The sequence below is a fragment of the Shimia sp. R9_1 genome (assembly GCF_017743775.1).
In the GTDB taxonomy this organism is placed as follows: domain Bacteria; phylum Pseudomonadota; class Alphaproteobacteria; order Rhodobacterales; family Rhodobacteraceae; genus Shimia.
This window is the reverse complement of sequence record NZ_JAGHRN010000001.1, coordinates 511955-568165: the sequence shown is the minus strand read 5'-3', so window position 1 is coordinate 568165 and position 56211 is coordinate 511955. Positions and strand designations below refer to the sequence as shown.

The following is a 56211-nucleotide window of genomic DNA, read 5'->3' as shown; positions in this document are numbered from 1 at the left end:
TCGGTGAGTATCTCAAGGTTGTGTCTGTGGCGCGCAGGCGCGAGGTAGGCAACTGCCGAGGAGCACCGTCGCCCACCTCGCATTGTGAGCTGAAAGTAGCCCACACCTTCTTGATCTGCGCCGTTGTAATCGGGGTTGCGTCGGTAGCCTGCTGCCTCCGCCGCGTCGACCCAAAGATCGACAACCTCCCGTGTAAGGCGGGAGTTTTGCACAGATAGAGGCCCGTTTGTGCCGCGCAGGCCAGAGCAATCTTCGCCTTCCCAGCGCTCTGAACGTTGAAAATAGGGCAGCACATCATCCCAGGCCCAACCGGTGCAGCCAAGCTGCGCCCATCCGTCGTAGTCCTGCGCCTGTCCGCGAACATAGAGCAACCCGTTGATGGAGCTGGAGCCACCCAGCACCCGCCCGCGCGGCCATGGAATGGAGCGCCCCGCGATGCCGGGATCGGGTTGTGTCTGATAACGCCAGTCGGTGTTTGGGTTCCCCATGGTGCGGAAATAACCGACGGGGATATGGATCCATGGGTTGCTGTCGCGCGGGCCAGCCTCCAGCAGCGCAACGGTATACCGCCCGTCTGCTGAGAGCCTGTTGGCAAGAACACATCCGGCTGAGCCGGCGCCCACTACAACGTAGTCAAACTCCAATTTTCCTCCCAAAAGTCAAAAAATGAGACTTTTTGTCTTGTTTTTTGCTCAATTATTGACGCTACAGTGATTCACGCATAAATCAAAACCTTTATTACCTAAGGGAAAGATGGCCGAGACTGACCGCATACCGACCAATCTGCGCACGCTGATGATCCTCGAGATCCTCGGGCGCAGCGATCAGGCGATGACCGCAACGGAGATCAATGCCGCGCTTGGCTTGCCCAAGCAGACTGTGCATCGCCTCTGTGCAACGCTGGAGCAGAACGGATTTCTTACTCGCCAAGGCAATTCACGTCGCTTTCAGGTGGCGCGCCGGTTGCGCGAGCTTGGGGCAGGTTTGCTCTATAATTCTCGCGACCACATCGCCCGACGGCAGATCCTTTTGGATGTGGCGCATCAGATCGGTGAGACGGTGAACTATGTGGTGCCGGAAGATGCGGGTATGAGCTATCTGGATCGCGTGGAAACCGATTGGGCGTTTCGCATTCAGCTGCCGATTGGCACCCATGTACCGTTTCACTGCACCGCAAGTGGGAAGAGCTTTCTGGCGAGTCTGGCACCTGCTGCCCGCAAGAGATTTGTTGCGACGCTGACCTTGGAAGGCATGACAGAGGCGACACATACGTCGCAGGAAAGCCTGCTCGAAGAACTCGCTTTGATCGCGCGGCAGGGCTACGCGCTAGATCAGGAGGAGTTTTTGGAAGGTATGGTGGCACTGGCCGTACCGGTGAAAGATCCGGCTGGACGGTTTGTCTCCGCCCTCGCATTTCATGGGCCGACGCAGCGGGTCAAACTTTCGGAAGCTGTAGAGCGGGTTGATGTGCTTCACGCTGCGGCCAAGCGGCTGAGCGCAGCGCTTTTTGAGCAATCGTAGTTTTTCGACGTGTTGGGCGTGCTATCTAAGCGGCGACCGCTCAATCGCTGCCGTTGGCTGTTGGATCTGTGGGGGTGCTCTGAGCGAACTTTTGAATGATTGGTTTCCACCCTTCCGGCACCGCGGCATTGCCTGACAGAACATCAGAGAGTTCTCCTGTCTGGGCGTCCAACTCTGCGGCAAGGGCTTCGAGGTCTTTCTCTCCATTGTCCAATAGCGCCTGCAGAACCTTGGTGTAGCTCTGGTCGGAGACAAGATTGCCATTCTGGAGCGGGAGAGGAGGGTCAACCTCTTGGTTCGGATGTGGACGCAGATCGGTGAATAAAGTCTCGACCGGGCGGCGCAGCGCTGCTGCGATGAGTGTCTGATGTTCCGGCGTTGCCGGGCTTTCCCCGCTCAGGATGTTTTGCAGATCTGAAGGATGGATGCCGAGGATGGAGGACAGGTCATCAGGGCTGAGACCTTCGCTCTGCGCGATGGCGTCCAGCCCAATTCCCCAGCGGGTGATGTCATCAGAAGCTTCAAAGAAGCGATGACCAATCTGGGCCATGCGCGCATAGGCGCTTTCGGAGAGAAGCCCGGAAATGATGCCCAGAAAGGAGATGAAAAACGGATTGAGTGAGCCCGGGTCGATCCCCGTTGAGAGCGTGATTTGCCCCGCTTTGGCAAACACAAGGATGACAAAGGCGCTCATACAGCCGACCAGAGGCAACATGGCAAGGCTGCGGATGCTCAGTTTGTCGCTGCCAAGGAGTTTCCAGGTCATGGTAATGACGCTGCCCAAAATGCCCATCGACATGGTCAAAACCATCACCATGACCGGGCGTGGCAGGTAGATCAGATAGGTGTAGCCCCAGCGGTAAAAGAACCCGATTGCCGTGATGTGCTGGCTGAGCGGGTGCTCGTTTCGGATTGTCGTGGCTTTTTTTAGAGGTTTTCGCGATATGCCATGAGATCGGAGGTCTCTATGTCGAGCCGCATGCCATAGAGGCGATCATTCTGTTCATCGAGATTTTCGATTTCCCGGCAGAACCTATTGGTGATTGAGTTCGCATCTTTGCCGTCTCTCTGGCACTCGGCCTGGGCCATGTGGAACAGTTCAGTCTCAACAAACTCCCAAAGCGCGAGTGAGGCGTAGTAGTCGATGGATTGCGGAGAGGTTGCGCTATGAAAATCGACATATGAGACCCAATCATCAGAAGTCGCGAAATTCGCTGACCTTTGGTTGGCGTTAAATTCAAGGTTTTCGTAGTGATCCACCTCATCCAGCTGTCGCCAGATCGTTTCCTGCTGCATGACAACCTGCTGTTCGGCCAAGGCGATATCCTGGAAGGTGCCTTCAATCTCTGCGGCGACAAATTCATCATGAAGCAGGATTGTGCTGAGGCTGCCAACGACCATCCAGATGGTGAAGGCATAGAGCACGAGAAGCCAAGTGATCGCGAGGCAGGTCCCGATAAAGGCACGCGCCATTTCCGCGATATTCAGAACGCCTTCTTGCGAAGGTGTTATCCGCCGCAACACATTGGCAAATCCACTCATAAGAAAACCGCTACAAAACCAATCAACAAAACGATCCTGTCAATATAGCATAAAACGCCGCAATCTCACGACTGATCTATTTGCGGGTAGGTTTGCGCCGGCTCGAGAGGGAGAGCCGAGAGGCGCTGCGCCCGCTCTGTCGCGGGGTGCCGCGTGGAGCGGTCTTGAACAAAATAGGGGCCCGCCAACGCTGGCGAGCCCCGAACTGGTTACACGGTCTGATCTAGCGCTCAGGCGCCGACCATGCCGACAATCTCATATGTTTTCTTCAGGATCGGTGCAGCGAGCTCGCGGGCCTGGCCTGCGCCATGGGCAAGGATTTTGTCGATCTCTGCCTGATCCTGCATGAGACGCGCCATCTCGGTGGAGATCGGAGCGAGCTTCTCAACAGCCAATTCGGAAAGCATCGGTTTGAACTCCGAGAACTGCTTGCCGCCGACCTCTGCCAGCACCTGCTCCACTGACTGTTCTGACAGGGCAGCGTAGATGTTCACCAGGTTGCGGGCCTCTGGACGATCCTCCAGACCTTCGGCTTCAGAAGGCAGGCCTTCCGGATCGGTTTTGGCCTTGCGGATCTTCTTGGCGATGGTGTCCGCGTCATCAGTCATGTTGATGCGAGAGGCATCTGACGGGTCAGATTTGGACATCTTTTTGGAGCCATCGCGCAGAGACATGACGCGAGTGGCAGCACCTTCGATCACCGGCTCGGTGACCGGAAAGAAGTCCACGCCATAGTCGTGGTTGAACTTGATCGCCACATCGCGGGTCAGCTCAAGGTGCTGCTTCTGATCTTCGCCCACCGGTACGTGGGTGGCGTGATAGATCAGAATGTCCGCCGCCATCAGGGCAGGGTAGGCAAACAGGCCCAGAGAGGCGTTCTGCTGGTTTTTACCTGCCTTGTCTTTCCACTGCGTCATGCGCTGCATCCAGCCCATACGGGCGACGCAGTTGAAGACCCAGGCAAGCTGCGCGTGTTCAGGTGCGGCCGACTGATTGAATAGAATGGATTTCTGTGGGTCGATGCCGGCGGCGATAAAGCCTGCACAGAGCTCGCGTGTCGCATGGCGCAGCTTCTCAGGATCTTGCCAGACGGTGATCGCGTGCAGGTCAACCATGCAGTAGACGGTCTCATGCGTACCGGCCTCTTGCATGTCGACAAAGCGCTTCATCGCGCCAAGATAATTGCCCAGCGTCAGGCCGCCCGAGGGTTGGATCCCGGAAAAGACGCGTGGGGTAAAGGTGGAGGACGTTTGGACCGCCTCGTTCATAGGAATACTCCGTCTGGATTTGTTAACGCGCTTGGCTTACCTACGAGGTCAAACCCCGTCAAGAAGTACGGGCAAGGAGTACAGGCATGTCACATCCCGACGATCAAAGCCCCATCAACCCGCTGCCGCCCGTTGTGACGGCATTGTTCCTCATTCTGGCGGGGGTGGAGGCCGTGTTGTGGCTGGGCTCGCAAGGGATTGTGGGCGGGCCAACGGCGGTGGGCTGGCGTCTGGAAGCGATCCAGCGCTATGCGTTTTCAGCTGAAATCTTCGATTGGATGATGACCACTGGTAACTGGCCATTGGAGCATGTTGTGCGTTTTGTCAGCTATCTGTTTGTGCATGGCAATTTCACTCATGCGCTGTTTGGCGGTGTGTTGCTGCTGGCGATGGGAAAGATGGTCGGCGAGGTGTTTTCTGGCTGGGCGACCTTGGCAATTTTTGTGATCTCCGGGTCCGTGGGCGCGCTGGGCTATGCGGTGATTTTGGGCAGCGCTGTCCCGTTGCTTGGCAGCTATCCCGGTGTTTATGGCCTGATTGGAGCGTTCACATTCTTGATGTGGACACGGCTTGGTGCCGTTGGTGCGCCTCAGGCCCGTGCCTTTTCCCTGATTGGGATGTTGGTGGCGATCCAGCTGGTGTTCGGGCTGATTTTTGGCGGTGCCCCTGATTGGGTTGCGGATGTGATCGGGTTTGGCGCGGGCTTCACGATGTCTTTTGCGCTGACCCCGGGTGGCTGGCAGCGGATCGTTGAGAAAATCCGCCGCCAATGAGGATCATCTAGGCCGCGTTTTCGTTTTCCATGTTGCGCACGGCTAGGCCGAGTGCAATTGCGCTGATCCCGTTGGACAGCATCTCGACAGCCAGAAGCAGACCCAGCAGCACAGATGCTGACTGCGGGAAGTTGTTGAGTACCATCAGGCCCAGTACCACCGAGATGGCGCCTGACAGGACCAGTGCCAGCCGGGCGCTACCCTGAAAGCTCACCACCCCAAAGACCAGTTTGAACGCACCTGAAACGAGAAACAGGATGCCCGCGATCAGGGACAGAGACAGCAGGCCGCGCAGGGGCTCACCAACGATGTGTACACCAACAGCAGCCGCCACAACACCAAGCAGCCCCCCGACTATTTTTGCGCCTGTTGAGTCTGCGCGAAAAGCCGCAAATATCTGCAACAAACCCATCAGAACAAAGCTCCAACCCACAAACAAGGTGGCTGTCAGTGAGGCAGCAAAAGGATAGGCCAGTGCGACAATGCCAAGAACGATGGCCAGTGCGCCAACGATCATCAAAAGGATCTACGTCTTCATTCCGCTCTCCATAAATTAATCAATGGAGCGATCTAAAGGCGAGTGGTGCGGTTTAAGCAACCGTTAATAGTTAGTTTTGATGTCTATTGCGGCGGGAGGCATTTCGCAGATCCTTGAGATCGAAGGCTCCAATCACACGGCCGACCAGGAAATAGACCATAGACCCGAGCAGGATTAGGGCCAATAGCGCAAGATAGCGCCAACCTGTGGTGCCAAGCCAAGGCGAAAGCGCAACAGCCAGCCACCAGAGGGCGCCGCCCATAGCAGCAGATGCAGCGCATATGCGCCAGAGCCGCCGCCTCAGGCGGGTGTCAAAGCGTGCCACGTCGCCAAAGCTGCGCGCCCCCAGGGCCAGTTGGAGGACCATGATCCATGAGGCGACTGTGGTTGCAATCGCAGGTGCGAGCCACTGCAGGTAGGGCGCCAAACCGATTGCGATGCCCGCGTTGATAACCATGGCCCAAACCGCGTAGTGGAAGGGGCGCTTGGTGTCTTCACGGGCAAAAAACAGGGGCTGCAGAAGCTTTTGCAGAACAAAAGCGGGCAGGCCGATGGCGTAAATGGCAAGAGCGGTTGCGATGGCTGCGCTGTCGTCCGCGCTTGTCGCCCCGCGTTCAAAAAGGACCGACACCAACGGCAGTGGCACCACCAGAAAGGCCACCGCGCAAGGGATTGTCAGGAACATGGAGAATTCGCCTGCGCGGGAAAACGCGTTACGGGCGCCACCGGAATCGTTGGCTTTCAGGCGGCGGGACAGGTCGGGCAACAAGACGATGCCCACCGCAATGCCAATCACGCCAAGGGGGAGCTGATAAAGCCGGTCAGCAGCATAGAGCCAGCCTACCGAACCGGTGAAATCAGACGCAACACGCTGACCCACCAGAAGATTGATTTGAACCACTCCGCTGGCCAAGGCGGCGGGGACTGCCACCCGCACCATTTCCGACATCTCCGGCGTGTAGCGCGGAAGTTTGAGGCGAATGTTGAAGCCAACCTTGCGAGAGGCGATCCAGACCAAGCCCAGCTGCAAAATACCGCCAACCGGGATCGACCAGATCAGCCAGTTGATCACCGGGCCGCCGACCCAATGCCCGATCACAAGCGCCGGGATCATGACGATGTTGAGCAGCGCTGGCGCCGCCGCGGCGGCAGCAAAGCGCCCTGAAGCGTTCAGAACGCCGGAAAACAAAGCGGCAAGCGACAAGCACACAATGTAGGGAAAGACGATGCGGCCATAGCCCACGGTAAGGTCAAAACGCTCATCGCCAGAAAATCCATCGGCGGTCAGCCATACCATTGCGGGCATGAAAATCATGGCTGTAGCTGTCAGAGTGAGGACAGCCGTGCTCAGCAGGCTCAGCGCGTCGCTGGCAAACCCTTCGGGATCCTCGCCGCCTTCGTAGCGCTTGGAAAACATCGGCACAAACGCGGCGTTGAACGCGCCTTCGGCAAAGAAGCGGCGAAACATATTGGGCAGACGAAAGGCTGCCACAAAGGCGTCCATCACCGGGCCGGGGCCGATGTAGCTGAGAAGGAGAATTTCACGGGCAAACCCCAGAATGCGGCTTGCCAAGGTCCAGAACCCGACGGTCAGAAACCCGCGCATCAGGCGGATCGGTTTCATGCGTTGGCCCTCTCAGCGCCTTTTTTGATGGCGTCTCGTAACTTCTTTTCAAGACCCTTCTGTTTGCCATCCGCGTGGAACTTCAGACCGAACATGTCTTTGACATAGAAGGTGTCGACGACCTGCTCGCCGTAGGTCGCAATGACCGCTGAGGCAATGTAGACGTTGGCGTTGGCCAAGGTGCGGGTGAGGTCAAACAGAAGGCCAGCACGGTCGCGTGTGTCGACCTCGATAATCGTATAGATCTCAGAGCCTTCGTTGTCGAAGTTGATTGTGGTTGGCACGTTGAAAGCACGTTCGCGTTTTTTGATGACGTCCCGCGATTTGATGGCTTCTGTGGTGACCACTTCGCCCGCCAGCGTCTTTTCGATCATCTGCCGCAAGCGCGGCAAACGGCCCGCTTCATAGGGCTTGTCTTCAGCGTCCTGAATCCAGAAGGCAGCAGTGGCGTAGCCGTCCTTAGAGGTGAATGTGCGTGCATCCACGATGTTGGCCCCCACAAGTGCCAGTGCGCCGCACATGCGGGAGAAAATCCCCGGGTGATCTGCCATGGCAAAGCAAACACGGGTTGCGTCGCGATCCTCATCAGGATGCAGGTCTATGCGGACTTCATCATCCGGGATTTCGCGTAGCAACTCTGCGAAGACTTTATGCGCGGTGATGTGCAGGCCCTGCCAATAAGGTTCGTAGTGGCGGCCAGTCTCTTTCTTGAGCTCTTTGGATGGCCAATCAGCCAGCTCCTGCCGCAGCAGCTTCTTCGCTTGCGCGCCGCGGTTTTCGCGGGTGATGGATTCCATGCCGTCCTCAAGAACAAGCTTGGTCTGCCCATAAAGCGCGCGGATCAGCACCGCTTTCCAGTTGTTCCATGTGTCCGGACCAACACCACGGATGTCGCAGACCGTGAGAACGGTCAGGAGATTCAGCCGGTCGACGGTTTTCACGGCTTTGGCAAAATCACGAACGGTACGTGGATCGGCGATGTCACGTTTCTGGGCCATATCCGACATCAACAAGTGATAGCGCACCAGCCATTCAACCGTTTCGCTTTCCGCCTTGTTGAGACCCAGCCCCGGAGCCACTTTGCGTGCGATTTGTGCGCCCAAAACGGAATGGTCTATGTCACGGCCTTTACCGATGTCGTGCAGCAGCATGGCGACCATCAGAACCTTGCGGTTGATGCCGGTTTTCAGGATTTCGGAGCTGAGCGGCAGTTCCTGTTGCAGCTCTTCGCGTTCGATCTCGGCGAAGTTTGAGATCACCTGAATGGTGTGCTCATCCACGGTATAGGAGTGATACATGTTGAACTGCATCATCGCTACGATGGGTTCGAACTCCGGAATGAAAACAGACAGAACGCCAAGCTCGTTCATCCGGCGCAACGCACGCTCAGGATTGCCATGCTTGAGCAGCAGGCCGAGGAAAATGCGCTGGGCTTCCTTGTCTGAACGGACTTTATCATCGATCAGGTGCAGGTTGGCTGTGACCAGCCGCATGGCATCCGGATGGATCAACATACCGGTGCGCAAACCTTCCTCAAAGATCCGCAACAAATTCAGCGGATCTGCAAGAAAGGCTTTTTCATCAGGCACATCCAGGCGGTTGTGGGTGACGACATACCCCGCCTTCACGCGGGGGCGGCGGCGGAAAATGCGCTCCAGAAGCGGTTCGCCCTTGGCGTGAATCGCTTCCAGTTTGGTCAGCAGAATGCGGGTGAGATCGCCGACCGAAGTGGTGTGGCGGAAATAGTCCTGCATGAAGTGCTCAACGGCACGCCGACCGCCTTTGTCCTGATAGCCCATGAACTCTGCGACCTCGACCTGAATGTCGAAGGTGAGTTGCTCCACCGGGCGTCCGGCGAGAAGGTGGAGATGCCCGCGCACGGCCCAAAGGAAATCATCTGCGGCAACAAAGCGCTTCAGCTCATCTTTGCGCAGAACATCCTTGGCCACGAGTTCGGAGACATCGGTGATGCGGTAGACGTATTTCACGATCCAGAACAGCGATTGCAGGTCGCGCAGACCGCCTTTGCCTTCTTTGACGTTGGGCTCCACCACATAGCGCTGGCCTTGCTTCACATGGCGGGCATCCCGCTCATCCAGCTTGGCTTCGATGAATTCTCGTTCGGTGCCTTTGAAGAGCTCTTCTTCAAGGCGCGTGTTGAGTTCTTGTGAAAGCGGCTCGTAGCCGCGCAGGAAGCGATTCTCCAAAAGCGCCGTGCGGATCGTGAAATCCTCGCGCCCCAGGCGGAGACAGTCTTTCACGGTGCGGGAGCTGTGGCCGACTTTCAGACGCAAATCCCAGAGGATGTAGAGCATCGACTCGATCACACTCTCCGCCCAAGGTGTGATCTTGTAGGGCGTCAAAAACAGCAGGTCGACGTCTGATTGGGGGGCCATTTCACCGCGCCCATAGCCGCCCACGGCAAAGAGCGCGATACGCTCTGCTTCGGTTGGGGTGGCAAGGGGGTGAAAGCGTTTTGTGGCCGCGTGAAAGGCCGCTGCCACAAGGCAATCTGTGAGCCAAGTGTAGGAGCGGGTCATCGCCCGCGCAGCGCGTGGACTTGCACGGAAAGCCGCCGCGATCTGCGCCATGGCAGCTTTGCGGCGGGCCATCAGAAGGCCCACCAGCTCTTTGCGCAGATCGGTTTCCTTGCCTTCCTGTTTCAGGATTTCGGCAAGAGCCTCAGCAACTTCTGATCGATTGAAGATTTCATCTGCGTCGCAGATCAGCCCCGCCTCTGGCGGAGCTGGAAAGATGTCGCTGACGTCAGATGCCAGCACCTGCAAATCTTGTTGGGGCAGGGTCAATGATTACCACCTTTTTGTCGCGGATCGTGGCCACTGCCAGCCCGCGTTCGTTTGTTCCGTCTGTCCGCAGGCGGAAGATGCCGTTCACACCTTGAAAGCCTGCGCCCTGCGTGAGGGCTGATGAGGTAAGCGCATTGGCATTGCCGGATTTGACCAGCGCACCAATGGCTGCGATGCCGTCATAGGCTAGCCCGCCAATCGGATGGGGCAGACCGCCATAGGCCTGTGCATAACGGCTCTGGAACTGATCTGTCAAAGCAGGATCGGGCAGGGCAAACCAACCGCCCTGCACACCTGGCAGTTCAAGCGTTTGCGCAGGGATGTCCCAGCGGGTGAGGCCGATGAATTGCGTGGTTTCAGAGCTCAGGCCGGATTCGGGCAAAAGCTGCGTCAGCAGAGGCAGGGCGCCGGAGGTGTTTGATGTCAAAAACAGCGCATCCGCCAGATTTTGCTCTGCAGTGAGTTTGATTTGGCTCACCGCAGCGATCACGCCTTCTTGTGAAAACTCATAACCAACAGCACCTGCAGAGCGCGCGCCCTGTGCGGCGATGGCGTTGCTGATGGCGGTATTGCCAAGCTGTCCCGCGCTGTTTTGGGAATAGACGGACATGATGCCGTCTTTGCCATTTGCGCGCGCGAAAGCCACGAGGCGATTGGCGGTGTTGTCAAAAGTCGGGCCCAACACGAAGAGGTTGCCACCCGCGATGGTGGTGTTGTTGGAGAATGACAGCACGTTGACGTTCTGAGACGCAACAGCCGTTGCGGCGGCATTTGCGGCTTCACCGAAGACCGGGCCAAGAATAATTTTGGCACCTTCGTCGACGGCTTTGAGCGCCGAAGCCTGCGCAGTGGCAGGATCACCTGCAGTCGGATAGACACGCAAGTCGATTTGCACGCCTTCCAGATCCGCGATAGCCAGCTTCGCTGCGTTTTCAAGGCTTTGTGCCAGAAGTGCATCGCCGGAGTTGCTGGACCCTGCAGGTACGAGCAAGGCCACCGGAACCGGAGCCGTGGTCGAAATGCGTTGGCCGGTGTTCAGGCTGGATGGATCACAGGCTGCCACAGTAAGAACCGCTGCGCTGAGCGCGGCCCCTTTCACAAAGCGCGTGGCAGGTTTAAGAAAAGACAAAATCGGCAAAGCTCCACTCCCGTTGGGGTCGCGCCCGTGATTGCGCCCGGGCGGCGTTGGTGCGAATAATAAACGAGTGGAAAGGCGGGTCTACCCATGAAATTTCAATCGGTTAAATTGCAGCCGGGGTTGTACTTTGTCGCCACACCTATCGGGTCGGCACGCGACATCACCCTGCGCGCACTGGATATTCTGGCCTCTGCGGATGTGATCGCCGCAGAAGACACAAGGTCGATGAAAAAGCTCTTGGAAATTCACGGGGTGGCGCTGAATGGGCGTCCGCTTTTGTCTTATCACGATCACTCGGGCGAGGGCGCGCGCGCCAAGCTTCTGGCGCATCTGGAGTCAGGCCGGTCGGTGGCATATGCTTCTGAGGCGGGTACGCCGCTTATTGCCGATCCGGGCTATCACCTGTCTGTGGCGGCGGCCGAGGCCGGGCATCTGGTGACAAGCGCGCCGGGACCCAGCGCTATTATCACAGCGCTCTCTCTCGCAGGGTTGCCGACAGATTCGTTCTTCTTCGCCGGTTTTTTGCCCAACGCCAAGAAAGCGCGGCAGACCGCCTTGGAGGCCCTGCGCGAGGTGCCTGGCACATTGGTGTTCTACGAATCTCCCAAACGTGTCGCTGCGATGGTCGCCGATGCAGCCGAAGTTTTGGGCAGGACGCGGCAGGCGGCAGTAGCGCGGGAATTGACCAAAAAATTCGAAGAGGTGCTGCGCGGCAGCCTGTCGGATTTGGCGTCTGATTTGCCTGAGCGGCAGATCAAAGGCGAGATCGTCGTTTTGATTGATCGCCAACGCGGGGAAACGGCCAGCGAGGACGATGTTGAAAGCGCACTGAAAGATGCGCTTGAGGCGATGTCGGTACGCGATGCGGCGGATACAGTCGCCAAAGCCTATGGCATCAATCGGCGTAAAGTGTACCAATTGGCGTTGAAGCTGCAGAAAGCTGAGTAAAAATAGATGTGACCTAGCGGTTTGGGCGCATGAGGTTTGGTATGAGTGATGGGCATAGAGAAGATGCCGGACGCCGCAATTATCTGGCGGGGCAAGCAGCAGAAGACGTGGTCTCTCGCCATTATCTTTCGCTCGGAGTGACCTTAGTGGAACATCGCTGGCGGGGAAAAGCTGGCGAGATTGACCTGATCTTTCGCGACGGCGATGCGCTTGTTTTTGTGGAGGTCAAGAAAAGTCATTCGTTTGATGCTGCGGCAGCGCGCCTTTTGCCAACCCAAGTTCGACGCTTGAGGACGGCGGCGGAAGAGTTTGCGGGAAGAGAACCGGCTGGCCTATTGACCGAGATGCGCTTTGACGTTGCGCTCGTGGATGGCCAGGGGGATGTTCACATCCTTGAAAATGCGCTGTGGGAGATGTGAGCCCCCATTGCAAGCCGCCGGTGCATGGGCCATGTAGTTTGGGCAAATCAAGAGGTCTTTGACATGAAAATTGCCTTCCAGATGGATCCGATCACCGGCGTGGATATCAATGCGGACAGCTCTTTCCGTATCGCCGAAGAAGCGCAGGCGCGCGGTCATGAGCTGTTTTACTACTCCCCTGATCATCTGGCCTATGAAGAAGGCGAAATCACAGCGCGCGGACATTCGATGGTGGTGCGCCGCGAAGAGGGCAATCATGTGGACCTCGGCCCGTTTGAGCGCGTAAATCTGGCAGATTTCGATGTGGTCTGGCTGCGCCAGGATCCGCCGTTTGACATGCATTACATCACCAGCACGCATTTGCTGGATCGGCTGGCGGGCAAAGCTTTGGTGGTGAATGTTCCCTTCTGGGTGCGCAACTATCCAGAGAAGCTGCTGGTGCTGGACTTCCCAGAGCTGACACCGCCCACGACGATTGCGCGGGATCTGGAAACCATCAAGGAATTCAAAGCCAAACATGGCGATGTGATCCTGAAGCCGCTTTATGGCAATGGCGGTGCAGGGGTGTTCCGTCTGGACGCCAACGACCGCAATCTCACGTCGCTGCATGAGCTGTTCATCGGGTTTAGTCGGGAGCCTCTGATCGTTCAGAAGTTCCTGCCCGATGTGAGCAATGGCGACAAACGTGTGATCCTTGTGAACGGGGAACCTGTCGGTGCCATCAACCGCGTGCCAGCTGCCGGGGAAACCCGCTCCAATATGCATGTGGGCGGGCGCCCCGAGAAGATTGGCCTGACTGAGCGGGATCTGGAAATCTGCGCCGCGATTGGTCCGCTTCTGCGCGAAAAGGGTCAGATCTTTGTCGGTATCGATGTGATTGGGGACTACCTCACAGAGATCAACGTCACCTCGCCAACCGGTATTCAGGAGCTGGAGCGTTTTGACGGGGTGAATATCGCCGAGAAGATCTGGGAAGCGATTGAAGGCAAATTGGCTTAACCCCGCAGAATGGGTGCGCTTCTCTTGGCTTTGACGGAGAGGTATCAGCTCAGCCACAGAATTTGATTTTTGCGAGGCTCAGCGACTGCTGGGCCTTGTTTCTTTGATCAGCTGTCAGGTGCGGTTGACAGGCGGAAGCTGATAGCCTCTGCGAGGTGCGGGCGCCTTATGCTGTCGCAGCTGTCGAGATCGGCAATGGTGCGCGCCACCCTTAAGACCCGATGATAGCCGCGGGCCGAAAGGCCAAAGCTCTCCGCCACTTGAGAGAGCAATTGCCGCCCTTCCGCATCCAGAGTGGCGATCTCTTCGAGCTGCTGACCGTGAATATCGGCGTTTGCGCGGATGGTGCTATCCTCACCAAAACGATGAAGCTGTCGCTCTCTGGCTTGTGCAACGCGCGCGGCCACGGTTTGCGATGTGTCGCCGTCTGCGGGCAGGTCAAGATCGCGGTAGGCCACAGGCGGCACTTCGATCCTCAGATCCAACCTGTCCAACAATGGACCGGACAGACGCCCCAGATAATCCTGTCCGCAATCGGGTACCCGTGCACAGGCTTGGGAAGGATCAAACATATGGCCACAACGACAGGGATTGGCCGCGGCAATAAGCATGAATTTGCTAGGGTATGTCACATGGGCGTTTGCGCGGGCGATCATGACTTGCCCGGTTTCTATCGGTTGGCGCAAGGTTTCGAGTACGGCACGAGAGAATTCCGGCATCTCATCCATGAACAGAACGCCATTGTGGGCGAGCGAGATTTCTCCGGGGCTGGCGCGGCGCCCACCGCCGACAATCGCTGCCATGGAGGCTGTGTGATGCGGTTCACGGAACGGCCGGCTGCGTGAAATGCCGCCCTGATCCAGCAGGCCCGCGATGGAATGGATCATCGAAGTTTCCAGCGCCTCTGCCGGGCTGAGCGGAGGCAAAATCGTGGGCAGGCGCGCTGCCAGCATGGATTTCCCGGACCCCGGCGCGCCGACCATAAAGAGATGGTGGCGCCCCGCCGCTGCGATTTCCAAAGCGCGTTTAGCGCGTTCCTGCCCTTTGACGTCCCTGAGGTCGAGGGAGCTTTGGGGGGCATGAACTTCGCCCGGCTCTGAGGGCTGAAGCGGCGATTGTCCGCTATAGTGTCGCACAACATCCGCAAGTGTCGCGGCCCCAATGACCTGCGTTGCGGCGACCCAAGCGGCCTCCGGGCTGGAGGCGGCGGGGCAGAGCAGGGTGCGGTCGTCCTCGGCGGCGCTCATCGCAGCCGGCAGCGCGCCTGTGACGCCGACGAGCGAGCCGTCCAGCGAAAGCTCTCCCAAGCTGACAGTGCTTTCAGAGGCATCTTCAGGGATGATCCCAAGCGCCGCAAGCAACGCCACCGCGATCGGCAGATCAAAGTGGCTGCCTTCTTTGGGCAGATCGGCGGGAGAAAGATTGATGGTGATGCGCTTTGACGGCAATGCGATCGCCATGGACGCCAGCGCCGAGCGGACCCGGTCTCGCGCTTCAGATACCGCCTTGTCCGGCAACCCGACTATTGAGAAAGCTGGAAGTCCCGGCGTGAGGGCGCATTGCACCTCGACCTGATGGGCCTCAACCCCTTCAAACGCTACCGTATATGCGCGCGCAACCATCGCACACCCCGCCACCAAACTAATTAACAAAACCTAAAGAGTTGGTAGCGGGGGATGGTTAGCGAAAGGTTAATTGCCGTCTAGAGCAGGGCCATGAAGGCGGGCCAGGCCTCTGGGTCGGCCGCAGTTTTGTCGCGGCAGAAGGCGTTGCAGAAGCCAAAGATGCGGCCTTCCATTTCCATGAAATGGGTGACAGGTTTGCCGGAATAGGGGCAGTTGGCATTCTCAGCACTTGTGGCTGCGACAGCTACGGCCTTGCGGGGCGCCGGGCCGGGCCAAGTGCGGGGTGGGTAGTCTTTGGCATACCAAGGCAGGGTTTGCCCATGCACGAGCCCCATGGCGCGCCACCGGCGAAATGCGGGATCGGAGAGATGGGCTGCAACATAGGCCTGCGCCACGTCGCCAACGGGAAGATTGTAGCCTGCAATCCGCCCGGCAACCGGAGCAAAGAACGCATCCGCTGCGCTATAGCTGCCGCAGAGCCATGGGCCGCCTTCTCCATATGAAGTGCGAGCGTGTTCCCAGATGGTTTCAAGGCGGGCGAGATCCGCCAGGACAGCTTCTGAGGGCTGAGCATCTTCATAGGATATGCGCAGGTTCATCGGGCAGTCATTGCGCAAGGCAAAGAACCCGGAGTGCATCTCTGCGGCCAAATTGCGTGCTGTCGCACGCGCGCCGGGGTCGGTCGGCCAGATCCCGGCGTCCGGATGCTGGGTTGCCAACTCCTCGGCGATGGCAAGGCTGTCTGAGACGACCGTACTTTCGGGGAATTTGACCGCTGGCACCGTGCGTGCCGGGGCGATTTTAGTGAGCTGCTCAGCCACCGATTGGTCTGAAAAGTCCACCAGCGTTGTGTTGCGGGCGATGCCGAATTTTTCGAACAGAAGCCAGCCGCGCAGGGACCACGAGGAATAGGCGTAATCGCCAAGATAAAGATCATACGTCATGGCGGTAGGCTAGCAATTGGTGATTAATCGTCAAAACGAAACATTTTGACGATATCCATCACAGTAATTGATTTATTTGCTGCGTGGCCCAGCCGGTGTCTGCGATTTTGAAAGAGGTGACGGAGAGATTGTCGATCCGATGGGCAAAGGCCTCTTCGGCTGTCAGGAGCTCTGCACGCTGCACTTGGGTGAGGATCACGCCAAAGTGCACAACCACAATCAGCTTGCCACCACGATGCGTGTCGATCAAGTGGTCTATGGCGGGATTTACACGCGCGCAGACCTCGTTCCAGCTTTCGCCATTTGGCGGTCGCACATCGCCGGGGTTTTCCCAATAGGCGCGGGCGAGGGCGGCATCCTCGGCTTCGATCTCTTTGAAATTCTTGAGTTCCCAGTCGCCAAAGTGGATTTCTCGCAGCTTCGGGTCATGTGGAAGGCGGGTGCGACTGCCCTGAATGGCGTCTGCTGTGGCAACGCACCGCTGCAGATCAGAGCTGATCACCAGACCGTCTTCGGGCAGGTGGTTTGAGAGCCGGGAAAGAGCGTCGGTATCGGAAAGATCTGCGGGCAGGTCTGACCAGCCCACCATGGATTTCGCATGGGTTGGTCCATGGCGCACAAGATGCAATTCGGTCATGGCAATTTCCCCTTCAAGACCATGGGCAGTCCGGCCACCACCAGAACCGCAAGGTCTGCCTGTCGTGCAAGTGCTTGATTGAGCGAGCCTTGGGCGTTGCGAAATTGGCGCGCGAGTTTGTTTTCCGGGACCACATCAAGGCCCACTTCATTTGAGACCACCACCACCCGTGCAGCGCAGTCTGTGAGCGCATTCAGGAGTTTGTCTTGCTCCGCCAAAAGATCGCTTTCGGCCAGTAAGTGATTGGAGAGCCACATGGTTGCGCAATCCAGAAGCACGACAGACTCCGCTGGCAGGTCTTTGAGAGCTTCGGCTGTTTCATGAGGCGCTTCAATGGTTTGCCAGTCTGGACCGCGCTGCAGAACGTGTTTTTCGACCTTGGCTTCCATCTCTCCATCAAAGGCCTGCGCCGTGGCGAGGTAGATGCGGGGCTGCCCGGTATCCATCACCAATTGTTCTGCAAAGACAGATTTTCCTGACGCTGCGCCGCCAAGAATAAGGCTCAGTTTGGGCAGCATTAATGGTCCTCTCGACTGGTTGGCGCGCACCCTGCGGGAAACAGGGGCCGAGGGCAAGTCGGAAAGCGGATGAGGCAAAACCACACAGCCAAGATCGCTTGCATCCCCGGGTCAGAGGCGTATTGGTTAATCTATGAAGTATATGGTGAAAGCGGGTGCTCTGGCGTTTGCGTTGGCAGGTGCTGCAGCAGAGGCGGAACAGCTGGATCTCAGCCTCCTTAAAGGGGTTGATGTGGTGTTCCTTGGCGAAGTGCATGACAATCCGGTGCATCATGGCACCCAAGCGCAGGCCACGTTGTCGATTGGCCCCAAGGCGATTGTGTTTGAGATGCTGACCCCATTTCAGGCTGCCGTGGTGGCGCCTGATCTCCTCGACAATGCTGAGGCGCTGGAAGAGGCCCTGGGGTGGGATGAGAGCGGTTGGCCCGATTTTTCAATGTACTACCCGATATTTGCGGTTTCTGAAGGGGCGCGCATCTATGGCGCGCAAGTACCGCGAGAGGTGGTGCGCCGGGTGTTGTCTGACGGTGATTTCAGCGCTGCAGTGGGCGGTGAGGCCGACCTCTATGGCCTGACAGCCCCCTTGCCAGAGGCGCAGCAGGCAGAACGCGAAAACATGCAGATGGCGGCGCATTGTGATGCTTTGCCGGAAGAGATGTTGCCGATCATGGTGACCGCGCAGCGGGTGCGGGATGCGCGACTTGCGCAAGCGACCACGCAGGCACTCCGAGACACCGGTGGACCGGTTGTGGTGATCAGCGGCAATGGCCATGTGCGCAACGACTGGGGGGCACCTTCGCTGATGGATCCGAGCATTTCCGTGGTGACCTTTGGGCAGCTTGAGGCGGAGCCTGAGGGTGTACCGCCCTATGATGCCTGGATTGTCACCGAAGCGGCGGAGCGCGAAGATCCCTGTGCGGCCTTCAAATGAGCTTGCTGCGCTATTCGGCGGCTTGAGTCTGTGAGCGCGGCGGCCTAACTTGAGCCAACCCGGCATCAGAAAGGCCTGCTAAATGCTGACAGACAAACGTATTCTTCTGATCATCGCAGGTGGAATCGCGGCTTACAAATCGCTTGAGCTGATCCGGCGCTTGCGTGAGCGCGGGGCCTGGGTGACCCCGGTGCTTACCCGCGCCGCAGAAGAATTTGTGACGCCATTGTCGGTGTCCTCACTGTCGGGAGAGAAGGCCTATCGGGATCTTTTTGATCTGACCGATGAGGCCGACATGGGGCATATCCAGCTGTCCCGCTCGGCAGATTTGATCGTGGTCGCACCCGGCACCGCCGATCTGATGGCGAAAATGGCGCTGGGAATGGCCAATGATCTGGCCTCCACGCTGCTGCTCGCGACAGACACGCCGGTTCTTGTCGCACCGGCGATGAATGTCCGGATGTGGGATCACCCTGCGACACAACGCAATCTGAGGCAGCTTACGGCTGATGGGATTGCATTCGTCGGCCCCAATGATGGGGATATGGCCTGCGGGGAGTTTGGCCCCGGCCGCATGGTTGAACCGATGGAAATTGTGCAGGCAGTTCAGGAGGTTATGGCCGAGGGGCCGCTGCAGGGGCGGCGTATTCTGGTGACCTCAGGGCCGACGCATGAGCCGATTGATCCGGTGCGCTACATTGCAAACCGCTCGTCTGGTGCGCAGGGCAGTGCGATCGCGCAGGCGCTCATAAAATTGGGGGCGGAGGTGATCTTTGTCACCGGTCCGGCGGACGCGGCGCGTCCAGAAGGCGCGACGTTGATCGAGGTTGAAACGGCGCAGGAGATGCTGTCGGCAGTACAGCAGAACCTGTCGGTTGATGCCGCCGTATTCTGTGCGGCAGTGGCGGATTGGCGGGTCGCAAGCGCTTCTGACAGCAAGATAAAAAAGACCAAAGGCGGATTGCCTGTGCTGGCGTTCGCAGAGAACCCGGACATTCTCGCAACCGTCAGCCAAATGGGCGACGGGCGGCCACCGTTGGTTGTGGGATTTGCGGCGGAAACCGATGATGTGATCGAAAACGCCACCGCCAAACGTATCCGTAAGGGATGTGACTGGATTGTCGCCAACGACGTGAGCCCTGCGACAGGGATTATGGGCGGCAGCGAAAATGCGGTGACCTTGATTTCTGATGCGGGATCAGAGGCTTGGCCGCGTATGGGTAAAGTTGAGGTGGCCGAGAAATTGGCTGCCCGGATAGCGGAAACACTGGTTGGCTGACGCGCTGGCGCGCGGCCTCCGGCGGGGATATTTGAAGAATGAGAAGATCATGGGACGCGTGAACATTAAGCTGAAGTGGCTTGACGGGGCGGATCAATCTGTTGGCCTGCCGTCTTATGAAACAGGTGGGGCGGCCGGTGCGGATGTGCGGGCAAATTTTCCGCCTGAACAACGCGCAGGGCTGCGACTTGCACCGGGATTGCGTGCTCTGATTCCAACGGGTCTTTCTCTCGAAATACCAACGGGTTATGAAGTGCAGATGCGGCCGCGATCCGGGCTTGCGCTGAAGCAGGGCCTGACATTGCCAAACTCGCCTGGGACAATTGACAGTGACTATCGCGGCCCGCTTGGGGTGATTGTGTTGAACGCTGGGCTGGAAACCATTGAGATCAGCCATGGCATGCGCATTGCGCAGATGGTGGTCGCACCGGTGGTTGTCGCAGATTTTGAATTGGATCAAGAGCTTAGCGAGACTGAGCGCGGCACGGGTGGCTTTGGCTCCACCGGGGTGAGCTGATGCTGCTGGTTCTGGCGATGGCAGCGATGCTTTGGGGGATTGGCCTTTTGATGGGCGCCCCGAAGTCTGCCCGTTGGAGCATGATTTTTGTTTTATATCTGGCAGTTATTGGCGTGCAGGCGGTGTTTCCATCTGACCATTCGCTCGCGATTGCCACCGGTGGCAGCCTAGCCATGTGGTTGATGATCGGCGGCGCGGTGGCGCTGGTGTTGGCCTATTCCACGATGTTGCAGAAACTGCGCGTGAAAGCTGAGGCCCGGGCTGCCGAGACAGTGCAGGAAGAGGCGGCGCAGGAACTGTTTTCAGACACCGAACTCAACCGTTATGCGCGTCATATTGTGCTGCGTGAAATTGGTGGGCTGGGGCAGAAAAAACTTAAGGATGCCAAAGTCTTGGTGGTCGGTGCAGGGGGGCTTGGATCGCCGGTTTTGCTCTATCTTGCGGCAGCGGGCGTGGGGCGTATTGGGGTGGTGGACGACGACATGGTCGACAACTCCAATCTGCAGCGTCAGGTGATCCACAAGGATGAAGCCATTGGTACGCCCAAGGTGCTCTCTGCGGCAGAGGCGATGGTGGCGCAAAACCCCTTTGTGCAGGTGGTGCCTTATCCGCGCAGGCTGACCGTTGACGATGCTGAGGAGATCATTGGCGAGTATGATCTTGTGCTGGATGGTACGGACAATTTTGACACCCGTTATCTTGTGAATGAGGTCTGTGTTGAGCAGGGCAAGCCTCTGATTTCTGGAGCTTTGTCGCAGTGGGAGGGGCAGCTCAGCGTGTTTGATACGGCCCGTAAAACGCCGTGTTATCAGTGCATTTTCCCAGAAGCACCAGCGCCGGAACTGGCACCGAGCTGCGCCGAAGCGGGGGTGATTGGTCCGCTGCCTGGGGTGGTGGGCACCATGATGGCAGCGGAGGCGATCAAGGTCATTACCGGAGCGGGAGCGGCGTTGCGCGGTGAGATGATGATCTATGATGCGCTGTGGGGAGAGACCCGCAAAATCACCCTCAATCGCCGCGCAGATTGCCCGACTTGCGGAGCGCGTTAACCTTTGAAATCCACGTCGGTATCGCGTCTGTACCGCGGCAATAACGCGTCGGTGTCATTTTCGGCACAAAATCAGCGTTAACCATTGTGGCAAAGGGCCTGTGTGCGCTCCGTGGCGGGAGATTGCGGCCCCGGCACGCGGTGCTAAGATCGCGCCCAAAGGAGATTCCCATATGACCAATCCGCTGTTGTCCACCTGGGACACATCATTTGCACTTGCGCCGTTTGACAAGATTTCTGATGCTGATTTTGCGCCCGCCTTTGAAGAGGCGCTTGCTGCGCACAAAGATGAGGTGGCGGCCATTGCCGACAACGCTGAGGCGCCGACATTTGCCAACACGATTGAAGCGATGGAGGCCGCGGGCGAAGGGCTTGATAAGGTGCTCTCTGTGTTCTTCACAGTGGCGGGTGCGGACAGCAATCCAGCGCGGGAGGCTTTGCAGCGGGAATTCTCTCCTAAGCTGGCAGCCCATAGTGCGGAGATTTCCGCAAACAAGGCGCTGTTTGGTCGGATCAATACAATCTGGGAGGGGCGCGACACGCTGGACCTCACTGAAGAGCAGCAGCGGGTGCTGATGCTGACTCATCGCGGCTTTGTGCGGGGCGGTGCAGTGCTTGAGGGCGCTGAGGATGCGCGCATGAAAGAGATCAAGTCACGACTGGCTGTTCTGGGGACAGAGTTCACGCAGAACCTTCTGGCGGATGAGCGCGATTGGTTCATGCCGTTGGCAGAAGCTGATCTGGAAGGGCTGCCAGACTTTGTGGTGGATGCGGCGCGCGCGGCGGGGGAAGAGAAAGAGGCAGGCGGGCCTGTTGTGACGCTGTCGCGTTCGCTGATCGTGCCGTTCCTGCAGTTTTCACCGCGCCGCGATCTTCGGGAGAAAGCCTTTGCGGCTTGGGCTGCGCGCGGGGCCAATGGCGGTGAGACTGACAACCGTGAGATTTCTGCGGAGATCCTATCGCTGCGTGAGGAACGCGCCAAGCTTTTGGGTTACGCGAGCTTTGCGGATTACAAGCTTGAGACCGAGATGGCAAAAACCCCCGGCGCGGTTCGGGATCTGTTGATGGCGGTTTGGGAGCCAGCCAAAGCGCGCGCGGAGGCGGATGCGGCTGTTCTGACCGAAATGATGCATGCGGATGGTGTGAACGGTGATCTGGCCCCTTGGGATTGGCGCTACTATGCGGAGAAGCGGCGCAAGGCGGAGCATGATCTGGATGAGGCAGCGCTCAAGCCTTACCTGCAGCTTGATCGGATGATCGAAGCGAGCTTTGCCTGTGCAACCCGCCTCTTTGGGTTGGAGTTCAAAGAGCTGGATGTGCCGCTTTATCACGAAGATTGCCGGGCCTGGGATGTGACGCGCAACGGTGAGCATGTTGCGGTGTTCATCGGCGATTACTTTGCGCGCGGGAGCAAACGCTCCGGGGCCTGGTGTTCCGCGATGCGGGCGCAGGCGAAATTCCCCGAGGTACAGGCGCCTGTGGTGATCAATGTCTGCAATTTTGCAAAGGGTGATCCGGCGCTCCTGAGCTATGATGATGCGCGCACGCTGTTCCATGAGTTCGGCCATGCGCTGCACCAGATGTTGTCCAATGTGACCTATGAGAGCATTTCAGGCACCTCCGTGGCGCGTGACTTTGTGGAGTTGCCCAGCCAGCTTTATGAGCATTGGCTGGAGGTGCCAGAGGTGCTGGCGGAATACGCCACACATGCAGAGACTGGGGCGGCGATGCCCGAAGAGATGCTGGAAAAAGTGTTGGGGGCTGCGAATTTCGATCAGGGGTTTGCCACGGTGGAATATGTCGCCTCGGCCTTGGTGGATCTGGCGTTCCATGAGGGGGCTGCGCCAAGGGATCCAATGGCCAAGCAATCCGAGGTTCTGGCGGAGCTGGGCATGCCCGCAGCGATCACCATGCGCCACGCCACACCGCATTTTGCCCATGTCTTTGCCGGGGACGGCTACAGCTCCGGGTATTACAGCTACATGTGGTCTGAGGTGATGGATGCGGATGCGTTTGAGGCCTTTGAGGAGGCTGGTAGCGCCTTTGATCCTGACACAGCCAAAGCGCTGGAAGCGCATATCCTCTCCACCGGCGGATCGGTGGATGCGGGGCAGCTTTATGAGCGGTTCCGGGGGCGTTTGCCTGGCGTCGAAGCGCTTTTGAAGGGGCGCGGTCTTGCCGCCTAAGGCTTTTCAATAAAAGCAAAAAGACCCGCGCTGGCAGAGGCTGGCGCGGGTCTTTTTATTGGCGAGGTAAGCCAAGAGGAAGCGTTATCCAATCACGCTGTGGCCGCGATTCTGCATGCAGCGGATCAGTACGTCACGGCGGGTGTGCTCGCGCTCTGAAGCAGCTTCGGCGGAGCCGACAAGACCGCCCACGGCGGCGCCAACAACGGCACCTTCGAGCGCATCATCCGCATCAGCCGCCCCGATCAACCCGCCGACAACTGCGCCGGTGGCGGCATATTCCGTGCCGGTGCCGTCTTTGAATGTCGCGGCCTGGGTGTGGCATTCTGCGTAGTCGTCATTGAAATTCGCGTTGCGGGTGCCATCCACCGTCAGCGGGCGGTCAACAGGCGCCGTGCAGGCGCCAAGCGCCATGGCAGAACACAGGCAGGCGATCAATGCGTTGTGGGACAGTTTGCGGTTGGTCATCATTCATTCCTTTTTCGAAAATCGGTTCGTCTTGATGGCGGCTACCTAAGAGGAGTCGTTTTTCAATTCAAGATGAAAGTTTTATGTTTTGCGTAAAAGATTGCATGTTTAGCTTAATTGAATTACTGAAGGGCAATAACTTTGGGAGCAAAAACATGAAATTAGTCGCCCGCCTCGCCATGCTGATCACCCTTGTTTATTTCACCTTCGGGTGGTCGGTTTTGTGGATCGGTGCCTTTATGGGGCATGCGGAGATGCTGGCGGACACGTTTGATCTGCCCCTTGACATGGCGGTGCCGCCGCATTGGGCGCTGATTGTGGGAATGACGATGATGTGGCCTGCGCTGTTCAGCCTTGGGTTGGGGTTTGGGGCGCTGGACCGGATTTTGATGCTACGCGATCCGCAGGATTTCTCCCGCATGGGGCAACATCTGCGGCTGTGTGCCTGGGCGTTTTTGGGGTTCTGGTTGCTCAACGCGCTCAATGTCGCCATGCAACCCGTGGTTTTGAGCGCCCATCTGGAAAAGGCGTTGCGGCCGGAGATTGAATATATCGACATTGATATCGACGTGGTTTTTCTAGTGCTCGCGGCGGTTTTCTTTGCGATCAGCCGATCTCTCAATCAGGCGCAAGAAATTGCTGACGAGAACAGCCAGTTCCTGTAGGAGGCCGCATGCCCATACGCATCAACCTCGATCTTGAACTGGTCAAACGCAAAATGACCTCGCGCGAACTGGCGCAGGCGATTGGTTTGACGGAAACCAACCTGAGCCTGTTGAAATCGGGCAAGGTGAAGGGCATCCGGTTTAATACGCTGGAGGCGATTTGCGCGCATTTGGGCTGTCAGCCTGGCGATATTCTGGAGTATGTGCCTGAGGAAGAGTAGCGCGTTTAGGGGCGCTGCCCCTGCCACATCAGGGATGTGGCCACCCCGGGATATTGCAGGAATGAGAACCATGAGAAAAGCCCGGGCGATGTGGCCCGGGATTTCTGTTTTGTTGGTGATGCGTAGCAGGTGCGCGTCAGATGCTTTGGTCGTAGTCGCCAACACCGGGCTCGGTGCGGATCACCGCGTCGATGTCGGCAAAGATGGCGCGCATTTCTGCTTCGCTTTCGGCGCTTTCAATCACCACCACAAGGTTCGGGGTATTTGAAGAGGCGCGCACAAGGCCCCAGCTGCCGTTGTCGAGAATGACGCGGGCGCCGTTGACGGTGACCACCTCTTTGATGGCGCGGCCAGCGACGGTTTCACCAGCCTCATGTTTGGCAACAAGCTTCTCCACCAGACGTTCAAGAATGTCGTATTTCTCGGTGTCAGCCGCATAGGGCGACATGGTGGGGGTGGACCAGGTTTTGGGCAGGGCCTTGCGCAGGTCAGACATCTTCATGTCCGGGTTGCGATCAAGCATTTTGCAAACCTCAACTGCGACGCGCATGCCGCAGTCGTATCCTCGGCCAATTGGCTCGGCGAGGAAGTAGTGGCCGGATTTTTCAAAGCCCGCCAGCGCGCCAAGCTCATGCACACGGCGTTTCATGTGGCTGTGGCCGGTTTTCCAGTAGTCGGTTTTGGCACCGGTGGCGAGCAGATCAGGGTCTGCCGCGTAAAGGCCGGTGGATTTTACGTCAGCCACAAAGGTTGCGTTGGGATAGATCTTGCCCAGATCTTTGGCCATGATCACGCCGACTTTGTCGGCAAAGATCTCTTCGCCTTCGTCATCCACCACACCGCAGCGGTCGCCATCGCCGTCAAAACCCAGCGCCAGATCGGCGCCGGAGGCCTTCACGCTGTCAGACATGTCGTGCAGCATCAGCATGGCTTCCGGGTTGGGGTTGTAGTTGGGGAATGTGTAGTCAAGCTCACAATGGCTTTCGACCACCTCAACGCCGATGCGTTTGAAGATTTCCGGCGCAAAGGCGGCGGCGGTGCCGTTGCCGGTGGCGCAGACAACTTTCAACGGGCGGGACATTTTGAAATCACCCACCAGATCGTCGATATAGGCTTCACGCACACCGTCCACGACCTCATGTTTGCCGCCATCATGGGCGTCAAAATCACCATTGAGCACGATGTCTCGCAGCTCGGCCATTTCGTCCGGGCCATGGGTGAGCGGCTTTTCAAAGCCCATTTTCACGCCGGTCCAGCCATTGGGGTTGTGGGAGGCGGTCACCATCGCCACGGCAGGTGTGTTCAGGTGAAATTGCGCAAAATAGGCCATGGGCGAAAGCGCGGGGCCGATGTCTTTGACATGGATGCCTGCCTTCATGAGGCCCACAATCAATGCCATTTTGATGGCCACGGAGTAGTCGCGATAGTCGTTGCCCACGGCGATCACCGGCTCGATCCCGCGGCGGCGCATCTGGGTGCCCAGACCAAAGCCAAGCGCGGTCATGCCCGGTAAGTTGATCTCTTCAGGGAATTGCCAGCGCGCGTCATATTCGCGAAAGCCGGTGGGCTTGATCATCGGGTCGCGCAGAAATTCCCAAGTGTTGGGGCGCACGTCGGCAATCGGTTTCATCATTTCAAAGTCTCTCTAATAAAATGTGGTCCGTGGTCGTCAAAAGGGGCGAGCAAACGATCAGATCGAGATCGGGTTGGCCTTTGCCAAAGCATCAAATTGCATCAGGGAGGTGACAAGTGCGCCCATTTGATCCAGCGGGATCATATTGGGGCCGTCAGAGGGGGCGGTGTCCGGATTTTCATGCGTTTCGATGAAAACAGCAGCGGTTCCGATACTCACTGCGGCGCGAGCCATAACCGGTGCGAACTCGCGCTGGCCGCCGGAGCTGCCGCCCTGACCACCGGGTTGTTGCACGGAGTGGGTGGCATCCATCACCACGGGATAGCCGGTTTTGGCCATCTGCGGGAGCGAGCGCATGTCCGCCACAAGGGTGTTGTAGCCAAAGGAGGTGCCGCGTTCGGTCAGCAGGATGTTTGTGTTTCCGGTGCTCTCGATCTTGGTGACAATGTTGCCCATTTCCCAAGGGGCGAGGAACTGGCCCTTTTTGACATTGACGGCCGCACCGGTGTTGCCCGCTGCCAGTAGCATGTCTGTCTGGCGGCAGAGAAACGCGGGAATTTGCAGAATGTCCACGGCCTCAGCCGCGATGGCGCATTGTTCCTCGGTGTGAACATCGGTCAGCACGGGCACGCCAAAATCCTTGCGGATGCCATCCAGTACAGCGAGGCCCGCCTCGATGCCCATACCGCGAATGCCGGAAAGCGAGGTGCGGTTGGCCTTGTCGTAGCTGGCCTTGAAGACATATTGCGCGCCGGCTGCCTCGCAGGCTTCTTTCATGGTGCCGGCGATCATCTCGGCGTGGTCTTTGCTCTCCAGCTGGCAGGGGCCTGCGATGACGGTCAGCGGGAGATCGTTGCCGATGGTGAGATTGCCGACGTTTACATGTTTCATCACGAAGATACCTGTTCTCTGAGGATGGACGCTGTGAGCGAGATCATCAGATAGATGCCTGAAAAGATCAGGAAGGCCAAGATCGTGTTTTCAAACTTGCGTGGATAAGACGGATCCTCGGAGGCGACGGGCACAACAGACGTGGTGAGATAGCGCACCTGGCGGTTTGCCTCGAGCTCCGTCTGTTTGAGGGTTTGCAGCGCGGATTGCATCAGCAGGTCAGCGGTGGCCAGATCGGCCTGCGCCATCTGGATTTGCGCGGTCTGCTGGGCCAGAGAGCTTTCGCCTTGGGTGGCCTCGGTCATCTCGCTTTGCAGCCGCGCCAGGAGCGCGTTGAGGCGGCGGATGTCACCGCGCACACCGTCCACACGTGCCTGATTGGGGCGCGCATTGTCTTCAAGAGCGGCCAGTTGCAGCTCTTTTTCCTGCAGCTGGATCTGCACGTTGGAGATTTGCTGGCGCAGGGAGGCGATCACCCCTTCGGGATCAAGGATGGTGGTTTCCTGCAGGCCAACCATGGCCGCCTGAGCCTCGCGCCGTTCGGCTTTGGCCTGCTCAAGGCTGGCACGGGCATCGCGCAGCTGATCTTCGCGCTTGCGCTGGGAAAGGTCATCAACCCGTTGTTCCGCATAACCAATCAGCGCCTCGGCAAAGCGGGCGGAGGTTTGCGGATCGGGAGTGGCGATCTCCATGCGGATCACGCCCTCGGTGGGGTCGTAGCCGATTTTGACGTATTTCTTATAGAGCTTATACGCTTCCTCATTGGAGGCGTCTGTGTCCAGCCGTTGGATTGGATCGACGTTTTGCTCGCTGAAGGTCGTTTTGAAGCCCTCATCCGCATCCAGCCGCAGCATCGCGTCTTTGGAGGCGAGGTAGCTTTGTGTGGCGATGCTGTCCTGATTGGTGGCAAATTGCGTGCCCGAAAGCAGCCCGCCAATGCCACCTGAGCCGCCTGCGGCGTCGGCCTGCAAAATCAGGAACTCGGATTTGGTGGAATACATCGGTGTGGCCACCGAATAGAAATACCAGCCAGCAAACAGCGTTGGCAGAAACACAAAAGCGGACAGGCGTGCCAGCAAGAGCAGCATACGCTTGCGGCGACGGCGCGCGATGTCTTTCTGGATTTCCCCAATTTCCAGGGCCCGCATTTCTGAGGGCGACATGGTTTCGGTGGAGGGCAGAGTGGATTTGCCGATCGGCATGGTTTGCGGGAGTTGCACGCGGCCACCGGCAGGGGCTTTCTCACCCTTGGAGGTGGGCATCAGATCCAGCATGTTGGTACGCTGGAACGGATCAATGCCAGCGTTGCGCAACACGCGCACGGCGTCATAATCCGATGTTGCGGGCAATTCGTTCTTTTGCGCCATGCGGCGGGCCATGCGCAACTGGCGGCCTGTCAGACCTTCGCGTTTGATTGCGTCGATTTCAGCCTCTGCGCCCTGTGGCGTCGGCTGCTCAGGCGCGGCTTGTGGTGTTGGTGCAGCAGCGCTGTTGTCAGGGGCGGATTGTGCGGCGCCTGCCTGATGCATCCCTTTCCTCACCACCTGAACCGGCGGGCGCGTGGGAGCGGCGCCCGGCGCGGCGTTGGGCTGGGCGCCACCTGCTGCTGGAGCGTCAAGGGACTCTGACCGGCGGATACGGAATTTCTTAGCCTTGGGTTTGGTAGTCATAGAGCTGTTTTGCCTCTTCCAAGGTGTCGAACATATAGAGCTTGCCATTCAGCAGCACGGCGGCTGAGCGCGCAAATTTTTCCAGCACCTGGGGCTGGTGTGACACGATCACAATTGTGGTGGTGCGCAGGCGTTCGCGCAGCACATCACCGGCTTTCTTGTTGAATTCCACATCGGTTGACGAGGGCATGCCCTCGTCGATCAGATACATATCAAAATCCAGCGCGAGCATTAGCGCGAAGGTAAAGCGCGAGCGCATGCCGGAGGAATAGGTCCCCAGCGGCTGGTCAAAATATTCACCCAGATTGCAGAGCCAGCGGCAGAAGGCCTCCACATAGTCTGGATCAAGACCGTAAAGGCGCGCGATATAGCGGCTGTTTTCCACGGCGGTGTGTTTGTTCACCACGCCGCCCATAAACCCAAGCGGGAAGGAGATGCGGCATTCGCGGCGGATCACACCCTCATCGGGTTTCTCCAAGCCAGCCATCATATTGATCAGAGTGGTTTTGCCGGTGCCATTGGGCGCGAGAATGCCGAGAGAATTGCCCAACTCCACGCGAAAAGACACCTGCTCAAGGATGACCTTGCGCTGTGTGCCCGTCCAGAAGGACTTACTCACGTTGTCGAACTCGAGCATCGACTGCTCCCGGTACTGCTCAAATGTGCGTATACTTGGGTAAGTATAGCGCATGATTGTTAACGCTCTGTCGGCGATTTGCTCCAATATGGAGGATTGTGATGTCTATTAGCAACTATCTGCGGCAAGAATTGGGCAATAAACACATAAAACTGCAGCGGATTTCGCACAGTTGTGAAGGCGCGCCAGCGGGGGCTGACAGCGGGAGGGAAAAATACCGGCGCCGCGAGGGGCAGAGCCGGTAGATCGTCTTGATGGAAGTGGGCTCTAGGCGACCGCTTGCCAGATGGAACCGGCTATCAGCGCGCCAAGCATGGCGTAGCCGAAATAGGCGGCAAAGACGCGGGGTTTGACCAAGGCCCAGACAGCGATGGCCGCAGGGATACAGCTGACGCCGCCCGCAATCACAAAGGACATCGCCGCTCCGTTGGACATGCCTTGCTCCACCAGACCAGCGACCAGCGGCACGGCGGCGTAGCCGTTGAGGTAAGCCGGTGCGCCGACCAGAGCGCCCAGAAGGATTGGCATGAAACCCTCGCCGCCCAGAATGCCTGCGATCCATTCTGCGGGCACATAGTGGATCATCATCGCCTCAATCACATAGGCCAGCAGCAGCCATTTCAGCAGAAAGAGGCCGTTTTCAAGCGTGGTTTCACGAAAGGTCACACGGCGGTCGGCGTCTTGCCAGAACTTCCACTCGGGCTTGCCGGAGAAGGGCTTTTGTACGCCACAACAGCCACCTACCTGAGGTTTTTCACGCAGCGGGTCTGTAAAAACAGGCGTGGATTTCAGCACCATAGTGCCAAAGCCGCCCAGAAGCCCGAGCCCAATGGCTGAGAGCGCTTTGGCTATGGCAAATTCATAACCCAGCGTGCCGGAGGTGATGGCAAACATGGCCGGATCCATCAGCGGGGAGGCCAGCCAGAAGGCCATAACTGCTGACAGCGGCGCGCCGACGGCCAAGAGTGCTGCGATGAAGGGGATCACCTCACAAGAGCAGAAAGGCGACAGGCCTCCGAGCAGGGCTGCGAAGAAAATCATGCGGGTCTCGCGCCCTTCAAAGGCTTTGGCGAGCAGGTTCTCCGCCCCGGTCGCCTTCAGATAGCCAATGGCAAATACCGCAAACAGAATGAAAGGCGCGGTGTGCAGCAGCGCGTTCTTGGTAAAGATCACTGTTGGCAGGAATTGCGGCCAATCCAAGAGGGCAACCAAGGGCAGGATCACTGCGCTGGCGGCCCATGCGGCGTCGATCCGCGCCAACTGGCGGCGCAGCGGTGAGGGTGTTTGCGTGAGGTCAGCCATGGGGGTGGTCCTTATCTGGGCTGGGGCTGTCGGCGCAGCATTCTTTGAGGAGGAACGCCGAGAGATCGCGTACCGCGTCATAAGCAACAGCGGCGCAAATAATTGAACGGCCTTGCTTTTCCTGAGTCACAAGCCCGGCTTGGGCGAGGATCTTCATATGGTGGGTCAGGGTGGAGCCGGTGACGCCGGTGCGTTTTCCAAGCTCGCCAATGGACAGGCCATCTGTGCCCGCGCGCACCAAGTAGCGCAGTACGGCCAGCCGTTGCTCAGAGCCAAGGGCGGCAAAGGTGGAGGCGGCAATCTCTAGAGAGATATCGGAGGGATCAGTGTGTTTCATATTTCTAAAAATATCGAAATAAAACCTTCGTGCAAGGTTTATTTCGAATATTGTCGAAATAAGCTGCAGCGGCTATCCCTAAACCTATGCAATTGATTGAAGATATTCGAGCCTGCCAGATCTGCGCGGAACGCTTTGCCAAGACTGCCACTGCGCATGCGCCGCGGCCGGTGGCCTGGTTTCAGCCCGGCGCACGCATTCTGGTTGTCGGTCAGGCGCCGGGGGCGCGGGTCCATGAAAGTGGCAAGCCCTTTACCGATCCGTCAGGTGATCGCCTGCGGGACTGGATGGGGATTGGGGCGGATGTGTTTTACGACCAATCAAAGGTGGCGATTGTGCCGATGGCGTTCTGCTTTCCGGGCTACAACGCCAAAGGCAGTGATCTGCCTCCGCCGCCCATATGCGCGAAAACTTGGCGGCATCAGGTGATGGAGGCGCTGGGAGAGGTGCCTTTGACGCTGGTGATCGGGGGCTACGCGCAGAAGTGGCATCTGGGTGTGAAAACCGGCGTGACCGATACGGTGACGCAGTGGCGCGACCATGCGCCGGACGTCTACCCCTTGCCTCATCCGTCCTGGCGCAATACGGCATGGCTGAAGAAACATCCGTGGTTTGCTGAGGAGCTGTTGCCCAGTGTGCAGGCCCGTATCAAGGAGGCTCTGGCGTGAGCGATATGACCCCACTGGATCAGGCCCATATGGCCATGGAAGCGGCCCCGCAGGATGACGGGGCGCGGCTGAGGTTCTATGAACGGCTGGCGGATGCAGAGCTGTTCCTTCTTTTGGAAAAAGAGCCTGAAGGGGATCGCATCGCCCCGGAAATCTTTGAAACGTCTGATGCGCGCTTTGTGCTGGTGTTTGACACCGAAGAGCGTCTGGCGGAATTTGTTGGCCGCGTGGCCCCTTATGCGGCGCTCTCAGGCCGGATCATTGCCACCATGCTGGCTGATCAAGGCATTGGACTGGCCGTGAATCCGGAGGTGGCGCCGTCGTCGATCTTGATTCCGGGAGAGGCGCTGGGCTGGTTGTCTGACACGCTGACCCATGCGCCAGATGAGGTGGAAGCCAAGGTGGAGAGCTTTGCGCCGCCAGCAGGTTTGCCGGAACATCTGATCACCGCTTTGGACATGAAGCTGTCCACGGCTGCAGGGCTTGCCAAAATGGCCTATCTGGTTGGCACCACCTATGAGAATGGCAGCCGATCCCACATGCTTGGGTTTGTGGACACGCTGCCCGGATCAGAAGGGGCGTTGGCCAAAGCCGTGAACGAAGCGCTGACGTTCTCCGGTATTGAAGCCGGATCGCTGGATGTGGGCTTTTTTGCCGCCAAAGATCCGGTGGCGGCGCAACTCGCCAAATCCGGTCTGCGGTTTGATTTGCCCGAACCGCCAAAAGCGCAGGAATATAAACCGGTTGCGCCGGGCAGCGACCCGGATGCGCCGCCCCGTCTGCGCTAAACGCGCCTTTCCTCTTGCCCAAAGTATTCCGGGGTGAATGCCACAGCTTGCTGTGGCAGAGGGGCTGGCCCCTTCACCGCCGGGATAACATTGGATCTAAGCCTGAATAAATCTGCGCTCAGTACCCGGCCGCGCGATCCACGAGGTGCAGAAACGGCTCGCCAGCTTCGCCGCGCCGAATGTTTTCCACCACCACCTGACTGGCGGTTTCTGTGCGGGTTTCTGAGGCAATGTGGGGGGTGACCGTCACATTGGGATGAGCCCAATAGGGGTGATCAGCGGGCAGGGGTTCTATGCGAAAAACATCGAGGGTGGCCTGGGCGATATGTCCGCTATTGAGGGTGGCCAGCAGGGCCTCGTCGTCGATCAGTTGACCGCGTCCCGGGTTCACGATCATCGCGCCTGCGGGCATCTGCGCGAGACGTTTGGCGTCCAGAAGATTTTCCGTGGCCGGGGTTTTGGGCAGAAGCAGCACAAGAATATCGGCGCGCGAAAGCGCTGCGGTCAGGCCATCCTCACCTGCGAGACATGTCACGCCCTTCACGTCCTTGGGGCGGCGGCTCCAGCCAGCAACGTCAAAGCCCAATTGGCTGAGCTTGGTTGCGCATGCGCTGCCCAATTCTCCCAAGCCCAAGACCGTGACCCGACGGTTTTGCGCCAGCGGAGGAATGTGGGGCTCCCAGGTGCCGTCTTGGCGAAGAATATTGCGGTCCATGCCAAGATGATGGCGCATCACATGGCCAACGACCCACTCGATCATGCCCTGCGTCATGCCCGGATCCACCATGCGGGCGAGGGGCGCTTTGAGTGTGGGGTTGCCCACCACGCTTTCGACGCCAGCCCAGAGATTCAGCACGGCCTTCAGCCGCGTGTAAGGTGTGAAATCCTGCACTGCGCTGTTGGGGGCATAAATGATGTAGTCGACCTCTTCTGGCGGAAATTCAGTGCGCAGGTCGGCCGTTAGGCCGGCGGCCGCGAGCCCTGACTTGAGGTGGGGCTCATAGGCCGCCCAACGGTCAGCTTTGGCAGCGAAGAGAACGTTGATCATGTGGCAAACACTCCGGACATGTCGGCAAAACCTTTGATTTCGATCGGGTTGCCGAACGGATCGGTGAAGAACATTGTGCTATGTTCCCCCGGCTCTCCGGCAAAACGGGTGAAGGGCGCCAGCACAAATTCGACGCCCGCCTCGGTCAGTTTGGTGGCCAATGCATCCCACTCGGCTTTGGGCAGGATCACACCGAGGTGGGGCATGGGCACGAGATGCTCGCCCACATGGCCTGTGGCAGCCGTGGCGAAGGGTTCGCCAAGATGCAGCGAGAGCTGATGACCAAAGAAGTTATAGTCCACCCAGGTTTCGGTGCTGCGTCCCTCTGCACAGCCCAGCAGGTCGCCATAAAAAGCGCGCGCGTGATCAAGGTCGCGGACGTTAAAGGCCAGATGAAAAATGCTCATTTGAGGCGCTCCTTTGCGCAAGAGAATAGGGATCTGGTCTCTGGGTAAAAGATGAAAGAGGCTTACGGTAGCTTGTTTTTATTTCTTCAGACATAAGGTTTTCTATGGATGTTAGATTTGTGGAAACCTTGCTTGCGGCTGTGGAAGAAGGCTCGCTTGCGGGGGCGGCGCGGCGGCTTGGGATCACGGCAGCAGCTGTGTCACAGAGGGTGGCGGCGCTTGAGGCTGAGCTGTCGGTACCTTTGTTGGTGCGGGCGGGGCGGCAGATGGCACCGACGCCGGATTGTGAGGCGCTGTTGACGGATCTGCGCCAGATGGTGGCGCTGCATGCTGGTTTGGCGGCGAAGCTAAATGCCGAGCAGCTGCGTGGCACGTTGCGGCTCGGGGCGGTGTCCACAGCGCTGAGTGATTTTGGCCCGCAGCTTGTCAGCGCGCTGGAAGTGCATGCGCCAGAGGTGGCGCTGTCGCTGATCCCGGCGCCATCAGATGAAATTTACGGGAAGTTTGTCGATGGGCATCTGGATGCGGCGCTGATCGTGGCGCCGCCTTTCGCGTTGCCCAAAACCATGACGTTTGAGCGGCTTGCGCGCCAACCTGTCGGACTTTTGCGGCCGCGCGATGCGCAAAAATCACTGCCCTATGTCCTCTACAAGCGCACGGCTTGGGGTGGTGCCTTGTGTTGGCAAGCGCTGCAAGCCCACGATCCGGCCCCGCGCATTCTGTGCGAAATGGATGCGGTGGAGATCATCGCGCAGATGGTGGCGGATGGGTTGGGGCAGGCGGTTTTGCCAAAATGGGCCGGGCTCGCCCGCTATCAGGAAGAGCTGGATTTTGTACCGTTGGGGGCGGCTTACCGTGACGTTGGCCTGCTGACATGGCGCAGAGATGCGCGCCGCCCGGTGATCGCCCTCATGCGCGATATTTTGCGGCAGAAGCCTTAGACTAGGGGGCGGAGTGTTAGCGCGGGCGGTGGACATGGGCGCTTTGGATCAGGCCAAAGCCCACCATCAGAACCAGCATCGCAGAGCCGCCATAGCTCACCAGAGGCAGAGGGACACCCACAACAGGTGCAAGGCCCATCACCATGGACATATTCACCGCGAAGAACAGGAAGAATGCCCCGGCGATGCCAAGTGTCAGAAGGGCGGCGTATCGGTCGCGGTTGGAAATGGCAGAGGCAATGCAGAAGACAATGATCAGCCCATAGATCGACAGCAGGGTGACCGCGCCTACATAACCGAACTCTTCGGCCAGCGTTGTGAATATAAAGTCCGTGTGCTTTTCCGGCAGGAAGTTCAGCCGGCTCTGGGTGCCTTGCATAAATCCGCGTCCGGTCCAGCCGCCGGAGCCCAGAGCGATTTTGGACTGGGTGATGTGATAACCAGCTCCCAAAGGGTCCTGAGAGGGGTCCAGAAATGTATCAATGCGGCGGTATTGGTAGTCTTTCAGAAGCTGCCAAGGGGTACCGCGGGACTGGAAGACGGCCACAACCACCCCCACAGCCATGCCGATAACAGTGACAAAATACCCCCAATGCACACCGGCAAGGAACATCACCATAGCGCCGCCGGTGATCAGCAGAAGCGAGGTGCCAAGGTCTGGTTGGCGCAACACAAGCGCAGTCGGTAGCAGGATCAGGAAGACCGGCAGGATCACCCAGATCAGGCGAGAAGTCTTTTCGGTGGGCAGCCAGTCATAATAGGCGGCAAGGCACATCACGAGGGTGATTTTCATAAGTTCGGAGGGCTGGAGCCGCATAAAGCCAAGGTCGATCCAGCGCTGGGCGCCCATGCCGACGCTGCCCATGACCTCCACCGCGACCAGAAGGATCAGGCTGACAAGATAGGCAAAACCGGACACGGACCGCCAGAACCAGATCGGCACCATGGCAACGGTGAACATCACCGCAACGCCAAGCACATAGCGTTTCATCTGAGGCTCTGCCCATGGGCGGAAAGAGCCTCCAGCTACGGAATAGAGCATCAGAAACCCCGCGCCCGCGACGGTGGTCACAAGCAGGAATAGCGCCCAGTTCAGATGCAGAATCTTGCGAAACCCGGTGGGCACATGTTTGACGTTATACTCTAGATAGCTCATGTCCGTGCGCGTTCCGGATCAGGCCCGATTGCGGCGGGTGATTTCCCGACCTGGTGCGAGTTTTTGCAGCTCTTCCTGCTGCGCTTCGATCTTTTCGCGGTCTTTTGCCGGATAAGCAGTGAGCGGCGGGGTGCCATTATAGAGCGCCTGCAGGGTGATGTCGCGCGCGATAGGAGCAGCGGCTTTGGACCCGCCTCCACCGTGTTCAACCACGACCGCCACGGCAATGCGTGGGTTCTCATAAGGCGCAAAGTTCACAAACAACGCATGGTCGCGGCGGTTCCACGGCAGGTCTTCGTTGCGGGTCACACCGCGGGCACGTTCTGCTGCAGTGATGTTGCGGACCTGCGAGGTGCCGGTCTTGCCTGCCATGCGATATTGATCTTCGATGATGCGGCTGCCGTAAGCGGTGCCACGGCGGTTGTTTGAAACAGCGAACATGCCGCGCTGCACCTCTTTGAGGTGTACGGGATTTACCTCGATGTCTGGCGCCTCTGCTGCGGGCTGCTCCACACCGTTCACGGACTTCACCAGACGCGGCGAAAGCGCCTTGCCTGTGGCCAGACGGGAGGTCATGACAGCAAGCTGTAGTGGCGATGTCAGCACGAAGCCCTGACCGATTGAGGCGTTGACCGTGTCGCCGACCACCCAATCCGCGCCGCGCACAGAAGACTTCCAGTCGCGGGTTGGATTAAGACCGCGCGCCACACCGGAGAGGGGCAGATCATATTTCTCCCCCAATCCGAACTTGGCGGCAACTTCAGAAATCTTGTCGATGCCGACCTGAACGGCGAGGTCATAAAAATAGACGTCACAGCTTTCGCGTAGCGCTTGGGAAAGGTTCACGTGTCCGTGGCCTGCGCGTTTCCAGCAGTGGAAGCGCCGATTGGAGACAGACAAATGCCCCGGGCACCAGACGGTTTCTTCCGGCCCGACGATGCCCGCTTCCAGAGCAGCCAGCGCCGTGATCATCTTGAAGGTGGAGCCGGGCGGGTAGGTGCCTTGCACGGATTTGGCCGCCAGCGGGCGGTATTCGTTGTTGGTGAGCAGGCCATAGTCGGCCACCGAGATACCCTGCACAAAGAGATTGGGGTCAAATGTCGGCGCTGAGGCAACCGCCAGAAGATCACCGGTCTGGCAGTCCATCACCACCGCAGCAGCGCTTTCTTCGCCAAGGCGGGCCTGCGCATAGGACTGCAGATCCTGATCGATGGTCAGCTGGACGTCGTCACCCTGTTCGCCTTCACGTCGGTCCAACTCACGCATGACGCGGCCCACGGCGTTGACTTCGACCCGCTTTGTTCCGGCAGCACCACGCAGATCGTCTTCCATGCGGCCTTCAAGACCGACTTTGCCAATCTGAAAGCGCGGGATGCGCAGCAGTTGGTCAGGGTTGTCGATCTTGGAAAGGTCATAGTCCGAAATCGGGCCAACATATCCGAGCACATGGGCCAGATCGCCTTTGAGCGGGTAGTAGCGCGACAAACCCACCTCTGGCGTGATGCCGGGTAGGGCGGGGGTGTTGACGGCGACGCGGGACAGCTCCTCCCAGCTAACGCGATCAGCAATCGTGACCGGCAGGAAGGGCGGCGAGCGGCGCATTTCGGTCATGGCGCGGTCAAGCTCGTCCGGATCGAGCTCCACCAGCGTGGCCAATTTGGCGATCACGCGGTCGACGTCGTCTGTGTCCTCTGGCACGAGGATGATGCGATAGGAGGGCTCGTTTCGGGCAAGCAGGATGCCGTTGCGGTCAAATATCTCGCCGCGTGCCGGAGGGATCAGGCGGATGTTGATACGGTTTTCTTCGGCGAGCAGACGGTATTCATCGGCCTGATCAAGTTGCAAATGGCGCATGCGGAAGCCGAGGCCGGTCATGAAGGCGGCCATGCTGCCGCCCAAAAGCAGGGAGCGGCGGGAAAACCGGGTGTGGACTTCGTTGATCTCGGTTGGCGTTTTGCGCATCAGTTTGCCCCTAATCCGCCATCCTGCGCATGGGTGCGTCGGATGCCGAAGAGAAAGTGCGAGAGCACCACAATAACGGGATATACGGCGATGTTCATGATCACCTGCATGAGCATAAGTCCGAGTGAAGGCTGCGGCAACAGCATGATCGCCCCGATCACGCGATATCCAACAGCGATCAGCAACATAAAGGCGGCCGCCGTGAGCCACTCATAGGCAAAGGTGGCCTCGCGCAGGCGGAAGGCGCGGCTGCGCTGCGCTTCGACGGTCAGAACCATAATTGCGGCCGCAAGCCCCGGCGGGCGCAACAGCAGGAAGTCCGCGAGCAAAAACACCAGCGCCACAAGCCATGTGGGGGTGTAATCGGGCTGGCGCACAGACCAGACGAGGGTGAGCACAACCAGAAAGTCAGGACCTGCCCAGCGGCGCGGTGTGGTTTCAAGAGGCAGGAGCTGTGCAAAGATCAGGGTCAGGCACAACAGCGCAAAGACACCGCGCATCACCCATTTGCGGGATTGCGCTGCATCAGCCATCGGTCTCCTCCACGAAGACTTCCGGCGTCAGCGGAGAGATGAGCGTGCCAGTGGTGTCCGGCGTTTCCTGACCGTGGTGGCGCAGCACCCGCAGGAATTCGAGCCGCTCATAATCTGCCGCAAGCCGCACACGCAGGCGACCGCTTGGATCTGTTGCCACCTGTCCAATCAGCAGACCCCCGGGAAAGACCCCGCCATCGCCGGAAGTCACAACCCGGTCGCCGGGGCGCACCAGATCAGGGGTTTCCAGAAAATCCACATGTGGTGCAACGGAGTTGTCACCCACGATCAGGGCGGTTTGGCCTGAAGGCTGGATGCGGGCGGGGATGCGGCTGGAGCTGTCGGTCAAAAGCATCACGCGGGAGGACGACCGCCCCACACCGGAGATGCGGCCCACAAGGCCAATCCCGTCCATTGCGGCCCAGCCATCTACGATGCCGTCCCGTGCGCCGATGTTCAGAAGGACGGACTGCCGAAATGGCGAGCCGCTGTCTGCCAGCACGACGCCGGTCACATAGGTGAGCTGAGGATCAAGGCGCACGTTGTTGAGATCCAACAAGCGCGCGTTTTCCTGACGCAGCTGGATGGCGGCTTCTTTCCAGGCTTTCATCTGCTGAAGTTCGCGCCGCAGTTCGCGGTTTTGCTCTGCAATGCGCTGATAGCTCTGGAAGTTGCGCAGCAGGTTCACGGTGCCGGTGACAGGGGCCATAGCCCAGTCGAAATTGGGTACAACAGCATCGGTGATTTGTGCGCGGAAACGCTCTACGCGCGGGCTGTCGATGCGCCAGACCAGAAAGATGCCCAGCAGGAGCAGCAGGATGACACCCAGAATGAGCCGCCGAAGCGGTGCGGAAAAATCCTCGCCCTGATTGCGGTCTCTGGCCAAGATGCCTCCGATGCCTTGGGATCAGCCCTATGCTACACCGCCGGTCGGCATAGGCCAAACCGGCAGATGCTTTGCAAAAGATCAGCTGTCGTAGTCGATCGCGTGGCGCAGCTGTTTTTCGTATTCCAGCGCTTTGCCGGTGCCCATGGCCACACAGTTGAGGCTTTCATCGGCGATGGACACGGCCAGGCCGGTTTGTTCGCGCAGTGCAAGATCCAGATCCCCCAGCAGCGCGCCGCCGCCGGTGAGCATAACGCCACGGTCCACAATGTCGGCTGCGAGATCAGGCGGGGTGGCTTCGAGAGCGGTCATGACTGCCTCGCAGATTTGCTGTACCGGTTCAGCCAAGGCCTCAGCAACCTGTGCCTGACTGATTTCGGTCTCTTTTGGGACGCCGTTGAGAAGGTCACGGCCCCGAATTTGCATGGACGCACCCCGGCCATCGTCAGGCATACGCGCTGTGCCGATGGAGGTTTTGATGCGTTCTGCTGTGCTTTCACCGATCAGCAGGTTCTGCTGGCGGCGCAGGTAGTTGATGATGGCTTCGTCCATGCGGTCACCACCCACGCGCACGGAGCGCGCGTAAACGATGTCGCCCAGCGACAGAACGGCCACCTCGGTGGTGCCGCCGCCGATGTCGACGACCATGTTGCCGGTTGGATCGGTGATCGGCATGCCCGCACCAATCGCTGCGGCAATTGGCTCTGCAATCAGGCCGGCGCGGCGCGCGCCTGCGGAGAGCACGGATTGACGGATCGCGCGCTTTTCAACCGGAGTGGCGCCATGTGGCACGCAGACGATGATCTTGGGCTTGGAGAAGGTGGAACGGCGATGCACCTTGCGGATGAAGTGCTTGATCATCTCTTCGGCGGTGTCAAAATCTGCAATCACACCGTCACGCATCGGGCGGATGGCCTCAATGCTGCCTGGCGTGCGGCCCAGCATCAGCTTGGCATCTTCACCCACGGCGAGGACTTTCTTCACGCCGTCCTTGACGTGATAGGCCACCACAGAGGGTTCACTGAGAATGACGCCTTTTCCTTTGACATAGACCAGCGTGTTCGCCGTCCCAAGGTCGATAGCCATGTCAGATGTAAACAGGCCGCCCAAATTTCCCAGCATATGATTTCGTTCCCCAGAAATTCCCTTCGTGCGCGACTCTCTTACGGAGCGCAGGCGCCTTCTTATAGGAAGTGGTTACGCTTTATTAAAGGCCTCGGTTGAAGCAAAGGCGACATTCTGCCGTGGAAGCGGGCCCGGTGCCGGTCTGATGAGCAGGGGAGGCCGAGATTTGCGGCCTGAGTTTAGGGGCTTGGAGCTGTGGTTGGCGGCAAGGGAGGCCCTGCCACCAGACAGAGGGAGCCGCTATGATGCGGCTTCTGCGCCTTGATGGGCCTCATAGCCTGCTTCGAGCTCGCTCTTCAGAAAGTCACCGAAATTGAGCGGCTCAAATTTGGCGGGGCCTGTGCCGGGAAGCGGTGCGATGTTGGTGGACACATGCGGATCAAAGAAGAAGGGCACCGAGTAGCGCTCGCGGCCGGAGGCGTTGATCACCCGGTGCGGTGTCGACCGGAGTTTGCCGTTTGACATTCGGTGCAGCATATCCCCGACATTGACGACAAAGGCGTTATCCAACGGCGGCGCGTCGACCCAGCTTCCGGCAGGTGTCTGGACCTGCAAGCCCCCCACATCGTCCTGTGCCAGAAGGGTCAGACAGCCGAAGTCTTTATGCGGGGCAGAGCCATACAGATCCTCTGGCGCCTGCGGTGGTTGCGGGGGGTAATGCAAGAGGCGCAGCCATAGGGTTGGCGTATCAAAGGCCGCGAGAATACTGCAATCTGTCACGCCGATGGCTTCCAGTGCCAGCGCCATGAGTTTCTGGCCAAGCGCCGTCATCGCGGCGGCATAGGCTTCACAAGCCTCGCGAAAACCCGCGAGCTCCGGCCATTGGTTCGGGCCTGACAGATAAACCTCCGGGTCCGCGGCGGCATCTTCGCGCATCATCATGAAAGACGCCGATTGGTTGGGTTTTGTCACCTCGGCCAGATCGGAATTGACATCGGTGGAGGTGTTGATTGCGATATAGCCGCGATGGCTGTGGTTCAGCGCAATGGCCTGTTTTTGCGCCTCAGGCAGCGCGTGAAACCGCTCTGAAGCCGTAAAAACAGCGGCGCGCAACGCGGGGTCGATGCCGTGGTTGATCACATAGCCAAAGCCGGTTTCGCCGTAAGCTATGGCAAAATCAGCAGCAAGTTTGCGCGTGTCACCACCGGCCATCAACGGTGCAAGATCAAGGACGGGAATTTCCGTGAATTCAGTCATCTGAAAAGCTTCATTCTGTTGTGTTTTAAGACGTGAGAATGAGGCGCAGCTATCCGGCAAAGCGCTTTCTGCGGTGGGCGCTGTGCCGTTCCAGAACGACGAGATGAAGAAATTCAAACATGCGGGGACGCTACCCCTGAGACCTGGAACAATCAAGCGGTGTTGTCGCTGGGTTTGCTTGCGCTGGAATAGGTCGCTTTGGTTGTAACGCAAAGACCTGCCGGAGTGGGGCTCCGGCAGGTGAGGGGCGCGCAAAAGGCACCTTGCGGCTAAGGAAAAGGCGTTCTCAGCAGAACATGCCGTAGACATCCAGTTCGGAGGTGTCGGTGACGCCGGTTAGGGTCAGCGTGTTGCCTGCGCCAAAGTCAATCACAGCGTTCCCGTCTTCGATTGTGACGTTGTCTGCGAAGGCTGACAGTGGGTTTTCTCCGCCCCTCCAGAGGCTGGCGCTGAGCAGGAGCGTGTCTTCGCCGGCGGTGAAGTCGCTGATGGTGTCGTCGCCTTTGGCAAATATGAAGACATCGGCACCGGTGCCTCCTGTCATCATGTCGTCACCAGCACCGCCCACGAGATAGTCGCGACCGGTTCCGCCATCCAGATTGTCATCGCCGCGACCGCCCATCAGGAAGTCATTCCCGCCGCCGCCAAGCAGCATGTCATCGCCTTTACCGCCGTTGAGGTAGTCAAAGCCATCCTGCCCGATCACCGTGTCATCGCCGCGACCGGTGAAAACCATGTTCCAAGACCCGGTTGTTGTCAGGGTGTCGTCACCTCTTGTGCCATAGGCGAAGCCGGATACCGCGACCGCCGGTGCAGGCTCAGGTATTGGTTCCGGTGTCGGCTCTGGCATAGGCTCAGGTTGCGGCTCAGGCTGCGGCTCTGGTGTCGGTTCGGGCGCTGGCTCAGGCGTTGGTTCCGGTTCCGGCACAGGTTCCGGAGTGGGCTTCGGCTCCGGTTCTGGTTCCGGAGAAGGGTCTGGCGTAGGCTCGGGTGTGGGTTCCGGTGTAGGCGCAGGTGTTGGTTCTGGTGTCGGCTCTGGGGCCGGTTCGGGCGCGGGAGTGGTCTCCGGTTCGACGGATCCGGATGTGTCACCGTCCGTGCGGGCAAAGTTCTGTGTCACGACCACAGCGTCGTAGCCGCGAAAATTGCCGCGTTCGATGCCGATGCCGATTTCGGTGAAGTCCGGATTAAGAATATTTGCGCGGTGCCCCGGGCTGTTCATCAGCCCCTCGTGAACCTGCCGCACATCATCCTCGATGCTTGGTGCGCCGCGTTCGGATTGCCAGCCGATGTTCTCTGCTGTCCCCCAAGTGCCTTCCAGAGGGTATCCTGTCGCATCGATGCGATCTGTGACGTTGGACCCATTTTCACCTGCGTGCGAAAACGTACCTGTCTCCATCATCCATTTCGTATGATCTTCGCTGGATTCATTTAGTAGCGTGTTCAGGCGCAACGGATTCAATCCGGCTTTTGTGCGTTCCTCGTTGATCAGTTCGAGCATTTGTCGCTCAAAGCTACTTGCCTGTCCCATGTGCAGTCCTTTCTCTTTGCATGGTTCCGGCGAGAGGTGGCAAGCAGAGATGAATTGACGCAACTTCAAGCAAAAAAGCGCTTATATTTCAGTGTGTTTTTGCCAAATTTCGGTTTTTTGTGTGCAAGAAAATGCTGAGAGCGGAAGTTCTCTCAAATTGGAGGGATTTGGCTGGTTGTCAGAGTGATTTCTGGCCGCTTTCATGATCGCCTGCCTTGCGGAAGCTGGGCTTGACGCGCTGCCGAATGCTGTCTCTGGGCAAAGCTGGGCGTGTCGTCTAAAGAGGGCGTCATGCTGTCTTACCAACATATTTACCACGCCGGAAATCTGGCAGATGTGCAAAAGCACGCGCTGCTGGCTGTGATGCTCGACTATATGGGGCAAAAGCCAAAACCCATGAGCTATCTGGAAACCCATGCGGGGCGCGGGGTCTATCAACTTAACGCTGAGGCGGCGGTGAAGACCGGAGAAGCCGAAGCCGGGATTGGGCGTGCGGAAGACTGGTTTGGCGCAGATCATCCCTACATGCGGGCGCTGGCGGCGGTGCGGGCCAAGCATGGTGTACAGGCGTATCCGGGCTCGCCTGCACTGGCAGCAGCACTGACGCGGGCAGAGGATACGTTGCAGTTTTGCGAACTGCATCCTCAGGAAGCAGAGGCCCTGCGCGGCGCGATGCGCGGCAGCGGTGCGAAGGTGCATCAAAAAGACGGCTATGAGACGGTCATGGGGATTTGCCCGCCGACACCTCGTCGCGGTGTGCTTTTGATTGACCCCAGCTATGAGATCAAAAGCGATTACAAGACCTTACCCAATATGATCGCGCATGTGCACCGGAAGTGGAACGTGGGCGTGATCGCGCTCTGGTATCCGATTTTGCGCGACGGTTTGCACAAGCCGATGATCGCAGCGCTCAAAGGCAAGAACTTTCCCAAAGTCCTGCATCACGAAGTTAGCTTTCCGGCGGCGCGTGAAAGGCACCGGATGATTGGGTCGGGCATGTTTATCCTGAACACCCCCTATAGTCTTGAGCAAGAAGCCGCTCATTTGACGGCGCGTTTTGCCGAGATCAATTCGTAAGACTCTACAAGCCGACAGCCTCTTCCGCGCCAAGTAATACAACCATTTGGCGTGTGTTTCTTGTGGTTTGGTTGATTTGATTGGCGAAAATATGCGTCTAGTGGTTGTATTCCTTACCTCAGCTTTCAGATATTTCGTTTGACAATCAGAAGCTTATCAACGACTCTCTCGCGCGTTGCACCTGCCTGATTTTTTTGAACTTTTTCTTGAAATCTCCGTTTCTTGGTTTGCGGGTGCGTTTTATTTAGGGAGTTCAGAGCGATGCCATTATCGCCGCTTAAGACCGTCAGGGCGCTATCGACGGTCGCAGCAGTTCTAACAACAGTTGCAACAGCTGTATCAGCGCAAGATAAACCTAATATTCTGGTCATCTGGGGTGACGATATCGGTCAGTCCAATATCTCCGCCTATACCATGGGCATGATGGGCTACCGCACGCCCAACATCGACCGTGTGGCGAACGAAGGTATGATCTTCACAGACTACTATGGTGAGCAATCCTGTACCGCCGGTCGTGCGTCCTACATCATGGGCCAATCCGTGTTCCGCACCGGTTTGTCCAAAGTTGGCCTGCCGGGCGCCGAGCTTGGCATGCAGGAAGAAGATCCAACCATTGCGGGCCTGCTGAAATCTGAGGGTTATCTGACCGGTCAGTTCGGCAAGAACCACCTTGGCGACAAGGATGAGCACCTGCCGACAAACCACGGGTTTGATGAGTTTTTTGGCAACCTCTACCACCTGAATGCCGAAGAAGAGCCTGAGAACGTCGACTATCCAGGCGACACCGTGCTGCCGGATGGCCGCACTTTCCGCGAAGCCTTTGGCCCACGCGGTGTGATCAAGTCTTCTGCGGATGGCGAGATTGAAGACACCGGCCCGCTGACCAAGAAGCGTATGGAAACTGTTGATGAGGAAACGCTGGCGGCAGCCATCGACTTCATCAAACGCGCCAATGATCAGGGCAAACCTTTCTACGTTTGGTGGAACGGTACACGTATGCACTTCCGCACACACGTGCAGGAGACCATGCGGGAGAAAGCCAACCAGATCACCGGCAAAACGCTGGATGAATACTCTGCGGGCATGATCGAACACGACATGCATGTTGGCCAACTGCTGGACCTGCTGGACGAGCTGGGCATCGCAGACAACACCATCGTGCACTACTCCACCGACAACGGCCCACACTACAACACCTGGCCGGATGCAGCCTCCACTCCGTTCTTTGGTGAGAAAAACACCAACTACGAAGGTGGCTGGCGTGTGCCATCCATGGTGCGTTGGCCTGGCAAAATCGAAGCGGGTTCTGTGAGCAACGAAATCGTGCACCACATGGACTGGTTCCCAACCCTGCTGGCGGCCGCTGGTCGTCCGGACATCAAGGAAGAACTGAAAGCCGGTGGCGTTCAGGCGATTGGCCGTGAGTACAAGGTGCATCTGGATGGCTACAATATCCTGCCGATGCTGACCGGTGAGACCACCGAAAGCCCACGTAACGAGATCTTCTACTTCTCTGATGATGGTGACCTGACCGCGCTGCGCTATCAGGACTGGAAGTTCATCTTCATGGAGCAGAAAGAGTACAAAACTCTGCGTGCATGGATCGAACCTTTCACCGTGCTGCGTCTGCCGCTGATCATGAACCTGCGTCGTGATCCATATGAGCGTGCGTATCAGACCTCCAACACCTACTATGACTGGCTGCTGGACCGTGCGTATTTCCTCGTGCCTGCGCAGCAGTATGTGGCTCAGTTCCTGGCCACCTTCCAAGAGTTCCCGCCACGCCAGAAAGCGGCGAGCTTCAGTCTGGATCAGGTGATGGAAAAAATGTCCTCGCCAATCGGCGACTGATCCTGAGGTGATCAGAGTTTGACAAACCGCCATCCCGCCCTTGCGGGGTGGCACCATGATTATCACTAATTTTTCGTTGGAGTGATTGGGTAATGCGACAGCTTGCGCATATGGCCGCCTTTGTTGTGAGTGGCGTTGGAGTAACCTCTGGAATGGCGCTGGCAGATCCTTTGCCGTCGTGGAACGACACCGACGCCAAGGCGCGCATTATTTCCTTTGTTGAGGCCGTGACAGATCCGGCTTCCGAAGAGTATGTCACTCCAGCAGACCGCATTGCGACCTTTGACAATGACGGCACTCTTTGGGCGGAGCAGCCGGTTTATTTCCAGCTGATCTTTGCTGTTGATCAGGTGGCCAAGCTTGCAGAGCAAGACCCCTCAATTCTCACGACTGATGCGCTGCATGCGGCAGCGGCAGGTGATTATAAGGCGCTTGCGGCCACCGGCAAAGAAGGCCTTTTGGAGGTGCTGGCTGCGTCTCATTCCGAAGTGTCGCTTTATCAGTTCAAACAGGATGTGGCTGCCTGGCTGGAAGAGGCGCGCCATCCAAAGACCGGCTTGCGCTATGATCAGATGACCTATCAGCCGATGGTGGAGCTGCTGCGCTATCTGCGCGATGAGGGGTTTGCCACATACATTGTGTCTGGCGGCGGTATCCAGTTCATGCGGGTCTTTGCCGAAGACGCTTATGGCATCCCGCCACAGCAGGTCATCGGCAGTTCCATCACCTCGACTTACGAAGTTGTTGATGGGGTCCCGCTGATCATGAAGGGCGCGGATCTGTTCTTCAATGATGACAAGGCAGGCAAGCCCGTGGGCATCAGCCATCATATCGGCAAGCAGCCCATTCTCGCGGGTGGCAACTCGGACGGCGATTTTGAGATGCTGGAGTTCACCACGGCGGGCGAGGGCGCGCGGCTGGGGCTTTATGTGCATCACACCGATGCGGAGCGTGAATGGGCCTATGACCGTGAGGGGCACATCGGGGTTCTGAACCGTGGGCTGGATGAAGGCCCAGAGCGCGGCTGGCTGATTGTGGATATGGCGCAGGACTGGTCCAGAATTTTCACGGCAACCCCAGCTGAGTGAGCAAACCCATGACCCCAAGAGAGCAGATTGAGCGCCTTGCGGCCCAGATGGGTGAGAGCATCATCGGGCAGCGTGATGTGATTGACCGGTTGTTGATTGGCCTTCTGGCCAACGGCAACCTGTTGCTGGAAGGCCTGCCGGGGCTCGCTAAAACGCGCGCGGTCAAGGCGTTGGCGAAGAACTTGGAATGCGACTACGCGCGTATCCAGTTCACGCCAGACCTGTTGCCTGCGGATGTGACCGGCACGGAAATGTATTTCCAAAGCGAAGGCGGTGGGCAGTTCAAATTCCAGCCCGGGCCGATCTTTGCCAATCTGGTGCTGGCGGATGAGATCAACCGCGCCCCGGCCAAGGTGCAGGCGGCGCTCTTGGAAGCCATGGAAGAGCGACAGGTGACTGTTGCGGGCACAACCCACAAGATGGCACCGCTGTTCATGGTTCTGGCGACCCAGAACCCTGTGGAGCAGGAGGGGACATACCCGCTGCCAGAAGCGCAGATGGACCGTTTCCTGATGCATGTGCGCATTGACTACCCTCCGCTGGAGGATGAGGTGCAGGTGATCCGCCTTGTGCGTGCCGAAGAGCAGGCGGCATTGGCTGAAACTCAGGCAGAGAAGACCGCAAATACGATCGACCCCATGTCGCAAGAGGTGGTCTTTGCTGCGCGCCGCGAGATTGCGACGCTGCACTGTGCCGAGGCCATGGAAACCTATATGGCGACCATCGTGCAGGCCACACGGACCCCTGCAGACTTTGATGGCGACCTCGCGAAGTGGATCGACATCGGCGCGAGCCCACGGGCCTCGCTGGCGCTGGACCGCTGCGCGCGGGTGCATGCCTGGCTCGCAGGCCGGGACTATGTTGACCCAGAAGATGTGCGTGCGATTGCCCCGGATGTGCTGCGCCACCGCTTGGCGCTGAGCTATGAGGCGCAGGGCAACGGGGTTTCCGCCGATCAGGTGAGTGCACGGGTGCTGTCTGTGGTGGCTTTGCCATGACGGGGACGCACCGCCAATGAACCGCCGCGCCAGCATATCACGCATGGGGCTTGCGCCTGCAGCCGCTCCATCCCCCGACGGCTGGGATTTGCGGGTGCATGTGACCTTGCCACATTTGCAGGGCTTTCGCGCAGCCGCACGGGCGATTTCTTTCCTGCCCAGACAGCCTGCGCGCTCAGCCCTGCAGGGGCGGCATCGGGCGCGCATCCGGGGGAGGGGGCTCGATTTTGAGGAATTGCGCAACTACCTGCCCGGCGATGATGTGCGCGCCATCGACTGGAAGGTCACAGCGCGGGCTGGCGCACCTTATGTGCGGGTTTACAACGAGGAGCGCGACCGTCCAACGCTGATTGTGGTGGATCAGCGCATGTCGATGTTTTTTGGCACGGTGCGGAACACCAAATCCGTCACCGCGGCGGAGACCGCGGCGATTGTGGCCCATCGCGTGATCTCGCAAGGAGACCGGCTGGGCGGCATTGTGTTTGGCGATCAATGTGTTGAAGAGCTGCGCCCGGGGCGGGGAGCGTCGGCGCTCACGCGGTTTCTGAGCGTGCTCACACATGCCAACCAGCGTTTGCGCGCGGATGCGGCCAAGGTGCGCCCCATGGCCATGAACGCTGTTCTGCGGGCTGCCGCAAAGCTTGCAACGCGCGACCATCTGGTGATTGTGATCAGTGATTTTGATGCGGCGGATGCAGAGACCGAGCGTCACCTTGGCGCAATTGCACAGCACAATGATGTTGTTCTGGCGCTGGTGACAGACCCGACCGCTGATAAGCTGCCCGAGCAGGGCGCCGTGACCGGCACAGACGGGCAGCAGCAGGCGCGATTGGATATGGCGGCTGCGGATGTGCGCGCCGGTGTCCTGTCGGTGGCGGCGGACCGGACAGAGCTTGTGGAAAGTTGGCAGCGCAAGATGAAGCTTTCTGTACTGCCGGTGACGACGGAACATGAGACCCTTCCGCAGATCGTTTCCCTCATGGGAGGCGCGCGGCCATGAGCGAGAACGCGGAGGCCAATACGCCGGTGCAGGCGGACGGCCTTGTGGGATTGATCAACCAGTTGGCGGAGGTGCCTGAGCCTGCCCCGGTTTCGATGATCCCGCAAACGGTCGGTTGGGCCGTGCTGGCAGGCGCATTGGGGCTTGCCTTGCTGGGCTGGGCCTGGCGGATTTGGCGGCACTATCAGGCCAATGCCTACCGCCGTGAGGCGCTCGCGGCTTTGGACGCTGCGGCCAGTGACGCGGCAGCGATCTCAACGATTTTGAAACGTGCTGCGCTGACGGCCTATGGGCGCACATCTGTGGCGGCCCTGAGCGGGGACGACTGGCTGCGCTTTCTGGACAAAACCGGGGGCGCTGCCGAAGGCGGTTTTGTCAAAGGGGCCGGGCGTATTTTGGCGGCTGCCGCATATCGTCCCGAGCCGGTGGCCGCAGGGCCTGATCTGCAGGCCTTGGCACGTCACTGGATACGGAACCACCCCACAGCAGAAGCGTTGGGAGCGGACAATGTTTGAGCTGTCTCATCCATTTGCCCTTCTGCTTTGGCCTTTGCCGCTTCTGGTGCGTTGGCTGGCTGCGCCGTATCATCAGCGGGAGTCTGCTGTGCGCCTGCCTTTCTTTGAAGCCTTGGCGCGGGCGGCAGGTGTGTCTCTGCGTGACGGGGCTATGGTTGTGGCCCATAAGCGTTGGGCCTTGGCTGCGGGCTTTGTGATATGGACCCTCGTCGTTGGGGCGTTGAGCGGGCCGATGCGGCTCGGCCCGCCGCAGGAAATCACCAAGGCCACGCGCGATGTGATCCTGGCCATTGATATCTCTGGCTCCATGGACACGGTTGATTTCCCCGGCGAAGACGGTGCGGCGCAGCAAAGGTTTGCCGCCGTGCAGGATGTGGTTGGCGCGTTTCTGGAAGGGCGTGAGGGCGACCGTGTGGCGCTGATCGTGTTTGGCTCCCGCGCCTATGTGCAGGCACCTCTGACCGAAGACTTGGCGACTGTTTCTGCGATGCTGGCGCAAACTGAGGTGGGGATGGCGGGGCCCCATACGGCGCTGGGCGATGCCATCGGGCTGGCGATACGCACCTTTGAGGCAAGCGAAATTGAGGAACGCCTGCTTATTCTCCTGTCTGACGGGAATGACACCGCAAGCCGGATGAGCCCGGTCAACGCAGCGGAGATCGCCAAGGAGAACGGCGTGCGCATGTTCGCCATCGGTGTGGGAGATCCCGACGCCAGCGGCGAGGATCAACTTGATATGGGCCAGCTCTCCGATCTGGCAGAGCGTACTGGCGGTCAGGCGTTTTTTGCTTCGGATTCCGAAGCGCTTGATCAGATTTACGCGGAAATTGACACGCTCACCCCCCGAGAAGAAGACAGCATCAGCTGGCGGCAAAAGCAGCCTTTGGCGCATTACCTGCTGCTGGCAGCGGTCTGCGTGGGACTGGTGTTGTTGATGTCGGCAGCGATGCGGATGCCGCGAAAGGATGCGGCATGAGCGGATCGGCGTTCTGGGTCTATCTGGAGGCGTTTCATTTTCTGCGCGGCTGGGTGTTTGTGGCGGCTTTGCCTGTCCTGTGGATCTGGTGGCAGATGCGGCGCAGGCAAGGGGCAAACGCAAGTGATGCGGGCTGGATAGCACCCCATTTGGCGCAAGCGCTGACTGTGCCCGGCACAACGCGGCGAGGAGTGCAGCCCATTGATGTGATTGCGCTGGTGATGCTTCTTTTGATTGCGGCGGCGGCCGGGCCAAGCTGGACACGCGCTCCGGCGCCATTTGCCGCGCAGACCGCACCGCTGGTGATTGCCTTGCAGGTGTCACCGTCAATGGAAACGACGGATGTGGCACCTGACCGGCTTGAGCGCGCGAAACAGAAAGCGCGGGATTTGCTGGAGCTGCGGGCCGGTGCGCGCACGGCTTTGGTGGCCTTTGGTGGCAGCGCCCATGTGGTGGTGCCAATGAGCGAAGACCCCGGTGTGATGCAGCCCTATCTCGAAGGTTTGCGGCCTGATGTGATGCCAATCGAAGGCCAGGATGTGCTGGCGGGCTTTGATGTGGCGCGGCAGCTTTTGGCGCGGGAGGCGGCAGCTGGTGGGGTTGTGTTCCTGTTGGATGCGCTGTCCGCAGCGGATGCCGCCAGCCTTGAGGAGGCGTGGCGCGCGGGTGGTGCGGGAGAGCAGGCGGATGCGGCTGCGGGCGCAACGGTAGCGTCGATGAGTTTTCTCTATCTGCTCCCAGATGGAAGCAGTTTGCCGGTCGGGCCGGACGGCAGTTTTGCCCAAGGAGTGACCCCAGACGGGCGCGATGTGGCGGCGATTGAGCGCTCTCTGGCGTCTGCCTACCAGCGCGCGCAGCTAAGCAATGCTGCGCAGCCTTGGGAAGATCGCGGACCTTGGCTTGCCTGGCCCGCAGCGCTGTTGCTTCTGGTCTGGTTCCGGCGGGGGATGGCCGTGCGCTGGGCGGCACAGATGGTGCTGGCCTTGTGGTTTGTTATGCCAACAGAGGCGCAGGCGGAAGGCTGGCGTGACTGGTTCTTAACAGCGGATCAGCAGGGCTGGATCGCATATCAGCGCAAAGACTATGAAACGGCCGCATCGCGGTTTGCAGATCCCTACATGCGCGGAGTGGCACTCTATCGCGGCGGGCAATATGAAACCGCTGCGCAGGAGATGGCCCGAATTGAGACGGCGGATGCCGCTTTCATCGAAGGCATGGCGCGGCTTAAGTCGCGGGGATACCGCGATGGGGTGCGTGCCTTTGAGCGGGCTTTGCAGATTGATCCGGACCACGCGGGCGCACAGCAAAATTTGCCGATCGCCAAGGACATCGTGGCCTATGTGGAAACCGCACAGGCGCAATCGGACACCGGCGAGGAGTCCGGCATCGGCGCAGATGATGTGGTGTTTGACAACGAAAGCGGACAGGGCGCTGAGACCCAGATTGAGGCCGCAGAAGAAGAGGCCGCAGGCGGGCATTTGTCAGCCGAACAATGGATGCGCACGGTGGACACGCGCACCGAGGACTTTCTACGACAGCGGTTTCGCCTCGAAGCCGCGCAAAGAACTGGAGACTAGAAACAGTGCGGTTTTGGGGATGCGTTATTGGGATTTGGGTGGCTTTGGCAGGGGCAGGACTGACGCAGGACAAGCCCCAGCTTGATGTGGTGTTTGAAGACACAGAAGCGATCCCCGGACAACCGCTGACCCTCAGGCTGACCGTTCTGGTGCCGACTTTCATGCCCGAGCCGCCTGTCTGGCCGGATCTGGAAAGCCCGAACCTGATGGTGAGGCTGCCGGAAAAAGCGAGCTCTCCCACCAGCAAAACGGTGAACGGAGAGACCTGGTCCGGCATTTCGCGGCGCTATCAGATCACTCCCATGGTGCCGGGCAGTTTTCAGATTGCGCCGGGCACGGTGCAGGTAACCTACCGCGATGAGGCCGGTGGGGAGCTGTTGCAAGAAACGCTGTCGGTGCCGGAAATCTCGGTTGTTGGCACCTTGCCTGAAGGAGCCGAAGGGCTTGATCCGTTTATTGCAGCACAGGAGCTGAGCCTCACCCAAACCATTGACGGGGAAACCGAAGGCCTCGACGCTGGGGCGAGCTTTAGCCGTGTTCTGACGGCCAAAATCAAGGGCGTGTCTCCGATCTTTGTGCCGCCACTGACGCCACAAAAGGCACCAGACGGGCTGCGGGCTTATCCGGCGAACCCCGTGGTTGAAGACAAAGAGGATCGCGGTATCCTCTCCGGCACGCGCAGTGAAAAGACCGTTTATGTTGCGGAGAACGCGGTCGATGGGATGCTGCCTGAGATCACACTTCGGTGGTATAATCTGGCATCCAACACCATCGAGGAAGCAACCGTGCCAGCCGTAAACGTGCAGGCAGATGCGCCTGCCGGAAGCGTGAATGTGCTTGGCGAAGATGCACGCGCCAACATTGACCTCCGCGTGTTGGTGGCGGCAAGCCTCCTCATAGTGGCTCTCGCAGTGCTATGGTTTGCGCGCGGCTGGATGGTGGCAAAGCGCGCGGGGTTTATTGCCCGCTGGAAGATCTCTGAAGGCTATGCTTGGAGGCGGTTGCTCACCGCGGTGCATGCCCGGGATCTAGGCGCTGCACGTCGGACCTTTGACATCTGGCGGGCGCGGGCATGTGCGGGCGCACATGAGCTGGATGCCCCGGTGGAGACGGCTTTTTTGGGTTTGGGCAGTGGATTCTTTGGTCAGCAGGTCTCCGCTGAGCTGGGGCCGCAGTGGCGCGCCTTGGAGACAGACCTGAAACAACTGAGACGCGCGTTGCATGGGCAGCGTCCTTTAAAGTACCAAGCTTTGGCAGCACTTAATCCGGTGTCTGCGGCCAGGAAGTAAAGAGAACTCTATGATCTATTCGCTCCGGGCGCTGCGCGCCTTGTGCACCTATATGGCCGCTATCTGCTTGGCCTGCCTCGTTCTGAGCTCTTCGAGCCTTGCGCAACAGGGGGACCGCGCTGCGGTGCAGGGTGCGCATGCACCTGCCTATGTTGGCTCACAGCGCTGTGTTTCCTGTCATGAGGATGAGGCTGAGGCCTGGCGTAAGTCGCATCATGCGCAAGCCTGGCGGATGCCGAGCGATGAGGTTTTGATCGGGGCCTTTCAGGGCGAAGTTTTTGAGCATGACGGAATGCGCGCCCAGTTTGACACCAAGGATGGTGCGCGGGTTGTCACGGTGGTTGAGAAAGACGGGGCGGAAACCGTCTATACGCTGCATTCGGTGGGCGGCACGGAACCTTTGCAGCATCTGATCCTAGAGACCGGTCGCGGGCGGTTGCAGAGTTTTGACGTGGTCTGGGATGTCGAGGCGCAACGCTGGTATCATCTTTATCCCGATCAGGATTTGCCCCCGAAGGACGCGTATCACTGGTCCGGGGCTTACAAGAACTGGAACGCACGCTGCGCGGAATGCCACGCCACTGGATTTGAAAAGAACTACGATTTTCAGCGCAAGCGCTATGCGTCTACCCAAGTTGAGATTGGTGTGGGCTGTGAGGCTTGTCATGGCCCCGGACAGGCGCATCTGGATCTTGTGGCAAACCAGCCGACGCAGGACTATGCGGTGGCTTTGACGGATTGGGGTTTTACCGCAGATATGTCCGTGCCGGAGCAGGCGATGGAGCAATGTGCCGGGTGCCATTCACGTCGCGAAGCCTTTGGCGACGGCAACCCGCTGCCGGGCACAGCTTTTGCCGATGCCTACAATCTCGCGCTGTTGCGGCCCGAATTGTATCACGCAGACGGCCAAATTCAGGATGAAGTCTACGTCTACGGCTCCTTCTTGCAGTCTAAGATGCATCAGAAGGGGGTGACCTGCGCAAATTGTCATGCGCCCCATGATGCAGAGGTGATCGTAGAGGGGGATGCGGTGTGCACGCAGTGCCATTCCGAGGCAGGAAATCCGGATTTTCCAAGCCTGCGTTTGGCGGCCTATGACACAGCCGATCACACCCACCATCCGGAAGGCAGCGCAGGCACGCAATGTGTCAATTGCCACATGATGGATCAGGTCTATATGGGCAATGACTGGCGGCGTGATCATAACTTCCGTGTGCCGCGCCCGGATGTGTCTGCCCGCCTTGGGACGCCGGATGTTTGTACGAGATGCCATGAAGATCAGGAGCCCGCGTGGGCTGCAGAACAGATCGAGGCCTGGTTCCCGGAAGGCCGCTGGCGTGAGGCGCATTATGGCGATGTTCTGGCCAGCGGTCGGTCCGATCCGCGCGCGGCGGCTGAGGATCTCTTGGCCTTGGCGCAGGATGATACGCAGGCTGATCTGGTGCGCGCAACGGCGCTTTGGCTTTTGGGACCTGGAGCCACAAGCCTGAAGCTGCAAGACATTGCCGCCTTTATGGAGGATGATGACCCGCAGGTGCGCATCGGAGCGCTTGAGGCGCTGAAATCCCGCGCGGCGGTGGCGGCAGCGCCGTATCTGATCCAAGGCTTGCATGATGAGGTGCAGGCTGTGCGGGTGGCTGCGGCACGCGCCATCATGAGCCAGCCCGCGCATCGCTTGCCAGACAGCCTGCGGAGCCATATGCGCCAAGCTTTCCAAACTTTTGGCGCCATGATCCGCAATCAGATGGATTTTGCAGAAGCGCATCTGCAGATGGCCGGATACGCGATGGTCGCAGGGGATATGCGGTCTGCCGCGGGGGCATTGACCGAAGCGGTGCGGATCAATCCGCAGAACATTCAGGCGTGGCAGACTTTGGTGCGTTTGACTGCCGAGCTGCAGGGGCGCGCGGCGGCCAAATCCACGCTGGACCGCGCCTTGGAGTGGAACCCGGGAGACCTCACTTTGTTGTCACTTGCCAAGCAATTCTGAGCAGGTTTTTTGCATCTGTCTGCCCGCCAGTAGAAATCAACAGGTTTTCAGCGGGTTATTTATGTGCTCCCATTGTTTCGTGACGCTCGGATGATTATCAATGTCTGTTAACGAACGGGAGGGCAGTAATGCACGACGGCAGTGTGCTGGCGATCATCGCCATTTTACCTTTTCTGGGCGCTTTGCTGCCCGGGGTGATGATCCGGGCCGGGCGCAATGCATGCGCCAGTTTTGCCGCGGTGCCCACGGCCTTTGCGCTTCTTCTGCTTCTGACCCAAGCGCCTGCTGTGATGCGCGGCGAGGTGGTGACCACCTCCATTGAGTGGCTGCCGCAGCTGGGTCTGTCGGCGTCGTTCTTTCTGGACGGGTTGGGCCTGCTGTTTGCAATGATGATCCTCGGGGTCGGGCTGTTGATCACGCTATATGCGCGGTTCTATCTGTCCGGCGATGATCCGATGGGGCAGTTTTACACCTATCTGCTGTTGTTTCAGGGCGCGATGCTGGGCATCGTTTTGTCTGACA

General features: G+C 58.9%; 54 protein-coding genes (2 of these 54 only partly in view). 26 read left to right on the top strand and 28 right to left on the bottom strand.

Translation table 11 applies throughout. The annotated features are described in order from the left end of the window. Positions 1 to 644: the start of a GMC family oxidoreductase N-terminal domain-containing protein gene (locus J7399_RS02695; protein WP_209084002.1), read on the bottom strand. 958 nt of this gene lie to the left of the window's left edge; the window shows 644 of its 1602 coding nt (coding positions 1-644); its start codon is at positions 642 to 644; the stop codon falls past the left edge of the window. Between the two features lie 109 nt (positions 645 to 753). Between J7399_RS02695 and J7399_RS02690 the strand changes: the two genes are divergently transcribed. Beyond that, complete coding sequence (locus J7399_RS02690; RefSeq protein WP_209084001.1) at positions 754 to 1521, top strand: IclR family transcriptional regulator; 768 nt, start codon at positions 754 to 756, stop codon at positions 1519 to 1521. A 40-nt stretch (positions 1522 to 1561) separates the two neighbouring features. On the opposite strand, the gene J7399_RS02685 is transcribed toward J7399_RS02690, so the two are convergent. From J7399_RS02685 to trpS, 3 genes are all read right to left on the bottom strand, one after another. Beyond that, the gene (locus tag J7399_RS02685) at positions 1562 to 2287 is read right to left on the bottom strand and encodes a helix-turn-helix transcriptional regulator (RefSeq protein WP_209084000.1); all 726 of its coding nucleotides are present in this window, start codon (positions 2285 to 2287) and stop codon (positions 1562 to 1564) included. 161 nt (positions 2288 to 2448) lie between these two features. Further along, complete coding sequence (locus tag J7399_RS02680; RefSeq protein WP_209083999.1) at positions 2449 to 3063, bottom strand: hypothetical protein; 615 nt, start codon at positions 3061 to 3063, stop codon at positions 2449 to 2451. Between the two features lie 230 nt (positions 3064 to 3293). Then, positions 3294 to 4331: a tryptophan--tRNA ligase gene (gene trpS / locus J7399_RS02675; RefSeq protein ID WP_209083998.1), complete on the bottom strand. Its 1038-nt coding sequence runs from the start codon at positions 4329 to 4331 to the stop codon at positions 3294 to 3296. A gap of 86 nt (positions 4332 to 4417) precedes the next feature. On the opposite strand from trpS, the gene J7399_RS02670 reads away from it, so the two are divergent. Next, positions 4418 to 5104 (top strand): rhomboid family intramembrane serine protease, encoded by a 687-nt coding sequence (locus J7399_RS02670; protein ID WP_209083996.1) that lies wholly within the window; start codon positions 4418 to 4420, stop codon positions 5102 to 5104. Positions 5105 to 5111: 7 nt separating this feature from the next. Here the strand turns inward: J7399_RS02670 and J7399_RS02665 are convergent, their stop codons facing one another. From J7399_RS02665 to J7399_RS02650, 4 genes are all read right to left on the bottom strand, one after another. Further along, positions 5112 to 5621, bottom strand: coding sequence for a DUF308 domain-containing protein (locus tag J7399_RS02665; RefSeq protein WP_209083994.1), 510 nt, complete (start codon positions 5619 to 5621; stop codon positions 5112 to 5114). 91 nt (positions 5622 to 5712) lie between these two features. Then, a complete protein-coding gene (gene murJ / locus J7399_RS02660; RefSeq protein WP_209083992.1) occupies positions 5713 to 7266 on the bottom strand; it encodes a murein biosynthesis integral membrane protein MurJ in 1554 nt (517 codons plus the stop codon). Beyond that, the gene (locus J7399_RS02655; RefSeq protein ID WP_348539440.1) at positions 7263 to 10046 is read right to left on the bottom strand and encodes a [protein-PII] uridylyltransferase; all 2784 of its coding nucleotides are present in this window, start codon (positions 10044 to 10046) and stop codon (positions 7263 to 7265) included. Before J7399_RS02655 ends, murJ begins: the two co-directional genes overlap by 4 nt. After that, positions 10033 to 11172, bottom strand: a complete 1140-nt coding sequence (locus tag J7399_RS02650; protein WP_348539439.1) for a penicillin-binding protein activator — start codon at positions 11170 to 11172, stop codon at positions 10033 to 10035. The genes J7399_RS02655 and J7399_RS02650 overlap by 14 nt, the downstream gene beginning before the upstream one ends. Positions 11173 to 11298: 126 nt before the next feature. Between J7399_RS02650 and rsmI the strand changes: the two genes are divergently transcribed. The 3 genes from rsmI to gshB all read left to right on the top strand — a co-directional run bounded on the left by rsmI (position 11299) and on the right by gshB (position 13577). Further along, positions 11299 to 12159 (top strand): 16S rRNA (cytidine(1402)-2'-O)-methyltransferase, encoded by an 861-nt coding sequence (gene rsmI / locus J7399_RS02645; RefSeq protein WP_209083988.1) that lies wholly within the window; start codon positions 11299 to 11301, stop codon positions 12157 to 12159. A 41-nt stretch (positions 12160 to 12200) separates the two neighbouring features. Beyond that, positions 12201 to 12578 carry a YraN family protein gene (locus J7399_RS02640; protein ID WP_247738657.1) on the top strand — a complete coding sequence of 126 codons (378 nt, stop codon included), beginning with the start codon at positions 12201 to 12203 and terminating at the stop codon, positions 12576 to 12578. A gap of 63 nt (positions 12579 to 12641) precedes the next feature. Beyond that, positions 12642 to 13577 carry a glutathione synthase gene (gshB, locus tag J7399_RS02635; RefSeq protein WP_209083986.1) on the top strand — a complete coding sequence of 312 codons (936 nt, stop codon included), beginning with the start codon at positions 12642 to 12644 and terminating at the stop codon, positions 13575 to 13577. Positions 13578 to 13684: 107 nt separating this feature from the next. Here gshB and J7399_RS02630 read toward each other — a convergent pair whose 3' ends face one another. The 4 genes from J7399_RS02630 to cobU form a co-directional block, all read right to left on the bottom strand. Continuing rightward, entirely contained in the window at positions 13685 to 15199 is a 1515-nt protein-coding gene (locus tag J7399_RS02630) for a YifB family Mg chelatase-like AAA ATPase (RefSeq protein ID WP_209083984.1), read from the bottom strand. 80 nt (positions 15200 to 15279) lie between these two features. Continuing rightward, complete coding sequence (locus J7399_RS02625; RefSeq protein ID WP_209083982.1) at positions 15280 to 16146, bottom strand: glutathione S-transferase; 867 nt, start codon at positions 16144 to 16146, stop codon at positions 15280 to 15282. Between the two features lie 58 nt (positions 16147 to 16204). Further along, the gene (locus J7399_RS02620; RefSeq protein ID WP_209061309.1) at positions 16205 to 16783 is read right to left on the bottom strand and encodes a histidine phosphatase family protein; all 579 of its coding nucleotides are present in this window, start codon (positions 16781 to 16783) and stop codon (positions 16205 to 16207) included. Continuing rightward, positions 16780 to 17301 (bottom strand): bifunctional adenosylcobinamide kinase/adenosylcobinamide-phosphate guanylyltransferase, encoded by a 522-nt coding sequence (gene cobU, locus J7399_RS02615; RefSeq protein WP_209083981.1) that lies wholly within the window; start codon positions 17299 to 17301, stop codon positions 16780 to 16782. Before cobU ends, J7399_RS02620 begins: the two co-directional genes overlap by 4 nt. 133 nt (positions 17302 to 17434) lie before the next feature. Between cobU and J7399_RS02610 the strand changes: the two genes are divergently transcribed. The 5 genes from J7399_RS02610 (at position 17435) to J7399_RS02590 (ending at position 23262) form a co-directional block, all read left to right on the top strand. Beyond that, complete coding sequence (locus tag J7399_RS02610) at positions 17435 to 18232, top strand: ChaN family lipoprotein (protein ID WP_247742701.1); 798 nt, start codon at positions 17435 to 17437, stop codon at positions 18230 to 18232. A gap of 82 nt (positions 18233 to 18314) precedes the next feature. Beyond that, entirely contained in the window at positions 18315 to 19511 is a 1197-nt protein-coding gene (coaBC, locus tag J7399_RS02605; RefSeq protein WP_209083980.1) for a bifunctional phosphopantothenoylcysteine decarboxylase/phosphopantothenate--cysteine ligase CoaBC, read from the top strand. 49 nt (positions 19512 to 19560) lie between these two features. Next, positions 19561 to 20028 (top strand): dUTP diphosphatase, encoded by a 468-nt coding sequence (dut, locus tag J7399_RS02600; protein ID WP_209077856.1) that lies wholly within the window; start codon positions 19561 to 19563, stop codon positions 20026 to 20028. Beyond that, positions 20028 to 21077 carry a HesA/MoeB/ThiF family protein gene (locus J7399_RS02595; RefSeq protein WP_209083979.1) on the top strand — a complete coding sequence of 350 codons (1050 nt, stop codon included), beginning with the start codon at positions 20028 to 20030 and terminating at the stop codon, positions 21075 to 21077. Before dut ends, J7399_RS02595 begins: the two co-directional genes overlap by 1 nt. A gap of 172 nt (positions 21078 to 21249) precedes the next feature. After that, a complete protein-coding gene (locus J7399_RS02590; protein WP_209083978.1) occupies positions 21250 to 23262 on the top strand; it encodes a M3 family metallopeptidase in 2013 nt (670 codons plus the stop codon). An 84-nt stretch (positions 23263 to 23346) separates the two neighbouring features. Here the strand turns inward: J7399_RS02590 and J7399_RS02585 are convergent, their stop codons facing one another. Next, complete coding sequence (locus tag J7399_RS02585) at positions 23347 to 23730, bottom strand: glycine zipper 2TM domain-containing protein (protein ID WP_209083977.1); 384 nt, start codon at positions 23728 to 23730, stop codon at positions 23347 to 23349. A gap of 155 nt (positions 23731 to 23885) precedes the next feature. Here J7399_RS02585 and J7399_RS02580 point away from each other — a divergent pair, with 155 nt between their 5' ends. Together J7399_RS02580 and J7399_RS02575 are read left to right on the top strand one after the other, a co-directional pair. Continuing rightward, positions 23886 to 24395 carry a hypothetical protein gene (locus tag J7399_RS02580; protein WP_209083975.1) on the top strand — a complete coding sequence of 170 codons (510 nt, stop codon included), beginning with the start codon at positions 23886 to 23888 and terminating at the stop codon, positions 24393 to 24395. Between the two features lie 8 nt (positions 24396 to 24403). After that, a complete protein-coding gene (locus tag J7399_RS02575; RefSeq protein WP_058241470.1) occupies positions 24404 to 24616 on the top strand; it encodes a helix-turn-helix transcriptional regulator in 213 nt (70 codons plus the stop codon). A gap of 136 nt (positions 24617 to 24752) precedes the next feature. Here J7399_RS02575 and J7399_RS02570 read toward each other — a convergent pair whose 3' ends face one another. From J7399_RS02570 to J7399_RS02545, 6 genes are all read right to left on the bottom strand, one after another. Beyond that, positions 24753 to 26249, bottom strand: a complete 1497-nt coding sequence (locus tag J7399_RS02570; protein ID WP_209083973.1) for a phosphomannomutase/phosphoglucomutase — start codon at positions 26247 to 26249, stop codon at positions 24753 to 24755. A 57-nt stretch (positions 26250 to 26306) separates the two neighbouring features. Next, positions 26307 to 27140, bottom strand: a complete 834-nt coding sequence (gene kdsA, locus J7399_RS02565; protein WP_209061289.1) for a 3-deoxy-8-phosphooctulonate synthase — start codon at positions 27138 to 27140, stop codon at positions 26307 to 26309. Next, positions 27140 to 28810 carry a capsule biosynthesis protein gene (locus J7399_RS02560; protein WP_209083971.1) on the bottom strand — a complete coding sequence of 557 codons (1671 nt, stop codon included), beginning with the start codon at positions 28808 to 28810 and terminating at the stop codon, positions 27140 to 27142. Before J7399_RS02560 ends, kdsA begins: the two co-directional genes overlap by 1 nt. Then, on the bottom strand, positions 28788 to 29447 hold the full coding sequence (locus tag J7399_RS02555; protein ID WP_209061267.1) for an ATP-binding cassette domain-containing protein: 660 nt from the start codon (positions 29445 to 29447) through the stop codon (positions 28788 to 28790). Before J7399_RS02555 ends, J7399_RS02560 begins: the two co-directional genes overlap by 23 nt. Before the next feature lie 267 nt (positions 29448 to 29714). Then, a complete protein-coding gene (locus tag J7399_RS02550) occupies positions 29715 to 30749 on the bottom strand; it encodes a permease (RefSeq protein WP_209083969.1) in 1035 nt (344 codons plus the stop codon). Continuing rightward, on the bottom strand, positions 30742 to 31086 hold the full coding sequence (locus J7399_RS02545) for a metalloregulator ArsR/SmtB family transcription factor (protein ID WP_209083967.1): 345 nt from the start codon (positions 31084 to 31086) through the stop codon (positions 30742 to 30744). Before J7399_RS02545 ends, J7399_RS02550 begins: the two co-directional genes overlap by 8 nt. An 86-nt stretch (positions 31087 to 31172) precedes the next feature. On the opposite strand from J7399_RS02545, the gene J7399_RS02540 reads away from it, so the two are divergent. Both J7399_RS02540 and J7399_RS02535 read left to right on the top strand, forming a co-directional pair. Beyond that, the gene (locus tag J7399_RS02540; RefSeq protein ID WP_209083965.1) at positions 31173 to 31754 is read left to right on the top strand and encodes a uracil-DNA glycosylase family protein; all 582 of its coding nucleotides are present in this window, start codon (positions 31173 to 31175) and stop codon (positions 31752 to 31754) included. Further along, positions 31751 to 32542 carry an SseB family protein gene (locus tag J7399_RS02535; protein ID WP_209061260.1) on the top strand — a complete coding sequence of 264 codons (792 nt, stop codon included), beginning with the start codon at positions 31751 to 31753 and terminating at the stop codon, positions 32540 to 32542. The genes J7399_RS02540 and J7399_RS02535 overlap by 4 nt, the downstream gene beginning before the upstream one ends. Positions 32543 to 32660: 118 nt before the next feature. Here J7399_RS02535 and J7399_RS02530 read toward each other — a convergent pair whose 3' ends face one another. Further along, positions 32661 to 33590: a glyoxylate/hydroxypyruvate reductase A gene (locus J7399_RS02530; RefSeq protein WP_209083963.1), complete on the bottom strand. Its 930-nt coding sequence runs from the start codon at positions 33588 to 33590 to the stop codon at positions 32661 to 32663. Further along, on the bottom strand, positions 33587 to 33997 hold the full coding sequence (locus J7399_RS02525) for a VOC family protein (RefSeq protein ID WP_209083961.1): 411 nt from the start codon (positions 33995 to 33997) through the stop codon (positions 33587 to 33589). Before J7399_RS02525 ends, J7399_RS02530 begins: the two co-directional genes overlap by 4 nt. A gap of 104 nt (positions 33998 to 34101) precedes the next feature. On the opposite strand from J7399_RS02525, the gene J7399_RS02520 reads away from it, so the two are divergent. Continuing rightward, entirely contained in the window at positions 34102 to 34938 is an 837-nt protein-coding gene (locus J7399_RS02520) for a LysR family transcriptional regulator (RefSeq protein WP_209083959.1), read from the top strand. Positions 34939 to 34954: 16 nt separating this feature from the next. On the opposite strand, the gene rodA is transcribed toward J7399_RS02520, so the two are convergent. The 7 genes from rodA to J7399_RS02485 all read right to left on the bottom strand — a co-directional run bounded on the left by rodA (position 34955) and on the right by J7399_RS02485 (position 43328). After that, positions 34955 to 36094 (bottom strand): rod shape-determining protein RodA, encoded by a 1140-nt coding sequence (rodA, locus tag J7399_RS02515; protein WP_209083957.1) that lies wholly within the window; start codon positions 36092 to 36094, stop codon positions 34955 to 34957. Positions 36095 to 36112: 18 nt separating this feature from the next. Further along, positions 36113 to 38056, bottom strand: coding sequence for a penicillin-binding protein 2 (mrdA, locus tag J7399_RS02510; protein WP_209083955.1), 1944 nt, complete (start codon positions 38054 to 38056; stop codon positions 36113 to 36115). Further along, a complete protein-coding gene (locus J7399_RS02505; protein ID WP_209083953.1) occupies positions 38056 to 38589 on the bottom strand; it encodes a rod shape-determining protein MreD in 534 nt (177 codons plus the stop codon). The genes mrdA and J7399_RS02505 overlap by 1 nt, the downstream gene beginning before the upstream one ends. Beyond that, a complete protein-coding gene (mreC, locus tag J7399_RS02500; protein ID WP_209061231.1) occupies positions 38582 to 39475 on the bottom strand; it encodes a rod shape-determining protein MreC in 894 nt (297 codons plus the stop codon). The genes J7399_RS02505 and mreC overlap by 8 nt, the downstream gene beginning before the upstream one ends. Before the next feature lie 81 nt (positions 39476 to 39556). Further along, positions 39557 to 40597 carry a rod shape-determining protein gene (locus tag J7399_RS02495; protein ID WP_209061229.1) on the bottom strand — a complete coding sequence of 347 codons (1041 nt, stop codon included), beginning with the start codon at positions 40595 to 40597 and terminating at the stop codon, positions 39557 to 39559. Positions 40598 to 40840: 243 nt separating this feature from the next. After that, the gene (locus tag J7399_RS02490) at positions 40841 to 41797 is read right to left on the bottom strand and encodes an isopenicillin N synthase family oxygenase (protein WP_209083952.1); all 957 of its coding nucleotides are present in this window, start codon (positions 41795 to 41797) and stop codon (positions 40841 to 40843) included. A gap of 286 nt (positions 41798 to 42083) precedes the next feature. Then, on the bottom strand, positions 42084 to 43328 hold the full coding sequence (locus J7399_RS02485) for a CAP domain-containing protein (protein WP_209083951.1): 1245 nt from the start codon (positions 43326 to 43328) through the stop codon (positions 42084 to 42086). Positions 43329 to 43619: 291 nt separating this feature from the next. Here J7399_RS02485 and rlmJ point away from each other — a divergent pair, with 291 nt between their 5' ends. From rlmJ to J7399_RS02430, 11 genes are all read left to right on the top strand, one after another. Beyond that, positions 43620 to 44405 carry a 23S rRNA (adenine(2030)-N(6))-methyltransferase RlmJ gene (gene rlmJ / locus J7399_RS02480; RefSeq protein ID WP_209083950.1) on the top strand — a complete coding sequence of 262 codons (786 nt, stop codon included), beginning with the start codon at positions 43620 to 43622 and terminating at the stop codon, positions 44403 to 44405. Positions 44406 to 44666: 261 nt separating this feature from the next. Further along, the gene (locus J7399_RS02475) at positions 44667 to 46256 is read left to right on the top strand and encodes an arylsulfatase (RefSeq protein ID WP_209083949.1); all 1590 of its coding nucleotides are present in this window, start codon (positions 44667 to 44669) and stop codon (positions 46254 to 46256) included. Between the two features lie 110 nt (positions 46257 to 46366). Then, on the top strand, positions 46367 to 47344 hold the full coding sequence (locus J7399_RS02470) for an HAD family hydrolase (protein WP_209084759.1): 978 nt from the start codon (positions 46367 to 46369) through the stop codon (positions 47342 to 47344). 8 nt (positions 47345 to 47352) lie between these two features. Further along, positions 47353 to 48342, top strand: coding sequence for a MoxR family ATPase (locus tag J7399_RS02465; RefSeq protein ID WP_209083948.1), 990 nt, complete (start codon positions 47353 to 47355; stop codon positions 48340 to 48342). Between the two features lie 16 nt (positions 48343 to 48358). Next, positions 48359 to 49342, top strand: coding sequence for a DUF58 domain-containing protein (locus J7399_RS02460; RefSeq protein WP_209083947.1), 984 nt, complete (start codon positions 48359 to 48361; stop codon positions 49340 to 49342). Beyond that, positions 49339 to 49857: a DUF4381 domain-containing protein gene (locus tag J7399_RS02455; protein WP_209083945.1), complete on the top strand. Its 519-nt coding sequence runs from the start codon at positions 49339 to 49341 to the stop codon at positions 49855 to 49857. The genes J7399_RS02460 and J7399_RS02455 overlap by 4 nt, the downstream gene beginning before the upstream one ends. After that, positions 49850 to 50833: a VWA domain-containing protein gene (locus J7399_RS02450; RefSeq protein WP_209083943.1), complete on the top strand. Its 984-nt coding sequence runs from the start codon at positions 49850 to 49852 to the stop codon at positions 50831 to 50833. The genes J7399_RS02455 and J7399_RS02450 overlap by 8 nt, the downstream gene beginning before the upstream one ends. Further along, positions 50830 to 52410: a VWA domain-containing protein gene (locus J7399_RS02445; RefSeq protein ID WP_209083941.1), complete on the top strand. Its 1581-nt coding sequence runs from the start codon at positions 50830 to 50832 to the stop codon at positions 52408 to 52410. Before J7399_RS02450 ends, J7399_RS02445 begins: the two co-directional genes overlap by 4 nt. Positions 52411 to 52448: 38 nt before the next feature. Then, positions 52449 to 53699: a BatD family protein gene (locus J7399_RS02440; protein WP_209083940.1), complete on the top strand. Its 1251-nt coding sequence runs from the start codon at positions 52449 to 52451 to the stop codon at positions 53697 to 53699. Positions 53700 to 53709: 10 nt separating this feature from the next. Then, complete coding sequence (locus J7399_RS02435) at positions 53710 to 55689, top strand: multiheme c-type cytochrome (protein WP_209083939.1); 1980 nt, start codon at positions 53710 to 53712, stop codon at positions 55687 to 55689. A gap of 128 nt (positions 55690 to 55817) precedes the next feature. Further along, a protein-coding gene (locus tag J7399_RS02430; RefSeq protein WP_209083938.1) for a monovalent cation/H+ antiporter subunit A crosses the window boundary here: on the top strand, positions 55818 to 56211 show its 5' portion. Its footprint extends 2486 nt past the window's final position; the window shows 394 of its 2880 coding nt (coding positions 1-394); its start codon is at positions 55818 to 55820; its stop codon lies off the right edge, out of view.

What these genes read in the sequence shown, in the direction of transcription:
- J7399_RS02690 (WP_209084001.1), top strand. Translation starts at nt 754, where the DNA reads ATGGCCGAGACTGACCGCATACCGACCAATCTGCGCACGCTGATGATC.
- J7399_RS02685 (WP_209084000.1), bottom strand. Translation starts at nt 2,287, where the DNA reads ATGACCTGGAAACTCCTTGGCAGCGACAAACTGAGCATCCGCAGCCTT.
- J7399_RS02680 (WP_209083999.1), bottom strand. Translation starts at nt 3,063, where the DNA reads ATGAGTGGATTTGCCAATGTGTTGCGGCGGATAACACCTTCGCAAGAA.
- trpS (WP_209083998.1), bottom strand. Translation starts at nt 4,331, where the DNA reads ATGAACGAGGCGGTCCAAACGTCCTCCACCTTTACCCCACGCGTCTTT.
- J7399_RS02670 (WP_209083996.1), top strand. Translation starts at nt 4,418, where the DNA reads ATGTCACATCCCGACGATCAAAGCCCCATCAACCCGCTGCCGCCCGTT.
- J7399_RS02665 (WP_209083994.1), bottom strand. Translation starts at nt 5,621, where the DNA reads ATGATCGTTGGCGCACTGGCCATCGTTCTTGGCATTGTCGCACTGGCC.
- murJ (WP_209083992.1), bottom strand. Translation starts at nt 7,266, where the DNA reads ATGAAACCGATCCGCCTGATGCGCGGGTTTCTGACCGTCGGGTTCTGG.
- rsmI (WP_209083988.1), top strand. Translation starts at nt 11,299, where the DNA reads ATGAAATTTCAATCGGTTAAATTGCAGCCGGGGTTGTACTTTGTCGCC.
- J7399_RS02640 (WP_247738657.1), top strand. Translation starts at nt 12,201, where the DNA reads ATGAGTGATGGGCATAGAGAAGATGCCGGACGCCGCAATTATCTGGCG.
- gshB (WP_209083986.1), top strand. Translation starts at nt 12,642, where the DNA reads ATGAAAATTGCCTTCCAGATGGATCCGATCACCGGCGTGGATATCAAT.
- J7399_RS02630 (WP_209083984.1), bottom strand. Translation starts at nt 15,199, where the DNA reads ATGGTTGCGCGCGCATATACGGTAGCGTTTGAAGGGGTTGAGGCCCAT.
- J7399_RS02625 (WP_209083982.1), bottom strand. Translation starts at nt 16,146, where the DNA reads ATGACGTATGATCTTTATCTTGGCGATTACGCCTATTCCTCGTGGTCC.
- J7399_RS02620 (WP_209061309.1), bottom strand. Translation starts at nt 16,783, where the DNA reads ATGACCGAATTGCATCTTGTGCGCCATGGACCAACCCATGCGAAATCC.
- cobU (WP_209083981.1), bottom strand. Translation starts at nt 17,301, where the DNA reads ATGCTGCCCAAACTGAGCCTTATTCTTGGCGGCGCAGCGTCAGGAAAA.
- J7399_RS02610 (WP_247742701.1), top strand. Translation starts at nt 17,435, where the DNA reads ATGAAGTATATGGTGAAAGCGGGTGCTCTGGCGTTTGCGTTGGCAGGT.
- coaBC (WP_209083980.1), top strand. Translation starts at nt 18,315, where the DNA reads ATGCTGACAGACAAACGTATTCTTCTGATCATCGCAGGTGGAATCGCG.
- dut (WP_209077856.1), top strand. Translation starts at nt 19,561, where the DNA reads ATGGGACGCGTGAACATTAAGCTGAAGTGGCTTGACGGGGCGGATCAA.
- J7399_RS02595 (WP_209083979.1), top strand. Translation starts at nt 20,028, where the DNA reads ATGCTGCTGGTTCTGGCGATGGCAGCGATGCTTTGGGGGATTGGCCTT.
- J7399_RS02590 (WP_209083978.1), top strand. Translation starts at nt 21,250, where the DNA reads ATGACCAATCCGCTGTTGTCCACCTGGGACACATCATTTGCACTTGCG.
- J7399_RS02585 (WP_209083977.1), bottom strand. Translation starts at nt 23,730, where the DNA reads ATGACCAACCGCAAACTGTCCCACAACGCATTGATCGCCTGCCTGTGT.
- J7399_RS02580 (WP_209083975.1), top strand. Translation starts at nt 23,886, where the DNA reads ATGAAATTAGTCGCCCGCCTCGCCATGCTGATCACCCTTGTTTATTTC.
- J7399_RS02575 (WP_058241470.1), top strand. Translation starts at nt 24,404, where the DNA reads ATGCCCATACGCATCAACCTCGATCTTGAACTGGTCAAACGCAAAATG.
- J7399_RS02570 (WP_209083973.1), bottom strand. Translation starts at nt 26,249, where the DNA reads ATGATGAAACCGATTGCCGACGTGCGCCCCAACACTTGGGAATTTCTG.
- kdsA (WP_209061289.1), bottom strand. Translation starts at nt 27,140, where the DNA reads ATGAAACATGTAAACGTCGGCAATCTCACCATCGGCAACGATCTCCCG.
- J7399_RS02560 (WP_209083971.1), bottom strand. Translation starts at nt 28,810, where the DNA reads ATGACTACCAAACCCAAGGCTAAGAAATTCCGTATCCGCCGGTCAGAG.
- J7399_RS02555 (WP_209061267.1), bottom strand. Translation starts at nt 29,447, where the DNA reads ATGCTCGAGTTCGACAACGTGAGTAAGTCCTTCTGGACGGGCACACAG.
- J7399_RS02550 (WP_209083969.1), bottom strand. Translation starts at nt 30,749, where the DNA reads ATGGCTGACCTCACGCAAACACCCTCACCGCTGCGCCGCCAGTTGGCG.
- J7399_RS02545 (WP_209083967.1), bottom strand. Translation starts at nt 31,086, where the DNA reads ATGAAACACACTGATCCCTCCGATATCTCTCTAGAGATTGCCGCCTCC.
- J7399_RS02540 (WP_209083965.1), top strand. Translation starts at nt 31,173, where the DNA reads ATGCAATTGATTGAAGATATTCGAGCCTGCCAGATCTGCGCGGAACGC.
- J7399_RS02530 (WP_209083963.1), bottom strand. Translation starts at nt 33,590, where the DNA reads ATGATCAACGTTCTCTTCGCTGCCAAAGCTGACCGTTGGGCGGCCTAT.
- J7399_RS02525 (WP_209083961.1), bottom strand. Translation starts at nt 33,997, where the DNA reads ATGAGCATTTTTCATCTGGCCTTTAACGTCCGCGACCTTGATCACGCG.
- J7399_RS02520 (WP_209083959.1), top strand. Translation starts at nt 34,102, where the DNA reads ATGGATGTTAGATTTGTGGAAACCTTGCTTGCGGCTGTGGAAGAAGGC.
- rodA (WP_209083957.1), bottom strand. Translation starts at nt 36,094, where the DNA reads ATGAGCTATCTAGAGTATAACGTCAAACATGTGCCCACCGGGTTTCGC.
- mrdA (WP_209083955.1), bottom strand. Translation starts at nt 38,056, where the DNA reads ATGCGCAAAACGCCAACCGAGATCAACGAAGTCCACACCCGGTTTTCC.
- J7399_RS02505 (WP_209083953.1), bottom strand. Translation starts at nt 38,589, where the DNA reads ATGGCTGATGCAGCGCAATCCCGCAAATGGGTGATGCGCGGTGTCTTT.
- J7399_RS02495 (WP_209061229.1), bottom strand. Translation starts at nt 40,597, where the DNA reads ATGCTGGGAAATTTGGGCGGCCTGTTTACATCTGACATGGCTATCGAC.
- J7399_RS02490 (WP_209083952.1), bottom strand. Translation starts at nt 41,797, where the DNA reads ATGACTGAATTCACGGAAATTCCCGTCCTTGATCTTGCACCGTTGATG.
- J7399_RS02485 (WP_209083951.1), bottom strand. Translation starts at nt 43,328, where the DNA reads ATGGGACAGGCAAGTAGCTTTGAGCGACAAATGCTCGAACTGATCAAC.
- rlmJ (WP_209083950.1), top strand. Translation starts at nt 43,620, where the DNA reads ATGCTGTCTTACCAACATATTTACCACGCCGGAAATCTGGCAGATGTG.
- J7399_RS02475 (WP_209083949.1), top strand. Translation starts at nt 44,667, where the DNA reads ATGCCATTATCGCCGCTTAAGACCGTCAGGGCGCTATCGACGGTCGCA.
- J7399_RS02470 (WP_209084759.1), top strand. Translation starts at nt 46,367, where the DNA reads ATGGCCGCCTTTGTTGTGAGTGGCGTTGGAGTAACCTCTGGAATGGCG.
- J7399_RS02465 (WP_209083948.1), top strand. Translation starts at nt 47,353, where the DNA reads ATGACCCCAAGAGAGCAGATTGAGCGCCTTGCGGCCCAGATGGGTGAG.
- J7399_RS02460 (WP_209083947.1), top strand. Translation starts at nt 48,359, where the DNA reads ATGAACCGCCGCGCCAGCATATCACGCATGGGGCTTGCGCCTGCAGCC.
- J7399_RS02455 (WP_209083945.1), top strand. Translation starts at nt 49,339, where the DNA reads ATGAGCGAGAACGCGGAGGCCAATACGCCGGTGCAGGCGGACGGCCTT.
- J7399_RS02450 (WP_209083943.1), top strand. Translation starts at nt 49,850, where the DNA reads ATGTTTGAGCTGTCTCATCCATTTGCCCTTCTGCTTTGGCCTTTGCCG.
- J7399_RS02445 (WP_209083941.1), top strand. Translation starts at nt 50,830, where the DNA reads ATGAGCGGATCGGCGTTCTGGGTCTATCTGGAGGCGTTTCATTTTCTG.
- J7399_RS02435 (WP_209083939.1), top strand. Translation starts at nt 53,710, where the DNA reads ATGATCTATTCGCTCCGGGCGCTGCGCGCCTTGTGCACCTATATGGCC.